General features: G+C 36.7%; 39 protein-coding genes, 2 tRNA genes and 2 pseudogenes (1 of these 43 running past the window's edge). 22 read left to right on the forward strand and 21 right to left on the reverse strand.

What is annotated here, in order from left to right; all coding sequences use genetic code 11:
- The 4 genes and pseudogenes from ACFILO_RS04460 to ACFILO_RS04475 all read right to left on the reverse strand — a co-directional run.
- On the reverse strand, positions 1 to 2,885 hold a 2,885-nt coding region (locus ACFILO_RS04460; RefSeq protein ID WP_375677908.1), incomplete at its 3' end, for an autotransporter outer membrane beta-barrel domain-containing protein.
- 651 nt (positions 2,886 to 3,536) lie between these two features.
- A complete protein-coding gene (locus tag ACFILO_RS04465) occupies positions 3,537 to 8,795 on the reverse strand; it encodes an autotransporter outer membrane beta-barrel domain-containing protein (protein WP_375677909.1) in 5,259 nt (1,752 codons plus the stop codon).
- A 627-nt stretch (positions 8,796 to 9,422) separates the two neighbouring features.
- The gene (locus ACFILO_RS04470; RefSeq protein WP_404977283.1) at positions 9,423 to 12,803 is read right to left on the reverse strand and encodes an autotransporter outer membrane beta-barrel domain-containing protein; all 3,381 of its coding nucleotides are present in this window, start codon (positions 12,801 to 12,803) and stop codon (positions 9,423 to 9,425) included.
- A gap of 519 nt (positions 12,804 to 13,322) precedes the next feature.
- Positions 13,323 to 15,137: pseudogene (locus ACFILO_RS04475) on the reverse strand (autotransporter outer membrane beta-barrel domain-containing protein); the annotation flags it as partial.
- Positions 15,138 to 16,502: 1,365 nt separating this feature from the next.
- Here ACFILO_RS04475 and ACFILO_RS04480 point away from each other — a divergent pair.
- The 5 genes from ACFILO_RS04480 (at position 16,503) to ACFILO_RS04500 (ending at position 20,510) form a co-directional block, all read left to right on the forward strand.
- A complete protein-coding gene (locus ACFILO_RS04480; RefSeq protein ID WP_375677910.1) occupies positions 16,503 to 17,633 on the forward strand; it encodes a metallophosphoesterase in 1,131 nt (376 codons plus the stop codon).
- Positions 17,634 to 18,396: 763 nt separating this feature from the next.
- The gene (locus ACFILO_RS04485; protein WP_375677911.1) at positions 18,397 to 18,771 is read left to right on the forward strand and encodes a hypothetical protein; all 375 of its coding nucleotides are present in this window, start codon (positions 18,397 to 18,399) and stop codon (positions 18,769 to 18,771) included.
- Between the two features lie 25 nt (positions 18,772 to 18,796).
- On the forward strand, positions 18,797 to 19,249 hold the full coding sequence (locus ACFILO_RS04490) for a phage tail protein (protein ID WP_375677912.1): 453 nt from the start codon (positions 18,797 to 18,799) through the stop codon (positions 19,247 to 19,249).
- A 5-nt stretch (positions 19,250 to 19,254) separates the two neighbouring features.
- On the forward strand, positions 19,255 to 19,509 hold the full coding sequence (locus ACFILO_RS04495) for a tail protein X (protein WP_375677913.1): 255 nt from the start codon (positions 19,255 to 19,257) through the stop codon (positions 19,507 to 19,509).
- A complete protein-coding gene (locus ACFILO_RS04500) occupies positions 19,509 to 20,510 on the forward strand; it encodes a phage late control D family protein (protein WP_375677924.1) in 1,002 nt (333 codons plus the stop codon). Before ACFILO_RS04495 ends, ACFILO_RS04500 begins: the two co-directional genes overlap by 1 nt.
- 539 nt (positions 20,511 to 21,049) lie before the next feature.
- On the opposite strand, the gene ACFILO_RS04505 is transcribed toward ACFILO_RS04500, so the two are convergent.
- Positions 21,050 to 21,126, reverse strand: a tRNA-Met gene (locus ACFILO_RS04505).
- 164 nt (positions 21,127 to 21,290) lie between these two features.
- On the opposite strand from ACFILO_RS04505, the gene ACFILO_RS04510 reads away from it, so the two are divergent.
- Positions 21,291 to 22,247, forward strand: a complete 957-nt coding sequence (locus tag ACFILO_RS04510; RefSeq protein WP_375677925.1) for a Gfo/Idh/MocA family protein — start codon at positions 21,291 to 21,293, stop codon at positions 22,245 to 22,247.
- Positions 22,248 to 22,296: 49 nt separating this feature from the next.
- The gene (locus ACFILO_RS04515) at positions 22,297 to 23,415 is read left to right on the forward strand and encodes a DegT/DnrJ/EryC1/StrS family aminotransferase (protein ID WP_375677914.1); all 1,119 of its coding nucleotides are present in this window, start codon (positions 22,297 to 22,299) and stop codon (positions 23,413 to 23,415) included.
- A gap of 324 nt (positions 23,416 to 23,739) precedes the next feature.
- Here ACFILO_RS04515 and ACFILO_RS04520 read toward each other — a convergent pair whose 3' ends face one another.
- Genes ACFILO_RS04520 through ACFILO_RS04530 form a run of 3 tightly spaced genes read right to left on the reverse strand, consistent with a single transcriptional unit; the run spans position 23,740 to position 25,006 of the window.
- Positions 23,740 to 24,006 (reverse strand): hypothetical protein, encoded by a 267-nt coding sequence (locus tag ACFILO_RS04520; RefSeq protein ID WP_375611955.1) that lies wholly within the window; start codon positions 24,004 to 24,006, stop codon positions 23,740 to 23,742.
- Positions 23,996 to 24,382, reverse strand: a complete 387-nt coding sequence (locus tag ACFILO_RS04525) for a hypothetical protein (RefSeq protein WP_375611956.1) — start codon at positions 24,380 to 24,382, stop codon at positions 23,996 to 23,998. The genes ACFILO_RS04520 and ACFILO_RS04525 overlap by 11 nt, the downstream gene beginning before the upstream one ends.
- 27 nt (positions 24,383 to 24,409) lie before the next feature.
- Complete coding sequence (locus tag ACFILO_RS04530; RefSeq protein WP_375677915.1) at positions 24,410 to 25,006, reverse strand: DUF1134 domain-containing protein; 597 nt, start codon at positions 25,004 to 25,006, stop codon at positions 24,410 to 24,412.
- A gap of 214 nt (positions 25,007 to 25,220) precedes the next feature.
- On the opposite strand from ACFILO_RS04530, the gene chpT reads away from it, so the two are divergent.
- Complete coding sequence (chpT, locus tag ACFILO_RS04535) at positions 25,221 to 25,859, forward strand: histidine phosphotransferase ChpT (protein ID WP_375677916.1); 639 nt, start codon at positions 25,221 to 25,223, stop codon at positions 25,857 to 25,859.
- A gap of 223 nt (positions 25,860 to 26,082) precedes the next feature.
- On the opposite strand, the gene ctrA is transcribed toward chpT, so the two are convergent.
- The gene (ctrA, locus tag ACFILO_RS04540) at positions 26,083 to 26,784 is read right to left on the reverse strand and encodes a response regulator transcription factor CtrA (RefSeq protein ID WP_273790819.1); all 702 of its coding nucleotides are present in this window, start codon (positions 26,782 to 26,784) and stop codon (positions 26,083 to 26,085) included.
- Between the two features lie 563 nt (positions 26,785 to 27,347).
- On the opposite strand from ctrA, the gene ACFILO_RS04545 reads away from it, so the two are divergent.
- Positions 27,348 to 27,734, forward strand: a complete 387-nt coding sequence (locus ACFILO_RS04545) for a flagellar export protein FliJ (protein WP_375606932.1) — start codon at positions 27,348 to 27,350, stop codon at positions 27,732 to 27,734.
- A 139-nt stretch (positions 27,735 to 27,873) separates the two neighbouring features.
- Here ACFILO_RS04545 and ACFILO_RS04550 read toward each other — a convergent pair whose 3' ends face one another.
- Positions 27,874 to 28,149: a DUF1153 domain-containing protein gene (locus ACFILO_RS04550; protein WP_273790817.1), complete on the reverse strand. Its 276-nt coding sequence runs from the start codon at positions 28,147 to 28,149 to the stop codon at positions 27,874 to 27,876.
- A gap of 390 nt (positions 28,150 to 28,539) precedes the next feature.
- Here ACFILO_RS04550 and mnmA point away from each other — a divergent pair, with 390 nt between their 5' ends.
- Positions 28,540 to 29,763 (forward strand): tRNA 2-thiouridine(34) synthase MnmA, encoded by a 1,224-nt coding sequence (gene mnmA / locus ACFILO_RS04555; protein ID WP_375621388.1) that lies wholly within the window; start codon positions 28,540 to 28,542, stop codon positions 29,761 to 29,763.
- A 280-nt stretch (positions 29,764 to 30,043) separates the two neighbouring features.
- On the opposite strand, the pseudogene ACFILO_RS04560 reads toward mnmA, so the two are convergent.
- Positions 30,044 to 30,854, reverse strand: a pseudogene (locus tag ACFILO_RS04560) (TrmH family RNA methyltransferase).
- 766 nt (positions 30,855 to 31,620) lie between these two features.
- Here ACFILO_RS04560 and ACFILO_RS04565 point away from each other — a divergent pair.
- Positions 31,621 to 32,529 (forward strand): cation diffusion facilitator family transporter, encoded by a 909-nt coding sequence (locus ACFILO_RS04565; protein ID WP_375628783.1) that lies wholly within the window; start codon positions 31,621 to 31,623, stop codon positions 32,527 to 32,529.
- A gap of 1,292 nt (positions 32,530 to 33,821) precedes the next feature.
- Here ACFILO_RS04565 and ACFILO_RS04570 read toward each other — a convergent pair.
- Entirely contained in the window at positions 33,822 to 34,661 is an 840-nt protein-coding gene (locus ACFILO_RS04570; protein ID WP_375677917.1) for a DUF1460 domain-containing protein, read from the reverse strand.
- Between the two features lie 759 nt (positions 34,662 to 35,420).
- On the opposite strand from ACFILO_RS04570, the gene ACFILO_RS04575 reads away from it, so the two are divergent.
- Positions 35,421 to 36,641 (forward strand): MFS transporter, encoded by a 1,221-nt coding sequence (locus ACFILO_RS04575; RefSeq protein ID WP_375652689.1) that lies wholly within the window; start codon positions 35,421 to 35,423, stop codon positions 36,639 to 36,641.
- Positions 36,642 to 37,511: 870 nt separating this feature from the next.
- On the opposite strand, the gene carA is transcribed toward ACFILO_RS04575, so the two are convergent.
- On the reverse strand, positions 37,512 to 38,708 hold the full coding sequence (carA, locus tag ACFILO_RS04580) for a glutamine-hydrolyzing carbamoyl-phosphate synthase small subunit (protein WP_375632319.1): 1,197 nt from the start codon (positions 38,706 to 38,708) through the stop codon (positions 37,512 to 37,514).
- A gap of 214 nt (positions 38,709 to 38,922) precedes the next feature.
- Between carA and ACFILO_RS04585 the strand changes: the two genes are divergently transcribed.
- Positions 38,923 to 39,420 (forward strand): GatB/YqeY domain-containing protein, encoded by a 498-nt coding sequence (locus tag ACFILO_RS04585; RefSeq protein WP_375621384.1) that lies wholly within the window; start codon positions 38,923 to 38,925, stop codon positions 39,418 to 39,420.
- A gap of 678 nt (positions 39,421 to 40,098) precedes the next feature.
- Here ACFILO_RS04585 and ubiC read toward each other — a convergent pair.
- From ubiC to ACFILO_RS04605, 4 genes are all read right to left on the reverse strand, one after another.
- The gene (ubiC, locus tag ACFILO_RS04590; RefSeq protein ID WP_375621383.1) at positions 40,099 to 40,605 is read right to left on the reverse strand and encodes a chorismate lyase; all 507 of its coding nucleotides are present in this window, start codon (positions 40,603 to 40,605) and stop codon (positions 40,099 to 40,101) included.
- A 1,153-nt stretch (positions 40,606 to 41,758) separates the two neighbouring features.
- Positions 41,759 to 42,010: a GlsB/YeaQ/YmgE family stress response membrane protein gene (locus ACFILO_RS04595; protein ID WP_375611967.1), complete on the reverse strand. Its 252-nt coding sequence runs from the start codon at positions 42,008 to 42,010 to the stop codon at positions 41,759 to 41,761.
- An 857-nt stretch (positions 42,011 to 42,867) separates the two neighbouring features.
- Positions 42,868 to 44,559, reverse strand: a complete 1,692-nt coding sequence (locus ACFILO_RS04600; protein ID WP_375613347.1) for a Na/Pi cotransporter family protein — start codon at positions 44,557 to 44,559, stop codon at positions 42,868 to 42,870.
- 69 nt (positions 44,560 to 44,628) lie between these two features.
- Positions 44,629 to 45,846: a mechanosensitive ion channel family protein gene (locus ACFILO_RS04605; protein WP_375673851.1), complete on the reverse strand. Its 1,218-nt coding sequence runs from the start codon at positions 45,844 to 45,846 to the stop codon at positions 44,629 to 44,631.
- Positions 45,847 to 45,980: 134 nt separating this feature from the next.
- Here ACFILO_RS04605 and dnaG point away from each other — a divergent pair, with 134 nt between their 5' ends.
- The 3 genes from dnaG to ACFILO_RS04620 all read left to right on the forward strand — a co-directional run bounded on the left by dnaG (position 45,981) and on the right by ACFILO_RS04620 (position 51,395).
- Positions 45,981 to 47,918 carry a DNA primase gene (gene dnaG / locus ACFILO_RS04610; protein ID WP_375677918.1) on the forward strand — a complete coding sequence of 646 codons (1,938 nt, stop codon included), beginning with the start codon at positions 45,981 to 45,983 and terminating at the stop codon, positions 47,916 to 47,918.
- Positions 47,919 to 48,308: 390 nt separating this feature from the next.
- Entirely contained in the window at positions 48,309 to 50,324 is a 2,016-nt protein-coding gene (gene rpoD, locus ACFILO_RS04615; RefSeq protein WP_375613401.1) for an RNA polymerase sigma factor RpoD, read from the forward strand.
- Between the two features lie 609 nt (positions 50,325 to 50,933).
- The gene (locus tag ACFILO_RS04620; RefSeq protein WP_375613350.1) at positions 50,934 to 51,395 is read left to right on the forward strand and encodes a YcgN family cysteine cluster protein; all 462 of its coding nucleotides are present in this window, start codon (positions 50,934 to 50,936) and stop codon (positions 51,393 to 51,395) included.
- 29 nt (positions 51,396 to 51,424) lie between these two features.
- Here the strand turns inward: ACFILO_RS04620 and ACFILO_RS04625 are convergent, their stop codons facing one another.
- Positions 51,425 to 52,168 (reverse strand): SIMPL domain-containing protein, encoded by a 744-nt coding sequence (locus ACFILO_RS04625; protein WP_375628797.1) that lies wholly within the window; start codon positions 52,166 to 52,168, stop codon positions 51,425 to 51,427.
- Positions 52,169 to 52,337: 169 nt separating this feature from the next.
- Between ACFILO_RS04625 and ACFILO_RS04630 the strand changes: the two genes are divergently transcribed.
- Positions 52,338 to 52,414 (forward strand) — tRNA-Ile (locus ACFILO_RS04630).
- A gap of 1,697 nt (positions 52,415 to 54,111) precedes the next feature.
- Positions 54,112 to 54,294: a hypothetical protein gene (locus ACFILO_RS04635; protein WP_375611974.1), complete on the forward strand. Its 183-nt coding sequence runs from the start codon at positions 54,112 to 54,114 to the stop codon at positions 54,292 to 54,294.
- Here ACFILO_RS04635 and ACFILO_RS04640 read toward each other — a convergent pair.
- Complete coding sequence (locus ACFILO_RS04640; RefSeq protein WP_007347852.1) at positions 54,218 to 54,532, reverse strand: helix-turn-helix domain-containing protein; 315 nt, start codon at positions 54,530 to 54,532, stop codon at positions 54,218 to 54,220. The two genes, ACFILO_RS04635 and ACFILO_RS04640, sit on opposite strands and share 77 nt — an antisense overlap.
- A gap of 609 nt (positions 54,533 to 55,141) precedes the next feature.
- Here ACFILO_RS04640 and ACFILO_RS04645 point away from each other — a divergent pair.
- The 4 genes from ACFILO_RS04645 to ACFILO_RS04660 all read left to right on the forward strand — a co-directional run bounded on the left by ACFILO_RS04645 (position 55,142) and on the right by ACFILO_RS04660 (position 56,378).
- Entirely contained in the window at positions 55,142 to 55,267 is a 126-nt protein-coding gene (locus ACFILO_RS04645; RefSeq protein ID WP_375613352.1) for a hypothetical protein, read from the forward strand.
- Positions 55,268 to 55,282: 15 nt separating this feature from the next.
- On the forward strand, positions 55,283 to 55,537 hold the full coding sequence (locus tag ACFILO_RS04650; protein WP_375611976.1) for a hypothetical protein: 255 nt from the start codon (positions 55,283 to 55,285) through the stop codon (positions 55,535 to 55,537).
- A gap of 306 nt (positions 55,538 to 55,843) precedes the next feature.
- On the forward strand, positions 55,844 to 56,155 hold the full coding sequence (locus ACFILO_RS04655) for a hypothetical protein (protein WP_375613354.1): 312 nt from the start codon (positions 55,844 to 55,846) through the stop codon (positions 56,153 to 56,155).
- Between the two features lie 52 nt (positions 56,156 to 56,207).
- Complete coding sequence (locus ACFILO_RS04660) at positions 56,208 to 56,378, forward strand: hypothetical protein (protein WP_375613355.1); 171 nt, start codon at positions 56,208 to 56,210, stop codon at positions 56,376 to 56,378.
- A 530-nt stretch (positions 56,379 to 56,908) separates the two neighbouring features.
- Here the strand turns inward: ACFILO_RS04660 and ACFILO_RS04665 are convergent.
- A complete protein-coding gene (locus ACFILO_RS04665; RefSeq protein ID WP_142416545.1) occupies positions 56,909 to 57,088 on the reverse strand; it encodes a DUF1508 domain-containing protein in 180 nt (59 codons plus the stop codon).
- A gap of 389 nt (positions 57,089 to 57,477) precedes the next feature.
- A protein-coding gene (locus ACFILO_RS04670) for a helix-turn-helix domain-containing protein (protein WP_375611979.1) crosses the window boundary here: on the reverse strand, positions 57,478 to 57,671 show its end. 346 nt of this gene lie beyond the right edge of the window; the window shows 194 of its 540 coding nt (coding positions 347-540); its start codon lies beyond the right edge, outside the window — the gene reads right to left on this strand; the stop codon is at positions 57,478 to 57,480.

The raw sequence follows: 57,671 nt of genomic DNA on the forward strand, positions 1-57,671 counted from the left end.
GCTAAAAGCGCGTTTTGTTTAGCCATATCGGTTAATCCACTGTAGAAGAGAGCATTTGGCATGACCAAATAGCTTGCTGTTTGTGGTACAGGGGCAACGGTAGGGATATTTGTTTCAGGATCAGGATTTGAACCAGAATTGGAGCCAAGCAGTTCGGGTTGCAAACGGAAATCCCAGAAATTTTCATTCTTTTCATCAAAGAGGTTTTGCGCAATATCGGCTTTTCCTTGGCTTGAGTCTGGTCCATAGGCACGTAGTGTATACATATCCGGTAAGCCACCTCTTGTGGTATAGCCATTTACCAGTTTGAAAGAGTTTTCTTCTGCTTTTCCAGAAACTTGAATAAGTGAAAGACCCCGGACATTGGCAGCAGCAGAGGTATTTGCTTCGATATTGTTCTCTTCTAAGCGCCCCGTGACATAAACTGATGTGTTGCCAGAGACATCCCCATGGATCAAAAGCCTATCGGTTTTTTGGTCATTTATTGCAGCACCATCACTCCAAGCCGTGTTGAAGTAAATCTTTGCATCACCCGTTGCATTGTAGACTTCTTGCGTGTCTGGTTTACCAGAACCTATATGCAATGTTTGGTAATGATCTTCTGTTGGTCCATTAAAGATAATGGAGCTGTTATCGAGATTAAGCGTGGAAATATCAGAACGAGATCTTTGAGCGATATCAAGGAGATTGCCATCATCATCTTTTTCGTTTTTGCTAATTTTCAACGTCCATGTTGTATTGTTTTTTAGATCAAAGTGCACATTTCTGTCTTTAGCAATATTTGCTCTGCCCTCTAAAATAGACTGATCTGCGCTTAATGTGAAGGTGCCGTTGGAGATCGTTTTAACCTCTTTACCATCCCACAAATCTTTATCTTTCCATGATGTTTTGTCCCAAAAAATACCATCTCCTAATAATACGTCAGCATGGACTTCTGATTTTTTAAGATTGACTGTGCCGATTGATGGAGCAGCAGCATCTTCGATGCTTTTTTCAACAACAGTTCTAACGAAAATTCCTGTACCATTTTCAGCATGAAGCTCTGCATTGGTCAGATTGATCTCATTACTATGATATTTTTGTGGATCATGCGAGCTATTCGGATTATTATCGGAGAAAGTTGCGAATTGTAAACCGGCAACTTCTGCTGTGGCAGAAACATCTGTCAGATCAATATGTCCGCCATTTATTACAACCAGTGCAGCCATTTTTGCTTCTATTGTATTTTTCTTCCCCTTCTGAGGAGTATCGGATTGGGTATCTAGGCTTTTAGAATTAGTATCAATAGCACGATTGCTCGTTTTAATTGTGCTACCTTCAATGACAAAAAGACCAACATCAACATTTTGAATGGTTGTTTTGCCATTGAATTCAACTATACTATCGGCATCCCAAATGTTTACACCAACGGTTGCTGCTTCGGACTCACCACCGGTTATTGTTAAATCTCCGCTAATGATTTGACTTCCACCGTCTGCATAAAAACCTTCATCGACATTTTGAATGGTTGTTTTGCCGGTTAACTGAATTTCACTACCAGAATCCTCTGTCCGTACACCAGTGCTTATTTTGCCGAGATTTTCATTAATTGCTTTACCACCGACTACTGTTAAATTTTCGCTGGTAATTTTGCCACCATTTATTGCTCTAAGACCCTTCAAAATATTATTAATCGTTGCCGTTCCATGCAATTCAATTCTGCTATCAGGACCAAGTGCAAGTGCACCGGTTCCCGCGTCATTCGTTGTTAAAGCTATATCCGTGACATCAATCTGTCCACCATTTCGTGCCTCAAGCCCATGTGTGAATTTTTCAATGGTTGTTTTTCCATTTAGTTCGATCTTGCTGTTAGGCAGGTCAACTCCTACACCAGTGCTTTCTTCTTTTGCTCCAGAACCGATGAGTGTTAAATTTTCGCTGGTGATTTTACCACCATCAAATGCTCCAAGACCGTTCAAAGCATTGTTAATCTTTGTATTGCCTTTTAATTCAACTATGCTATCAGAACCAAGTGCAAGTGCACCGTTTCCGAAGTTATCGGTTGTTAGAGTAACATCCGTAATTTCAATACGTCCACCATTTTTTGTAAGTAATGCGTTTTCATGTCCATTCAAACTTCCTCCTATGACAGCCCCTCCTTTCATTGTGATCTTGGATTCTATACCATCTGCATGGAGTCCAGTACCATTAGGTGATGCGACTGTAACATTGTTGTTTAAAGTAATGATGCTGCCATTTTGAGCAGATATTGCTGTATTTTTTGCACGAAATGATCCTCCAGAGATTGTTATTGTCGAGTGATCATCTGCAGATATGCCTGTTAGTGCTTGAGTAACGGTTACATTGTTCAAGGTTACTGTGCTGTTTTTAGCACTTATTCCTAAGGATAGTGAACTGTTATCGTTTTCACTCGATATTACTACGTCTTCCAGCTTGTTTTTTTTACTCTTACTGTCAGAAAAGGAAGCACCAGTGCTAGATAAAATGCCAGATGAGGAGGCCTCCATTCCAGAATATGTAATTGTTCCCTTAGTCATTTGAAGTGTAGCACCGTCTTTGGCTTCAAGGCCTAAGAAAATACCAGAACCAGTGCCTTTAATGATTGTGCCATCCAGTAACTCAATCGCACTGTTAGCACCTTCTGCTGTTACAGCATAGACGGTTTGGTTTGTGCCTTGGTTTATATCTTTATTCGTAACAATGGTTAAATGTTTTCCAATGATTTTGCCACCGTCTTTTGCGTGAATAGTTTCGTAGGTTTTATCGGATACTTCTTGTTGTTTTCCCTCAGAAACTACGAGGGTTTCAGCATGTGCACTGAACTGGATGTTGAACAGGATAATAGCGGCTGCAGCCGTACATGATAAAAGGGATGTTTTATACACTAGTATTCTCCTTATGAGAGCCCCAAAATATTCATTTCCCCGCGAACTTCATAAGAAGAAGTGAAAATGGATAGTTGTTATTACTTTCAGTAATTGTCTTTAATTTGGTAAGACATTTTTGGTTTTTTGTCAAAATTAAAAAATAATTGATATTAATTATGTATAATACAAAATGTATTTATAATGGATTTTATTTAAAGAATTATAATTTTGAATATTATTATTCAGAGAAATATTGTGAGCTACTGATATAGTGGTACCATAACATCTTTTACGTGATGGTAGGGATTATTATATGACGCAAATTGGGGTTATGAGGGAACAAAAAAGGATGTAGAAGAAGCTAGTAAAAAAGCTAACTTACTTGGGCTTAAAGTGGGCTTTCATCTTTCAACACAGTGGTATTAATTTATTTCTAATAGACTTCTCTTTTTTTCAAAGTAGGAAGTACTCTTCATCCACTGGGGATGGAAGTGCTCTGTTGCGTTTGTTGTGTCTTGTCTTGGAGATTTTCGTAAAGAACTAAGTATAAAGAGGGAAGGGTGCTTTAAAAGGAAAAAGGATGACTTTAATGTACAAAAAGGGCAGCATATTGTGCTGCCCTTTTTATTAAATTGAATAGAATGAATAGGCTATTTTTACAGCCTTGATTTAAAACTGATAGCGTATGCCACCTGAAAAGCTTGCACCACTTATACCAGTTTTCTGAAGCTTTTGTCGATAGCTTACATCACCGTAAAGAGAGAAATTGTGAGACAGTTGTGCATTGATGCCAACGCCGCCCTCAATTGCTGTTCCCATGGGATCAAGGTCAAAATCTCTGCCAATCTGGATGGTACCATCATCACCAAAGGTTTTGATCAAGTTTGCTTTTCCATAGAAGGAAATGGCAGGACCATTTTCAGTGGTCATAATGGTTTTGGTTAAACGTCCACCAACACGGATCAACCATTGAGAAGGATTGTTCATATCAATTTTTAAATTATCAGCATCTTCAATGGTATCAAACATCAAATGTTGATAAGCAAGTTGTATTTGGGGCTCGAAGGTTAAACCTTCCATTCCGGTAGAAAATTGTTTGCCAATGGTGGTGGAAATACTCAACATTTTTACATTGTTCAATTTCGCGGTTTTACTAATGATAGCATTGGTGATATCGCCCTTTATTATCCCATAGGATAAAAGCGTATCGATATAGAAACCACTGTCATGTTGTACACTACCATAGGCAGTGAGAGACCATTTATCTAGGGTGCTTTTACTTGCATCCTGCATCTCTTTTGGAGTGAAAGACAGCCGCCCATAGGTGCCTAAAAGACCAAGATGTGTAGTAGTGCTGTGCCCTTCTAACGTAGTCAATGCAACCCCACCTTGTATAGCGGCGTAGCGAATATCAGCACCATAACCATATTTAAGGGGACTGCGTTTCGAGGATAAGGTTCCTGTACCCCCATAGGTAGAGAGGAAGAAACTGTTTTTTAGATTTTTCTGCTCTCCCAAGACTGTTGTTCTCATATTGGCTAAAAGTGCATTTTGCTTGGCCATATCGGCCAATCCAGTATAAAAGAGGGCATTTGGCATAACCAAATAGCTTGCCATTTGTGGTACAACTGCTCTTACTTTTGAATCGGGGTCAAAAAATTCAGGCTGCAAACGGAAATCCCAGAAATCTTTATCCTTTTCATCGAATAAGTTTTGGTTAGCATTGGCTTTGCCATAGCTTGAGACTGGTCCATAGGCAGTCAGCGTATATTTATAAGGAGTTCCTCCTATGGTGGTATAGCCATTTTTCAATTTAAAGGAGTCTTCTTTTGCTTCTCCAGAAACTTGAATAAGTGAAAGTCCACCTATATTTGAAGGAGGAGAAGCATTTTCTACACTCTCTTTATCCCCTGAAACACTTTTGACATAAACTGTTGTGGTGCCTGCTACATCACCGTGAATGAGAAGCCTATCGGTTTTTTGTGCATCTATTGCAACACCATCACTCCATATAGCGTTGAAATGAATTTCTGCCTCACCAAAGGCATTATAGACTGCTAGAGTGGTTGGTATTCCAGATCCTACATGCAATGTATGATAATGATCTTCTACCGGTCCATTAAAAACAATAGAACTATCATTAAGATTGAGCACAGAAATATCAGAACGTGACCTTTGAGCAATAGCAAGCAGTTTTCCGTCATCATCGGTTTCTTTTGTACTGGTTTTCAATATCCATGTTGTCTTGTTTGTCAAATCAAAGCGTACGGTTCTGTTTTCTGCAATTTTTGCTCTTCCCTTTAATACCGAGTGATTAGCATTTAATGTAAAAGCAAAATTATTTTCTTTAGTTGAAGCTTTTGCTGCTAATAAAATATCGGCACTGATTTCTGAATTTTTGAGATTGGCTATACCGATTGATTGGTCTGCGTTAATTCCAATGCTATTTTCAGTGCGAATCTTTGTATTTGTCAAGTTGATTTCTAAGGCGTTATCGTCCTCGGATTTATCAAATATTATGCCACTGTTTTCTGCTGTTGCAGAAACATTTGTTACATCAATATATCCGCTATTTTTTACAACAAATGCTGATCCTTTTGCTGCTACGGTCCCTCCATTCATTTTAATTGTGCCACCGTTTTCTGCATAAAGTCCGATGAAAGTATTGCTAATCGCTGTATTTCCATGCAATTCAATTAAGCTGTAAGGATTGCTGGCAGCTGCACCGTATCCGTTGCCATCCATTGTTGTTAGAGCAACGTCTGTGACCTTAATATGTCCACCATTCATTGCGAACAATGCCATGGTTGTCGCAGTTACTGTTCCCCCAGTCATTATGATTGTGCCACTATTTTCTGCATCAAGTCCGGTTACAGCATTATCAATAGTTGTCTTCCCATACAATTCAATCAAGCTATTAGGATCGGTGGTAGCTGCACCGTATCCGTTACCATACATCGTTGTTAGAGCAACATCTGTGACCTTAATATGCCCACCGTTTTTTGCAAACACTGCCATGTTTGCAGCGGTTACAGTTCCTCCCGTCATTGTGATTGCACCACTATTTTCTGCATTAAGCCCGATGAAAGCATTATTAATTGTTGTCTTTCCATGCAATTCGATCAAGCTATCAGGATCGGTGGTAGCTGCGCCATAGTTACCATTTATTGTTGTTAGAGCAACATCTGTGACTTTAATATGCCCACCGCTTTTTGCAAGCAATGCCATGTTTGCAGCGGTTACAGTTCCTCCCGTCATTGTGATTGCACCACTGTTTTCTGCATTGAGCCCGATGAAAGCATTATTAATCGTTGTCTTTCCATGCAATTCAATCAAGCTTTCAGGATCGGAGGTAGCTGCTCCGTATCCGTTACCATACATCGTTGTTAGAGCAACATCTGTGAGCTTAATATGTCCCCCGCTTTTTGCAAGCAATGCCATGTTTGTTGCGGTTACAGTTCCACCTGCCATTGTGATAGTACCACTATTTTCTGTATAAAGTCCGATGAAAGCATTATTAATCGTTGTCTTTCCATGCAATTCAATCAAGCTTTCAGGATCGGAGGTAGCTGCTCCGTATCCGTTACCATACATCGTTGTTAGAGCAACATCTGTGAGCTTAATATGTCCCCCGCTTTTTGCAAGCAATGCCATGTTTGTTGCGGTTACAGTTCCACCCGCCATTGTGATAGTACCACTATTTTCTGTATTAAGCCCGATGAAAGCATTATCAATTATTGTCTTTCCATATAATTCAATCAAGCTGTCAGGATCAGTGGTAGCTGCACCGTATCCGTTGCCATCCATTGTTGTTAGAGCAACATCTGTGACCTTAATATGTCCACCGTTTGCTGCAAACAGTGCCATGTTTGTTGCGGTTACAGTTCCATCCGCCATTGTGATAGTACCACTATTTTCTGTATAAAGTCCGATGAAAGCATTATTAATTGTTGTCTTTCCATGCAATTCAATCAAGCTGTTAGGATCGCTGGTAGCTGCCCCGTATCCGTTGCCATCCATTGTTGTTAGAGCAACATCTGTGACCTTAATATGTCCACCGCTTTTTGTAAGTACTGCCGCGCTTTTCCCAGTTACAGTTCCACCCGCCATTGAGATAGTACCACTATTTTCTGTATAAAGTCCGATGAGAGCATTATTAATTGTTGTCTTCCCATCCAATTCAATTAAGCTTTCAGGATCGGTGGAAGCTGCACCGTATCCGTTTCCGTCCATCGTTGTTAGAGCAACATCTGTGATCTTAATATATCCACCGTTCATGGTAAACAATGCTGCGCTTTTTGCAGTTACAGCTCCTCCCGTCATTATGATGACACCACTGTTTTCCGCATCAAGTCCATTTATAGCATTAGTAATCGTTGTCTCTCCATCCAATTCAATAAAGCTGTAAGGATCGGTGGAAGCTGCCCCGTATCCGTTTCCGTCCATCGTTGTTAGAGCAACATCTGTGACCTTAATATATCCACCTTTTTGTGCAAATAATGCTCTATTTCCCGCAGTCACTGTCCCTCCCATCATTATGATTGTAGAGAATAAACCGTCTGCATAGAGTCCATCACCATCAGATGATGTAACTTGAACGCTGCCTTCTTTACTATTGGCTAAAGTAATGAAGCTGCCGTTCATTACGTATAGCCCTGTGTGTTCTCCATCAAATGCTCCTCCTAATATCGTTACTTGTGAACCATCTTCTGCCGATATGCTGGTGTCTGCTTGCGTAATGGTTACATTTTCTAAAGTGAGATGACTTCCGGCAAAGGCCGTTATTCCTGTGTATAAAAACTCTTCTTTTTCATTTTCTAATTCACTTTCCCATCCAGGGTCTAATTCATTGTCCGATGTTTTCACACTTTCTAGCTTGTCTTGATCACTTATGCTGGTATTTGCATAAGTAATGGTTACATTTTCTAATTTGTTTTTATCGCTTTTGCTCTCATTGAAGAACGCACCAGTTTCAAAAGCCGTAATGGTTCCTCCAGTCATTGTGATTGTGCTACCGTTTGTTGCATAAAGCCCAATTACAGCGTCATTAATTACCGTATTTCCGTGTAGTTCAATTGTGCTGTCAACATCATTAGCTATTGCACCGATTCCGGTGCCATCTTTTTTTAAAGTAACATCTGTGACGTCAATATGTCCGCCATTTTCTGCAAGTAATGCTGTATTTTCTCCAGTGACTGATCCTCCTATCATTGTGATTGTGGATTGTGCACCATTTGCATAGAGTCCGTCACCATGAGATGATGTAACTTGAACACTGCCTTTTTTATTATCGGCTAATTCACTATAGGTTAAAGTAATAGCGCTGCCTTCCGTAGCAGATATTCCTTTGAGTTCTCCATCAAATTCTCCTCCTAAAATCGTTACTTCAGAATGATCATTTGCAAATATACTGGTGTTTGCTTGCGTAACTGTTACGTTTTCTAAAGTAACTTTGCTTTTGTTGTCGGCATTTATTCCCTTGTCCATGAAGTGGCCATCTTTACCGCTTGATATTGTTACACCTTCCAGCTTATTTTTATCATTCATACTGTTTTCGAAGAAAGCGCCAATTTCAGAAACCGTAATAATGCCTCCAGTCATTTTGATTGTAGCACCATCTTTTGCATTAAGACCAAGACGAATGTCAAAATCAGTTCCTTTAATGGCTGTGTCTTGCAGTAATGTAATCGCACTGCCAAGACCGTCAGCTGTTACAGCATAAATATCCGTGTCTTTATTCCCAACCACAGTTAAATGTGTGCCGGTGATTTTCCCGTTGTCTTTCGCATTAATAATCTCATACGTTGTGTTAGATACTTCTTTTTTCTCGCCGGAAACTTCAAGAGTTTCAGCATATACATTGAGATGGGTGTTGAATAGCATGACAGCTATGACAGCTGTGCAGCATAAAAGGGATTTTTTACACATCAAGATTTTCCTAACTTATAAGAGCCACACACTCTTCCCCCGCTTATAAGAAGGATATCAAATGGATGGATATTTTAGAGATGGAACGTGAATAGGATATTTTTATTTTTGTGTAAAGTATAAATTAACTTATACATTTAGCATATAATGTATTATATTTAAATTCATTTAGTATTAAATGAATACATTATGTTAATATTATGTAAGTATTATAAGTTTTTCTATTCAAGATATGTGTTATGTTTGCATAAAACTTGTTGCTTATGCTTAAAGAAAAGAAATAGGCAAGAAAATTTCAAAAAACTGTATACTTGAGCCTGATAGGGATCTCTTCCAACATCATGAAACCAAAGATGATACCATAGCTTTCATGTTTTTCTTTAACACGGTTATGATAAAATAGCGCTCATTGATTTTTCAATCGACTTTTAGTTTTTTCAAGGGATATTTTTACTAGTTAAAAGCGCGATATTTTATTGTCTTGAGTTTTTTAACTAATTTTCTTAAAGAAAAATGTTGGCGGTGTGTATTGGTAGAAAAGAATAGGGGAGAGATAAAAAGGCAGCATATTGTGCTGCCCTTTTGTTAAATTGAATAGAATGAATAGGCTATTTTTACAGCCTTGATTTAAAATTGATAGCGCATGCCACCTGAAAAGCTTGCTCCAGAGATACCAGTTTTTTGAAGCTTTTGCTGATAGCTTACATCACCATGAAGGGAGAAATTGTGAGACAGTTGCGCATTGATGCCAACGCCGCCTTCAATTGCAGGTCCCATAGGATCAAGGTCAAAGTTTCTACCAATATGAATGGTACCATTATCACCAAAGGTTTTGATCAAGTTTACTTTTCCATAGAAAGACATTGGACGGTTGTTTTCAGTGGAAATAGTTTTTGTCAAACGTCCACCAACACGGATCAACCATTGAGAAGGATTTTTCATATCAACGGTAAAATTATCAGCATCTTCAATGGTATTAAACATCAAATGTTGATAGGCAATTTGTGCTTGCGGCTCAAATGTTAAACTCTCCATTCCGGTTGCAAACTCTTTGCCAACAGTGGTGGAGATACTAAACATTTTGGCATTTTGCAATTTTGCGGTTTTGCCAATGATAGCATTGCCGATATCTCCTTTTAGAATTCCATAGGATAACAGTGTATCCATATAGAAACCATTGTCATGCTGCACGCTGCCATAAGCTGTTAGTGACCATTTATCCAATGTGCTCTTACTGGCATCCGCTATGTCCTTTGGAGTGAAAGACAGCCGCCCATAGGTGCCTACAAGACCGAAATGTGTTGTGGTATTTTGTCCTTCTAATGCCGCGAATGTGACTCCGGCTTGGAGAGCAGCATAGCGGATATCAGCACCATAACCATATTTGAGAGGTCCGCGTTCAGAAGATAAGGTTCCTGTGTTTCCGTAAGTATAGAGGAAGAAACCGGTTTGTTTTTCCTCTTCTTTTCCTAAGACAGATGTTCTGATATTGGCTAAAAGCGCGTTTTGTTTAGCCATATCGGTTAATCCACTGTAGAAGAGAGCATTTGGCATGACTAAGTAATTGGCCGTTTGTGCTACAGGGACGATCACACTTGGACCAGAACCAGAATCTGTTTCAAGAATTTCTTTATGTAAGCGGAAATCCCAGAAATTTTCATTCTTCTCATCAAAGAGGCTTTGTGCAACATCGGCTGTACCGTGGCTTGACTCTGGTCCATAGGCCGTTAGCTTATATTTATAAGGCAAACGATTTCTTGTGGTATAGCCATTTACGAGTTTGAAAGAGTCTTCTTGTGCTTTTCCAGATACTTGAATGAGCGAGAGGCCACCTATATTGGAAGGATCAGCAGCATTGACTACACTACTTTCATCTCCTGAATCGCTTTTGATATAAACTGTTGTGGAGCCTGAGACATCACCGTGGATCAGAAGTCTATCGGTTTTTTGATCGGCACTTGCTACGCCATCACTCCAAGCAATGTTGAAGTAAATCTTTGCGTCACCAGAGGCGTTGTAGACTTCTTGCGTGTCTGGTTTACCAGATCCTATATGCAATGTGTGATAATGATCTTCTACCAGTCCATCAAAAACAATAGAGCTGTTATCGAGATTAAGCGTGGAAATATCAGAACGAGATCTTTGAGCGATATCAAGCAGATTGCCATCATCATCTTTTTCTTTTGTACTGGTCTTTAGTGTCCATGTTGTCTTGTTTTTCAGATCAAAACGTACATTTCTGTCTTTAGAAATATTTGCTCTGCCTTCTAAAGTTGAATGATCAGCGCTTAAGGTGAAGGTGCCATTGGAGATCGCTTTAACCTCTTTATTGTTCCAATAATTGTCATTTTTCCAAGATTTTGGATCTTCGAAAAGACCATCTCCTAACAATACATCAGCATGGATTTCTGAATTTTTGAGATTTGCTGTACCGATTGATAAAGTTGGAATATCTTCCATGTTTGTGTTAGTAAAAGCTCCAACAAAAATTCCTGTGCCATTTTCAACGTGAATATCTGCATTGGTTAAATTGATTTCACTGCTTTTACGTTTTTGTGGATCATCTGGATAATCTAGATCAGGATTAGAGAGAGCTATAAATTGCAAACCAGCAACTCCTGCTATCATAGAAGTATTCACGACATCAATATGTCCGTTAAATGCCGCCCATAGTGCAACTTTTTTTGCTTCTATTTTATTTTTTATTGTATTCTCTGCTGCTCCAATATAACCATTCGTCATCTTAATTGTGCTATTATTTCCTGCAAAAAGACCAACATCAAAATTTTGAATGATTGTTTTACCATTTAATTCGATTGCACTATCAGACTCCGCAACGTTTACAGCAACGGTTTGTTGTTTACTTTCACCACCAGTTATTGTTAAATCTCCGCTAATGATTTTACTTCCACCGTCTGCATAAAAACCTTCATCAACATTTTGAATGGTTGTTTTGCCCATTAACCTAACTTCACTACCAGAGTCCGATGTCCATATACCAGTGCGCTCGTTGTCGGGGCCTTCAAGTGCTTCACCACCGATTATCGATAAGTTTTCGCTAATGATTTTACCACCGTTAACTGCTCCAAGGCCGCCCAAAGTATTGTTAATTATTGTATCACCATGCAATTGAATTGTGCTGTCATTGCCACTTACAAATGCACCGCTTCCTTTTCCCTCTGTTGTTAGAGCAACATCTGTGGCATCAATATGCCCTCCGTTGATTGCGAATAACGCTGTTTTGTTCGCGGCTACGGATCCTCCCGTCATTATGATCTTAGATCCTGAACCGTCTGCAAGGAGTCCTTCGCCATTAGATGATGTAATGTTAGCATTGTTTTTTAAGATAATCGTACTGCTGGTTTCGGCGCTTCCTCCTACATCACGTCCACTAAATGATCCTCCTGAGACCGTTATTGTTGAGTGGTTATTTGCAACTATACTGGCGGCTGCTTGAGTCACTGTTACATCTTTTAAAGTGACGGTACTTTTATCTGCTTTTATTCCAAAGTTCAGTAACGCATCGTCTTTATTATTCGATATCTTCACACCTTCCAGCTTGTTTTCACCGCTGTTACTGTTTAAAAAGCCGGCACCAACTAGAGAAGTTTTAATGGTCCCTCCAGTCATTTTTATTGCGCCACCATCGTTTGTTGTAAGTCCAATTTCACTATTACTAATCGTTGTTCCTTCAAGCAATTCAACTACACTGCCTTCGCCATTAGAAAATACACCAGACGATATATCTTCGTCACCTAGAGATACATCTGTAACATTTAGAGACACATTTGTGACCGTAATATGTCCACCATTTTCAGCAACCAATGCATTACCTTTCCCCGTGACGGTTCCTCCCGTCATGCTGATGGTGGAGTTTGAACTATTTGCATAGAGTCCAATGTTATCAGATGATGTAATGTTTGCATTGTTGGTTAAAGTGATGGCGCTGCCGTTTTGAACAGATATTGTTGTATTTTGTGCATGAAATGATCCTCCTGAGATTGTTATTGTCGAGTGATCATCTGCAACTAAGGCATTGGTTGCTTGCATGACGGTTACATCTTTTAAAGTGACGGTACTTTTATCTGCTTTTATTCCAAAGTTCAGTAACGCATCGTCTTTACTATTCGATATCTTTACACCTTCTAGCTTGTTTTCGCTGTTGTTACTGTTTAAGAAGCCAGCACCAACTAGAGAAGTTTTAATGGCTCCTCCAGTCATCTTGATTGCACCATCGTTTAGTGCTTGAAGCCCGAGTGCACTATTACTAATAGTTGTATTTCCAAGTAATTCAATTACACTGCCTTCACCAACAGAAAATACACCAGACGATATATAGTCGTCACTTGGAGCCACATCTGTGACAGTTAGAGCCACATCTGCAACAGTAATATGTCCACCATTTTCAGCAACCAATGCATTACCTTTCCCCGTGACAGTTCCTCCCGTCATTGTGATGGTGGATTTTGAACCTTCTGCATAGAGTCCAACATTATCAGATGATGTAATGTTTGCATCATTGGTTAAAGTGATAGTGCTGCCGCTTTTAGCAGATATTGTTGTATTTTGTGCATGAAATGATCCTCCCGAGATTGTTATTGTCGAATCATTCTCTGCAAATATACCGGCGGCTGCTTGAGTCACTGTTACATCTTTTAAAGTAACGGTACTTTTATCTGCTTTTATCCCAAAGTTCAGTGGCGTATCGTCTTTATCACTCGATATTGTCACATTTTCTAGTTTGTTTTCATGACTGTTACTGTTTAAGAATCCAGCACCAGCTGCAGAAGCTGTAATGGTTCCTCCAATCATCTTGATTGCGCCATCATTTTGGAATGCAAGCCCGATTGCACTACCACTAATTGTGGTCTTTCCAAGCAATTCAATTACACTATTTGCGCCATTAGAAAATACACCAAATGACTTATCGCTATCATTTGTTTTTAGGGTAACATCTGTAACAGTAATATGACCACCATCTTCAGCAACCAAAGCACTCGCTTTTCCCGTGACGTTTCCTTCTATCATTGTGATGGAGGAGTTTGAATCTTTTGCATATAATCCAACATCATCAGATGATGTAATTTTTGCACCGTTTGTTAAAGTGATGGCGCTGCCGTTTTGAGCAGATATTGTTGTATTTTGTGCATGAAATGATCCTCCCGAGATTGTTATTGTCGAATCATGATCTGCAAATATACCGGCGGCTGCTTGAGTCACTGTTACATCTTTTAAAGTGACGGTACCTTTATCTGCTTTTATTCCAAAGTTCAGTGGCGCATCGTCTTTACCACTCGATATTGTCACATTTTCTAGTTTGTTTTCACGGCTGTTACTGTTTAAGAAGCCAGCACCAGCTGCAGAAGCTGTAATGGTTCCCCCAGTCATCTTGATTACACCACCGTTTTGTGCTTGAAGCCCGATTGCACTATCACTAATCGTTGTCTTTCCAAGTAATTCAATCATGCTACCAAGGTCATCAGAAGCTACACCAAGTCCATCACCATTTGTTTTTAGGGTGACATCTGTAACAGTAATATGGCCACCGTATGTTGTCGTTACTGCTTCCTCTTTCGCTGTAATGCTCCCTCCTGTCATTTCGATGATGGACTTTGAACCTTCCGCATAGAGTCCAGCATCGTTATATGATGTAATTTTTGCACCGCCAGTTAAAGTGATGTTGCCGCCGTTTTGAGCAAATATTGCTGCTTTTTCTGCATCAAATGATCCTCCTAAAACTTTTACTGTGGAATCATATGCATCTATGGCAGTTTGTGCTTGCGTCACTGTTACATTATTTAAAGTGACATTACTGTTAGTTGCCTTGATTCCATTGATTAGTGGCGCATCATCTTTCCCACTTGATGTCACTACATCTTTCAGTTCGTTTTCTTTGCTCTTGCTATCTAAAAAGAATGCACCAACTTTGGACGCTGTAATGCTTCCCCCAGTCATTGCGATTGCGCCACTTTCTTGTGTTTTTAACCCGATTGTCGCATCATTGATCTTTGTATCAGATAATTCAATCACACTGTTTTCACCTTGAGACAATGCGCCGAATCCACTCTCAATTTTAGTACCCTTATTATATGCAGGGTTATCCCCTTCTGTAGTAGGTGCACTTGTGGTATCTTCCTTAGCTGTTAGAGTACCACCCGTGACTTTAATATGACCACCTTCGTCTACAGATAATGCTGTATCTTTTCCAGTGACGCTTCCTCCTGTCATTATAATTTCGCTCTTTTCATCGATGGCATGAAGTCCGTTACCATTAGATGAGGTAATGTTAGTACCGCCATCTACAGTAATGGTGGCGCCGCCTATAGCATATACGCCATCCATTTTACCTTCGAATGATCCTCCGGATACTATAACTTGAGAAACGACATCCGCAAGTATACCAGTTTCTGCTTGCTTAACTGTTACATTTTCTAAAGTGATAAAACTTTCGTTGTTTATTTCTATTCCAAGGAGTGATGATGCTTCATTTTTATTATCTGATATCACTACATTTTGCAGTATATTTCTACTATCCTTACTACCATCAATATAAACGCCAGTTTGAGAAGTTTTAATGTTCCCCCCAGTTAGGTTGATGTTAGCGCCGTCTTTTACAGAAACACCGAAACGAACATCAGAATCAGTGCCTTGAATATTTAAGCTATTTAATTCAAGCGCACTGTTAGAACCTTCAACTGTTACAACATATTTATCGCTACCTGTGTCTGTATTTGTGTTTTCATTTCCAGTTACAGTTACAGTACTGCCGGTGATTTTTCCTTTGTCTTTTACATAAATAGTCTCGTACGTTTTTCCGGATATATCTTTTTCTTCGTTGGCAACGTCAAGAGTTTCAGCATGTGCAGTGAACTGGATGTTGAATAGTATGATAGCAGCCGCAGCCGTGCATGATAAAAGGGATGTTTTATACACCAGTATTCTCCTTATGAGAGCCCCCAAATATTCATTTCCCCGCAAACTTCATAAGAAGAAGTGAAAATGGATAGTTGTTATTAATTTCGATAATTGTCTTTATTTGGTAAGATATTTTTGGTTTTTTGTCAAAATTAAAAAACAAATGATATTAAATTTGTATTAATTTATATTTAACACACAATGTGTTTGTAATTATTTATATTATATAATTAAATTTATTGTAAATCTATATTATAGAAATTATAAATATTATTATAATAATTACATAAGTTATATTATTTTTTTATAAAGTAATAATAGTATTTTCTGTAATACTTCTGCATTTTTATAACTTGTCAAAGTAAGTGATGACGGTAATACTCAAACACTATTGCTAGCACTTTTGATTAGTTATACCTTATTTATCATAATATTCTAATATATTTGATCTTGATATCCAAAGGAGTTGGGTGCTCTAGTATAAGAATACATTCTTTCTCCTGTTGGGGATATTTTAATAGTATACGACTAAGTTTTTATAAGCTGTTGATGTATCGATGACATTTGAAAGAGCCAGAGCCCAAGCTTATAAATCTTAATCAATGAAGATGCTTCAAGTTGAAGGCTTGAAATCAACAGTGCTTTTATATCATCAAAGTGCACCTTCATTGAAGGATTATTGCTTTCGTTATTTCGAATTTTTGACATATTTTTGACAATAAAATCTAAAAAATTGCTTCTGAGGAATTTTTTAATATAAATAATATGTAACGTTTTTATGGCGATAGGTTTATGAGATATAAAGTTGAATTGGTAATCACCGTGATTGCTTTTACTCTCTCTGGTTGTTTTAATCTTGATTCTGAAAAAATAAAAAGAGACAAGAGGCTTTATCATGATGCATTCATGGATTGGTCGATGAAAGAAAAGTCTCTTACAAAAAATTATACTGCTATCATTATGGCTGATCCGCAACCGTGGCGTTTAAACTCTGGTGATGCCAATGGAATATCAAACAGAGAGCCATGGTTAAAGATAAATGAGCAGGTTGCTGGTGTGATAAAAGCGCACAAGGCTGCATTCCATATTGTCAATGGTGATCTGACGGAGTTTGGACAACAAAAAAACTATGATGATTATAAAAATGTTTATAAAACTCTTGGAACGCCTGTCTATGAGGGGCTAGGGAATCACGATTATGCCAATAATGTTGGTAATTGTACAAATCCTCAAGAATTCAGCTTTTACAAAGATGCTTGTGCTATAAGTGCAGTTTCAAGAATGGTATCGGAAATCAAAAAATACCGTAGTCAATTATCGCATTTTAATGCAGATGTTACTGAAAGCTTGGTTCCCATTTCGGGTGGAAATATTCGCTCGATAAGGGGGAGTTTGAGTTATTCTTGGGATTATGGAGATGTTCACTATGTGCAGCTTCACAATTATCCAAGCTATACGGTTGGTTTGAAGGGGCAGTCTACAGAAGTGCAAATCAATAAATCTTTAGATTGGCTTAGGAATGATTTAGCTGCTGCTGATGCAAGAGGTAAAGTGACAATCATTAATTTTCATGATGCGCGTGCTGCTTCCATTGATGGTGAATCCTTTTTTATTCGTAAAAAGAATGCTAAAGATTTGTCGGTCTTTAAGTCAATTATTACCTCTCATAATGTTAAAGCAATCTTCGTGGGTCACACGCATTATCAGTCTTATTGCCGTGCGAAAAATGATAAGGTTTTTGGAAATATCCCTATCTATATAGCTGGTGCGCTTTTTAATGGAGATTATTACCTCATAGATGTGAAAGGCAAGACCATTCACGTTAAAGCCTATAATGGAGAAATAGGAAAACCGCTTTTAATTAAAGATCTTGGTGTTATAGGGAAAGACACCCAATTTTCGGCAAGTTGCAGTAAGTTATAATAGGATTTGTTTCTTTGTCTTAAAGCATGAGGGAAAAAACGTATTATATGTGCGGACTTGAAGAGCAGTAGGAGTGTCTAAATGTTACTTAGGAATAGAGTGAAAAATCAGACATCTTTTTTATATCTTTTTCAAAGCTGTTAAGATTTCAGGTTATACGCTATAAGTGCAATGGTTTAATGTGAACTGAGCTTTAATACAAAGCAGAATAATGGTTTGTTATTCTATTTTTTCTTTTTAGGCTTTCATCTTTGAAGAAAGGGGAGTTTGTCAAGGGTGTGTTCATAATTTGCTAGCACATGTTGTCCAGAATTATCAAGAAGGCTGTTTCTATTAGTTTGTTGCGGTATAATTATCAAGTTATGCCCTTTGTTAGAGTTTATAATATCTACTCATGGGCAACTCTTTTCTTTTTCATAAGAAAAGCTTTTTATTTTGATCAATTTTTTACTTATAATCTTCAAACAATTGATGTTTTGTGATGCTATATAATTTCTCTTGATTAACCGTATGAACTTTTAGTTGTATTACAATTTTATCTTCTTCTTTTATACGTAAGTAAATCGTTACAATAATATGATACAAATATTGGAGTCTGTTTATAGCTGTTATGGTCTCATGCAATTATCCTTAGATGACTCTCACGTGTTTTGGCAGTTTTATCTTTGCTTTGAGAGAGGTGTAAAAAGGGAATTTTAAGAAGTTCCAGTTTAGAAAGAGCTTTTTTGCCCGCGAAAAGCTCTCTGATGCTGCCAAGGCTGGTATGGAACAAGCGGGCGAAGATCTGGCTAATTCGATTGTCGATGGCTTTATGTCGTCTATCTCACAATTGATGGATTTTTGTAAATCTTTGCCTAGCCGCATTAAGGGGTGGATTGGTTCCATTGATGTAAGAGAGTTTTTGCCAAGTTTTTTGGGGGGTAAAACAGCCATTCAACCGATTGCACAATTTGCGGGGGCTTCTCCTGTAAATTCATCTGCGAGAGAGCAAAGAGACAAAGACCGTTCCCCCATCACACACAATCAAAATGTCACAGTGCATGTTAATGGGGCGCGTGAACCCATGGCCACTGGTCGTGCGGTTGCCCATGCTTTGCAACGGGCACGCGCTAATGCGCTGCATGGCGGGACAGAGTAATGATACAATCAAGGAGAGGGCGTCTATGAGAGATCCTTTGCTGATGTTAGGTCCACATCTCTTTTACGTGGACTGGCTGAATTTCCAATCCTTTGAAGAAGAGTTTTCTGCCTCATGGGTTTGTATGGAGCGTTTTGGCAAGGCACCCAGTTTGCAATTTACCGGCTATGGCAATGATGCAAAAACCATTCATGGGGTTTGGTTTCCAGAAGAGTTTGGTGACCGTGTAGCCATTGATGCCATCACTACAACTATCCGAAGAGCAAAGCCGGTCCAGATGCTTCGTTGGATCAATGATACGACCTATAGTGTCCTTCTCCATGGACCCGTAGTAATCACCACGATCAATAAAGACCACGACTATATCAGTCGCTCTGGTCAATCCCAGCGCATCCGCTATTCCATTACGCTCTTGCCCTTTTTTAATGGCGGAAAACCACAAGGACAATACCAGGTGGGACAAATCCAAGAGGGATAAACTCTATGAAGATACCAGAAAAGCGCGTTATTGTAGAGCTAGAGGATATGAGCCTCGATCTCCTCTGCTTTCACCATGCCATGGCTGTGTTCAGAGACCGCATCCAAGTTGGGGGACTAAACGGCTATTTAGAAGCCACACTGGAAGCCAATCCAGAGATTGCCAAATATGGTGTGTTTTTACCGCGGGGCTTAAAGGTCATTCTGCCTGAATTTGTGTTGTCTAATCCCCAAAGCATGGTGAAGCGGTTATGGGATTAATGCGTACACACCCTTTTATTGTGGTCAAGGTGGGAGACAAACCTGTTCATGAGGTTTTTTATCAGCGTCTTTTAACCGCAACCATTACGGACCATGCCGGTAATGAAGCCGATACATTTGAAGCAGAATTTGATGATAATGGCAATGATTTAGAGGTTCCACAAACGGGCAACGCTCTCCAGGTGATCTTTGGCTATGAGAACAGCATCAGTGCTTTTATGGGGCGTTTTGTTGTCGAATCGGTTGTAAGTTGTGGGGGCAGTGATGGAGAGATTTTGCGCCTTTGTGGCAAAAGTGCCTCGATGCGTAAAGAGCTTAAAGAACAGGTGAGTGAGCATTTTGATCACAAAACTGTTGCTGAGATTGTTGAGACACTGGCCAAACGCCATGGCTATCAAGCAAAGGTCAGTCCTCAGTTCACCAAACAAACTTTACCTTATGTGATTCGTACAGATCAATCGGCTGTTGATTTTTTAACCCGCCTTGCCGACCGCATGCGGGCACGTTTTTTAATCAAGGACAATAAGTTTTTATTTTTAAGCGGTGACAATTTACCAGTACTCGACATCCATAAGTATGACTGTTCTAACTGGGAATTCACATTAGAGCCACGCACGCAATATGGCACCATTGAAGCTGCTTATTTTGATCGCTCAAAAGGGCAGCAATGCCAAGTCAAGCATCAGACAGGGTTTAGCGTTCTCGTGCGGCGTTTACGGACTTGTTACACTTGTGAGGAGGAAGCACGAGCTGCTGCTGCTTCCGAGTCGGACAGGTTGTGTCGTGCTGTGGGCAGTGGTTCTTTGACTCTTGCGGGGCGACCAGAAATCATGGCGGATCAACCTCTGCTTCTTCAAGGGTTTCGTGGGCAAATCAATGGGCCATGGAAAGCTTCCACTGTCACCCACTGCTATGAAAAACAAAGTGGATACACCACAGAAATTACCTTTGAGGCACCAAACAAGGGAAAAGAGGCAGGAGAAAAGGAAACCTCTGAGTGACAAAAAATCAAAGGGTCAACTTGACCCTTTGATCGGTGTTGAAGAGTATTGATACCAAAATCAAAAGTTCGCACTTTGGTGTGGAGGTAAGGAATAGGTGCAACTTGCACCAATTGCTAAAACGAGAAATAGGATCAAGTTGATCCAATTGCATGAGTACAGCAATAGGGTAATGTTTACCCAATTCCTCAAAGGATCAATGGTGCAAACATTGCACAATTGCAGACTGAAGAGCAATTTGGTCAAGTTGACCGAATTCCTTAGACGCTTCTCTTTTTAATAATGTCCTGAATAATGTGCTTAGGATACAGAAAAATTATCAGTCAATTTGATTGATCATCTCAAATTGTGATTTTGAGCAGAAAAGAAAAAGAGGCTTTAAATGATCTTTGAAGATCCTTTGAGAACCACTTTAAAACTCTTTGAAAAAAAATAAATTGGTACAAAACCTAGTGGCAAAATATACAAAACCCGCTGGCAAGCTACACACAAGCTACAATACAAAAACCACTGGCAAGCTACACACAATAAAAAAGCAATGGTAGCGGAGGAGGGATTTGAACCCCCGACACAAGGATTATGATTCCTCTGCTCTAACCTACTGAGCTACTCCGCCAAAATAAGCAATCATAATTGTCGATAATTACATCTTTTGCGGATATAAGGGGTAGAATAGTAAGATGTCAAGCATCGTTTTTAAGCTTTTCTCTTGTCATTCTATTTTATCCTCGATATGTAAAAGTGTAATTTTCATATGATAAGGTAAGGTAAGGCATGAAAATGGTGCCACGTGTAGCGGTTTTAGGATGCGGTCATTGGGGTGAAAATCATATACGGACACTCCACTCTCTCGGGGCTTTAGCAGCAGTTTCTGATATTGATATTGATCGTGCTGCTAGTTTTGCAACACTGTATGGTGTAGAGGTTGTTACACCAGATGATCTTTTTACTCATCGAGATATTGATGCGCTGGTATTAGCGTTGCCGCCACAATTGCATACGCAAAATGTGCTCCGTGCTGTTAAAAATGGTAAAGATGTTTTGGTGGAAAAACCAATAGCCTTGAATGTTTCTGATGCTAAACGCCAAGTTCAGGAGGCTGAGGCCTATGAGCGAGTTTTTATGGTGGGCCATATTTTGCGTTTTCATCCAGCTTTTGAAAAAATGTGTGAATTGGTGAAAAACGGAGATGTGGGAGATGTGCGATATATTTATTCTCATAGATTAGGCTTTGGAAAATTTCACACACACAGTGATGCTTTATGGGATCTTGCCCCTCATGATCTTTCAATGATTTTGGCGTTGACAGGATGTGAACCTTGCGAAATTCGCGGTGAGGGGGCTGCTGTCGTTGATCAGATTTCTGATTTTTCTCATATTCATATGATTTTTCCAAATGGTGTGCGTAGTCATCTTTTTACTTCACGCTTGAGTTCTTATCGTGAGAGGCGTTTAACTGTTGTTGGAACAAAGGCTATACTCGTTTTTGATGATATGGAACCGTGGAGTCGTAAATTGGCAATGCACCATTTTGCCGTTTGGAAAGAAAATCAAGAGTGGGCTTTTAGCATGGATGAGCTGAATTACATTGATGTTTGTGAAGATTTGCCGCTTACTTGCGAATTACGGCATTTCCTTCATTGTATTGAAACGCGTCAATCACCTCGTACAAATGGTGATGATGCTATTGCGATTTTACGGATTTTAACAGCTGCTGATGTCAATTATGATAGATAAAAGAGATAGGTAGCGCTTTTGCATTCTTGTGATGATCAATGGAGTTAATATGCAATTCATCGACCTTGGGGCGCAGCGTGCGCGTATTGAAGATAAAATTAATTCTGCAATTGCGCATGTAGTCGCTAGTGGTAAGTATATTTTGGGGCCAAAAGTAACAGAATTTGAAGAGAAATTAGCAGAATATCTTGGCGTTAAACATGTGATTGCATGTGCTAATGGAACAGATGCTTTGAAGATGCCTCTTATGGCTAAAAATATTGGTCCAGGGGATGCTGTTTTTTGTCCTAGTTTTACATTTTCAGCAACGGCTGAAGTGGTTGCTTTGGTGGGGGCTAAACCTGTTTTTGTCGATGTTTTACCTGATACATTCAATATTGATGTTGAAAAACTTTCTCACGCTATCGAAATGGTAAAAAAAGAGGGACGTCTAAAGCCAAAGGCTATTATTGCCGTTGATTTATTTGGGCTTTCTGCTGACTATGTGCAAGTTGCTCAAGTGGCTGCAAAGGAAAATCTTTTTGTAATTGAAGATGCTGCTCAATCTATGGGGGGGAGAAGCGATAATACTATGTGTGGTGCTTTTGGTGATGTGGCTGCTACAAGTTTTTATCCTGCAAAACCATTAGGATGTTATGGTGATGGAGGCGCTATGATGACCAATGATGATCATTTTGCAGAACTTTTACGCTCTATTTTGTTTCATGGTAAAGGTGAAACGCAATATGACAATGTACGTATTGGTATGAATTCGCGCCTAGATAGCATTCAGGCTGCAATTTTACTAGAAAAGTTTGCGATTTTTGAAGATGAAATGGAAAAGCGTGTAGAAATTGCTCAACGCTATTCCAATGGCTTAAGAGATATTGTTACAGTTCCAGAAATAGGAGAAAATATTCGTTCTGCTTATGCACAATATACGATTAAGGTAAAAGAACGGGATAAATTAAAAGATTTTTTACAAAAAAATTCTATCCCTACAATGATTTATTATAAAACTCCTTTACATCAACAGCCAGCTTATAAACACTTCCCTTATGTAAAAGATTCCCTTTCTGTTTCAGAGTCTTTAGGAGAGTGTGTTTTAAGTTTACCAATGCATCCTTACTTGACACAAACGGATCAGGATATGATTATCAAAAAAATAAGAGATTTTTATCACTCTTGAGAGCGTGTTTTTATCCTTAAAATTATGGTCAAAGCTCTATTGGTGATCCATCTTAGAAGGTATTTTTTGTTAGAGTGTGTGGCCAATGTTTTGGTATTATTTCCTTTCTAGGACCTATGAAATGTTGTCCTTTAGAGCGGTGATATGATTAGAAAGTGAAGCTTCTAGACAAGAAGATATTTTTTAACAGAACGGTATGGGCTAAGAAACTTTGTCCTTTAGCTTAGCAAAAAAGTCACGTTTAGTAAAAAGGATTTGGGTTATGAAAGTTACAATGAACCTTTGTTGATTTTACTCTTCATTTAAGGTGTTTTAAAAGATAACTTATTTAACAGGGCTTTTGGAGAGAAAAGTTATTTTTTGGCGAATACGTGAGGCTAGGTCATTTTTGCTTTTGGATTTTTGAATCAATGTGTTGATGGGTGATGTATTCCCCTCTTGTAGCGCTATTTGAGCTGCCAATGTTGCTGCAAGTTCTTTTGTTTCTTCTCGGAGTTCTTCTAGCAATTGGTGGTTAGCGGTCGTGTCCAGCTCATGAGTTTGGATTTTTTGTAAGCGTTGCTGATAGTGTGCGACTTTTTCACGCATCATTTGTCTTTCCTTTGGAAGTGTGTAGTGTGGCGATATTTTGTTTGATTGCTATCGCTTCTTTGGTGAGAGTATCTTTTGTGGGGAGGCATAGCCGATAAAATTGTTCTGTTACTTGGCTCAGTTGTATTTTTTGTTGGACATATTTTTTTTGCAAAAATTCGTACTTTTGTTGGTTGTTTGCTAATTCTACAGCATGTTGTGCACGAAGAAAATCGTGATTTGCTTCTATTTCCGCGAGTGATAATGGCATTTTCGCACAAACATCTTTATACGCAAAATGAACGGCTTTACGCCAAATAAAAGGAGATAAAAGCACCAGTAACCAGGAAGTGAAAGCAACTCCAAGTATAAAAAAAAGAAATGATTGAATAAGCATAATACCCCTTTTCAAATAAGAAACCGTTTAAAACGGATTCCATGTCGGTCTATGTGTTAATTTTAAATATCCTATATTGATACCAAGGCGTGCGCCGACTCCTGTACGTATTGGGATTAACAAGGTATTATGGTATTTTAGGACATGAAAACCAACACCTGCAATTAAATAGGCCGAACCTGAAATACCACCATAGCGTCTCCATAAATTATTTATGCCATTAAGATTGTAAACTAAGATCATTAAACGGGAGCCTTGGCCGCCAAAATCCCATCCTACTGAGGGACCTTGCCAAAAAACTTTATGTTGACCATAGCTTTTGGTAAAAACCATTCCTTCGCCATAGGTTAATCCAGCAAAAAAGGCACCAGAAGCTTCTTCTCCTAAAATATAGGCATTGGGATAACCGTATTTTGAAAAAATATTTTGAATTGCAACAGCCAGACCACTGGCTGTTTTTCCAAAAAAAATATGACCAGAATCAATAATTTCTTGGAGTGAATAATGAGGTTCGTTTTGCTCTATTGGTTTTAGTCGAGCTTGTGTAGCGTTTATGGTGATGAATAAAAGGAAGATTAAAGATATAATATTTTTGTACCAGTATTTGAGCAGAGAGAGAGCCATGGAGTTTTCTCCTTTTATTAGTGATAAACAAAAAGATAATATTAGAAATTTCATTCTATTCAAATAAAAAATAAGATATAAGGTTATTTAAATTCTTGAATTTATTTCTGAATTTTTTAGCATGATTGTTAATGTTTCCTATTATGCATCAGATGTTAAGAGTTTTTCTTTAAAATAAAGTTTGTTTTTTTGAATCTAGGAGTTTTCAATCATTATGACGTTAGATATTTCTTTGAAACCTATGGATCTTGCTGCTTTGCTTTGTAGTCGTATTTGCCATGATTTGATTTCACCTGTGGGGGCTATTCAAAATGCAATGGAGCTTTATGATGAAGGAGGAGCTGAAGAAGATGCTTTACAATTGGTGCGTTTATCTGTTGCGAGTGCTGCTGCACGTCTACAATTTGCGCGATTGGCTTTTGGTTTTGCTGGTGCAAGTGGAGGACAAATAGATACACGGACTGCAGAGCAGGTTGCTCAACAATATATGAAAGAAGAAAAAGCAACTTTAAAATGGCAAGCTTCTTCTTTATTGTTAGAAAAAGATGAAGTTAAACTTTTGCTTAATTTATTATTGATTGCAAACGCAACAGTTTCTCGTGGTGGTGAAATTGTTGTTATGATTTTGCAAGAAGAAAATAAACGTTCTTTTCGATTTGAGGTTTTCGGTAGAACTCTCCGTATACCTCCTCATTTTCTTGCGTTATTTCGTGGAGAAGTTCAAGAAGAGCTTATTGATGCACATGTCATCCAATTTTATTACACAATGTTACTTGCTCAGATGACAGAGATGAAAATAAATATTGATAAAAGTGATGGTTGTATTGTTTTAGAAAGTGTAAAAAAGCTTTGAATAAGAGAGAAGCGCTTAAGCTGTGTTGGGAAAAGTGGCTTCGATTGAACTTATGAGCGATAAGGTTATATGTGTAAATTGGGTGTGGTTACTTCTTAAGCTTTAAGCGCTTTCTATATGAGATTTTTAGTGTGCGAGTTCTCTACTTTTAACAGAGAAAAGATCTCGGGAAAAAATCTCGGCCCGCTACACTCCGAGATTTTACAATGTGCATGTTCACTGCTTAAGCGGTTTTTCGTACGTTCTCTTCAACTGGATCACGTAATACATAACCACGTCCCCAAACTGTATCAATGTAATTTACACTGGAAGAGACTGCTTCCAATTTTTTCCGCAATTTACAAATAAAAACATCGATAATCTTTAGTTCTGGTTCATCCATTCCACCATAGAGATGATTGAGAAACATTTCCTTGGTAAGGGTGGTACCTTTACGTAAAGAGAGAAGCTCTAACATTTGGTATTCTTTACCGGTTAAGTGAACAGGGCGCCCTGCAACTTCGACAGTTTTTGTGTCAAGGTTAACGGTGAGATCTCCGGTAACAATAACCGATTGTGCATGTCCTTTTGAACGACGAACAACTGCATGGATACGTGCAATGAGCTCATCCTTATGAAAAGGCTTCGTCATATAGTCGTCTGCTCCAAAGCCAAAACCACGAACCTTGTCTTCAATGGCATTCATACCAGAAAGGATTAGGACAGGAGTTTTTATTTTTGCCAACCTTAGAGTCCGCAAGACATCATACCCTGACATGTCAGGCAAATTCAGATCAAGCAAAATGATATCATAATCATAGAGTTTTCCTAAATCGATACCTTCTTCACCCAGATCAGTGATATAAACATTAAAGTTAGCCGACTTTAACATCAACTCAATGCTTTGAGTAACTGCTCTATCATCTTCAATTAATAATACGCGCATTTTAGATCCCTCACTTTGCTCCTTCACGAATCATAAGGAGCATTTCTATTTTATATCAGTTAGCAAAACCACTGTTATAAAAACAATTCATTAAATCAAACACTTATAACAAAGCGTTTATGAACATTTCAGTAGTACGCGTAACAATCACTACTAAATTCCCCACTATCCATGATAGTGGTTAACAAAATATTTTTATTTTTGAAAGAGGCTACAAAATTATTTTAGAAAAATCCTATATTTTTTAACATAATAAAAAAGGAGGGCTTTTTCTATAAACTTTAACTTAAAAAAATTTGTAAAAGAGCTTTATAAATTACTTTTTTACAATTTCAGTGTTTATTTACAGAGCTTTAAACCTCTTCAGTTTATAATGGGGGAAAAGTTAAAGAAATAGTTATTGCTCTTTAAAGCAGATTGTATTTTCAGATGCTTTAATGCAAGGCAAAAATTATTATAACTTCAAGTTAATAGACTGTTTTTGTCGGATAGATATATAACTAAGAGATATTTATTGGGTGTGAATGCGAGTTTTGAGTTGGCGCAATCAAGGAGTAGTGAGTATGAAGCCACGAGAAAATATGGTGCGATTGAGGATGTTTCAAGTGCGTGGAAAGCGCCGTGAAATTGCACAGCTTGAGATGATGATCGCAGAATTTGAACGAATGGTGTTAGAGTTGGAAGCACAGATTACTCATGAAGAACGTAAATCTGGAAACAATGATGTTCACCATTTTGCTTATTCTGCTTTTGCGCGTGCAGCGCGGCAAAGACGTGATAATCTGATCAATTCAATTCGTGATTTAGAACTTCAAAAAACAAATGCTGAAATTGCTCTCCATGAAGCTAATACAGAGCTGCAACGTGCACAGCTTTTGGAAGCACGAGAAAAGAAGATTGCTGCGGATGATAAGGATATTTTGATTCAATCTAATTCAATGGTTGGCTAATTTAATGGCTGGATGATAAAAGCAATTATTGAAAAATCCATTCTTTCAGGTTTATCTTTTGGATATAGTATAAAACAGCCAAACTTTTATCAAGTTTGGCTGTTTTATAGATTGCTTTATGTTATTAATCAATGGCAACTTAATGCCTGTAGTGTTGAATCTTGGTCGTTCGTAATCCCGCTAAACCGTGTTCATCGATTAAACTTTGCCATGAAAGAAATTCTTCTACAGTCAAAGTATAACGGTGGCACGCTTCGTCAAGACTTAACAATCCACCTCTGACAGCCGCAACAACTTCAGCTTTGCGACGAATCACCCAGCGCCGTGTTGTTTGCGGCGGTAGGTCGGCAATTGTAAGCGGACTTCCATCTGGCCCAATAACATATTTCATTTGTGTTTTTATCAAGTTGCTCATTCGTATCCTCTACCTTTAGTCAAGGACTTGATTCGTTTATAGAGCATGAAATTTAAAAAAGAGCTAAAAGCGCTGAAAGAAAAAATTAATAAAGTGATTGGGTATGTAAAAAGAAGCTCAAGTTGAAGTGTGTAGAAGAGATTCTTGCAATATTTTACCGGATTTTTCAAAAGAGAAAAAAGGTTTTCTCCTAAACGATTACCATTATGCCTTATTTCCATCATTCTTTTTTTGTTTGCAGCAGCTTTTAAGAAAGTAATGCCTATGGTTGTGGAAAGGATAAAAAAATAATATAAAGACAATTAATCGTGTAAAAGTGCTAAAGAGCGTGCATCAGAATGTCAACATATGGCTAGCCATTAAACAGAGCATTAAATAGAGAATGAATACATGTTTTTAAACAGTCTTGATTTACCAGGACAACCTGAGGATTCTCGCATTGTTGTTGCAATGTCGGGGGGGGTTGATTCATCGGTTGTTGCAGGTCTTTTGAAAAAGGAAGGGTATAATGTTATTGGCATTACGTTGCAGCTTTATGATCATGGGGAAGCAACGCATCGGGTGGGGGCGTGTTGCGCAGGACAAGATATTGAGGATGCACGCCGCGTTGCAGAAACATTAGGAATACCGCATTATGTTCTTGATTATGAAAAGCGCTTTCGCGAAGCTGTTATTGATCCTTTTGCAGAAAGTTATGCTCATGGAGAGACCCCAGTACCATGTATTGCATGTAATCAAACGGTTAAGTTTGCTGATTTATTAGCAACGGCACGCGAATTGGGGGCGGATGCTTTAGCTACGGGACATTATATTCGTTCGCGTTCCAACGGAGCGCATCGAGCACTCTTTCGTCCTCTCGATAATGATCGTGATCAGAGTTATTTTCTCTTTGCAACGACACAAGAACAGATTGATTATTTGCGTTTTCCACTTGGTGACCTTCCAAAAGCCCGCGTTCGTGAAATGGCAGCAGAAATGGGCTTTGTGGTTGCCAATAAGCATGATAGTCAGGATATTTGTTTTGTTCCACAAGGAAAATATTCAGATGTTATCGCAAAACTGCGTCCAGAAGCAGCTAATCCTGGCGTTATTGTCCATATTGATGGAAAGATTTTAGGTAAACATTCGGGAATTGTTAATTATACGGTTGGTCAACGTCGTGGTATTGGGGTGTCAACGGGTGAAGCGCTTTATGTGGTTTATCTCGATGTGGAAAATGCACGTGTTATTGTTGGACCGCGTGAAATGTTAGAAACGCATAAGCTTTTTTTACGTGATGTGAATTGGCTTGGTGATGAGTCGTTAGATAATTTCCCTTCTCAAGGTATTGAGGTGGCTGTAAAGGTGCGTTCAACGCGTCCTCCTCACCTTGCGCGCTTACATTATAAAGAAGGTATTTTTTCCGTTGATTTATTGGAATGTGAAAATGGTGTGGCACCAGGGCAAGCTTGCGTTCTTTATGATGGAAATGGTCATGAGGCGCGTATTCTTGGGGGAGGATTTGTAACACATTCAGAACGTGCAGCTGATACTGAAATGATGTTGAAGCGCGTTTTATGCAATCTCGAAACAAAAGATCCTGTTTCCTCAGAACTAAAAACAACAGCTTTATAAAGCATAGTAAATTGATTTATAATGATATTTTTTAATCTTAAACTTGAATGAGAGACTTCCGGAAGATTTTCTCATTGAAAGTTTGTTTTATGATTGAATCCATCAAAATTATATCTTCTGCACGTCATAAGCGGGGTTAGGGTGTGGAAAGTGATGATAAAGAAAATGTAAAAATGTTTTTTATCAATGCTTTCAAAGGCTAGGGAACGGCAATATTATTGGAGACTGGTAGATAACATACAACATTGGGTATGTTCTATAACTTGAAGTGTTATCATCTTTAGTGGTCAAAGTTGGTAAAATGAGCAAGTGCAATACCTGAGGCTGTGGCAACATTAAGGCTGTCAAAACCGTCAGTCATGGGAATACGTAAGGTGTTTGATTGTTGTAGTATGTGGAGTGGTAAGCCATCGCCTTCTGTTCCAAAAATAAGTGCTATTCTTTTGCTTTTGTTGGCTTGTTTGAGAGTGTGTGAGGCAGAAGGGGAGAGTGCATAAAGATGAAAGTTTTCATCGTTTAGAGCAGCTATAATGTCATCTATATCAGCGTTTTGCGTATAGGGTACTTTTAAAGCAGCGCCGGCAGACACTCTTATTGATTTGCGATAAAGTGGGTCGCATGAGGTTTTGTCGGACAATAATGCCATTACTGGCAAAGGCTGCTGCATTACGAAAAATTGATCCCATATTATCGTGATTCGAGATACCACATAAAATAAGAATCAAAGCTTTTTCTGGAAGATGTTGTAAAAAACTTTGTAAAGATGGCAGTATTTTGCGTTTACCAATACCCAGAACACCACGATGAACATGGAAGCCGGTGATATTATCCATAACTTTTTGTGGAACGCAATAAATGGGACATAGGGGCTGTGTTTTTTCTAAAAGCGGTAGAAGTCCAGAGAGACGGTTTGCTACGATGAGCAGTGAGATGGCAGAAAACTCTTTTGAGTGTAGTAATGCGGACAATGTTACTTTGCCTTCAGCAATAAATTGATGTTGCCGTCCAACAAGATCTTTTTCACGGATATTATGATAGGCTTTTAGGCGTGAATCATCTGTTTCATTGATTGTTATGATATTCAAATGCATGCGAGATTTTTAGTGCTTTTCTCTTATGATTTCCAGATGTTAGAATTTGTTTTATTTAAAAAGAAGAGATAAAAAAATATTTTTTAAAACTTATGGTAGAATTTATGTTGACAATATACAACCATAGGTATAATGTAAAAATACTGATACGGAATCATATATTTTTCTTGTATCGGGTGCAGTGTCTTGGGTCCCCGCTATTTCCCAAGTTCTGTATGCCCTTAATTTCTAAGGGAAAAGAATCTGGGTCCCCAATGCCCAGATTCTTTTTTTTTGAGGGTAATCATTATTCTTCTTTTTATATCTAAATTTTTTAGTAAATCATATTTTAAAATCCTATTGACCTGTAAGATTACCGTAGAGTGCTAAGATATTTTTTCTAAGGTGCAAAGATGGCTTATAGATGGGTTATAATGCACATCATAAGACTGAAAAATAATGCATGATCATGATAGATTTGAGCAAAAACAAGTTTTTCGTTTATGAGAAGTGAGATGGCTTTAAGTTATTCAGAAAACGATTAATAATGAAGGTTATGTGTTTGATTGCTCTTGGGAAAACTCTTCTTTCTATTATTTTCTCTCTTCTTTATTTATTGGTGCTGTTCGTGTAACTGAGCAGTTTTTACGATAATAATGGTGAGCTGAGGCGTTTATTGTATGATGAAGCTTCTGTAATATTGAGGAAAGATCGTCGTTATGCCAAAAGTATAATGATATGGTTGAAAATATTAATTCCCTATTTCGTGAAGAAAAGGATGAGGTTCATGGATGTAAAAATCAATATACAAAGCTTAACTTTATACTCTATTTTTATTGCGTGTATTGTTTTTGCTTTGAAATATTGGGCATATCACATCACAGGTTCGGTTGCACTTTATTCTGATGCATTGGAATCAATCGTTAATATTCTTGCGTCATTAGCAGCATGGTGGGCTGTTAAAGTGAGTATGAAGCCAGCAGATCATGATCATCCCTTTGGGCATCATAAAGCGGAATATTTTTCCGCAATTCTTGAAGGGGTACTCATTATTATTGCGGCAATTGTTATTTTAAGAGAAGCATGGATAGCTCTTTCTACCGTTAAATTGTTGCAGAAGCCTGGAATATGGCTTGCTATTCATCTTATTGCAACTGTTATAAACTGTATGTGGGGAATGGTTCTTATTGGGCAGGGAAAACTCCATCGCTCACCGGCTCTTAAAGCTGATGGAGTACATTTTATAACTGATGTTTTTACGTCGCTTGCAATTTTAATTGGTTTGATTGCTGGTTTTGTCGGAGGATGGGGAGCTTTAGATCCAATTTTAGCGATAATCGTTGCCGTTAATATTCTCTTACAGGGCTGGAAGGTGATTAGAAGTGCTGTTCAGGGATTAATGGATGTTGGCGTTGAATTGAATGAAAGCATGCGGATTCGGGAGCTGATTTCTGCAAATGCATCGGGTGCGCTTGAGGTCCATGATTTGCGGACGCGTGTTGCTGGGAGGGTTACTTTTATAGAGTTTCATTTGGTTGTGCCTGCTATAATGCAGGTAGGAGAAGCACATAAAATTTGTGATAAAATCGAAGCTGTTCTTCAAAAAGAATTTGATAATGTGCGTATTTCTATTCATGTCGAGCCTGAAGATGAGGCAAAATTGCCTCCTGGTACAACGGTGATCCCTTTTATATAAAAAGATTTTTTCGAATTGTCTGTTATGTTATAAGGGCTGTTTTTTATGATGGAGCGATTCATACCTCTCGAAAATACGATGATGCTCTTTTGTTGATTTTATTTTTGCATCAATCAAGTATACAAGGTTAAACAGAGTATTTAAGGCAAGATTTATTCTATTTCGTTAAAACACTGTCATTTAAGGTGTGGTGAGATAAGGCATATAAAATTTGATCTATTAAGTGTTTTTAGAGTATGAAGTAAATATTCAAAATAGGACTTACCGCTGTATTCTTTTGTAAGTGAATCTCATGAAATGATTAGCAGCTTAAATCCATTTAAGAAAACGGATTGTTTACAGACTGTTGGGAGTAGATGTTTCGTCTCTTAGGGCGAAGAGGAGTGAAGCCTTCGTAATAAGTTTAATGAGATTTAATTATAAATTTTATATAAAAGTTATGAATAGGGTTTTAAATTTTGTGATCATAGATTAATCATCATTATTGTTGCTAATAAATGTATTGTTTTATCGATACAATGGATTCTGTTTAGAGTGTTCTTTATTGCATGAAGGATGGGGACTCATTAAAGAATGAAAAAAAATAATGCTCATGTCTCTACTCTTTGAAGGATATTATTGTCGTTGCTGTAGAAAATCGCAAAGCTGAACTAAAGAATGATGCTAAAGATAGAAACTGGTTTTAATTGATGCTTTCATATTTTCATTCCAATCTGGCATCAAAATTTTACAAGGACTCGTACAGTATTGGTGCATCCTAATCATAAATATGCTTCTACATTAGAGCTATTTTAATTGATAGACAATAACAAAAAGCAAAGACTTTATAAGGAAAACAATGCTATAAAGTCAAAAATTTATATGCAATAAATTAGAGAGGTAGATTGAATTTTTATAAAATACTTTATGAAACAACACCAAACATATCTGGCTTTACTTTTACTTATTTTTACAAACGTTCGTTTGTGTTTTTTGCGTTATATTCGTAAAGATCAGATTAGCGGTAATCTAAAGATAACTCTTGGTTGAGAATATGAAAGGAAAGCGTGATACTATAATAGAGTCTTTTCTGTCTTTAATCTTTCAACCAGTAAAAGTGATTACAAATCCGTGATTTCTCCAAAAATGATTTTGTCATACCTATAAACAAAGTTAGATCAAAACGACTTTTTTCTCTTAAAACTGTAAACAAATATATTATATCCGTATAGCTTGAACGAAGTTAGATGTTTACCTGAATAACGACAGTATATATTTTAAGAATAGAGAAGATATTTCATATCGCTATGATGTTATTCAAGAGCTCTTAAAACAATGATTCCTGGTGTTTTTTCAACATAATTCATAAAAGGAGAATCAACGACTTTTTCGTTTTCTTTTCGTGAAGAAGCATTTCTTAACATTGGCCCTTTATCTGTCATGATAAAGAAGCCCACATGTGTTACATCCAATCCAGCAAGTTTCGTATAAATACCAATGAAATCACCAGACTGTAAACAACCTATAACCTCCTCATTAATAAAGTTACTTGGAATATACGTTATCGTGCGTTTCACAACTGGCAACCCTGGTAGATAGCTTTCACCATCAGCTTTTTTGTTGAGATATTTTTCTATTTTTACCGCATGGGGACTTATTTCAGCGGTAATATCAGTGGCGAGTTTATATTCTCTATAAGCCCAATCTGTAAAAAAATGTTTCCGATTTAAAAAATGAACATTACCGTTAATATAACGTGTTTTTATGACGTTATTTATGAATTCTGTTTGGGATGTTGATTTGCGCAATGCTTCAACATAATCCAGATAAGTGAAGCAATCTAAGCCTCTAAAGTCAATAATCAGTTTTTCTGGTGTATTTTCTGAGCCATGTAACACATTTGCTTGGTAAGGTGTCCCTAAAAAAGCTTCAGAAAGAAAGTCAATTAGTGCCCCTTTTTCCTGATAATTTGTTTCTGAACGTTTTTTGAGAAGAGTATTTAATTTATTTAGAGTATAGGGATCTAGGTTTACGTTGGTTGTTTGTTGTGTTTTTATTTTATTTTCTAAAATACTCTCTTGTGAATCAGAATCCTGAACATCACATCCTGTTACCAACATTAATATGAGAATTAATAGGGATATTTTTCGCATTTTATACACCATTTTTGAATTAAAAATTCATGACGAACTATTTCTAAAAGTGCTATTTTTTTAAATGCTTATCATGTTCATCTTTAGATTTAATGCTAGCATATAATCATTAAGAGTATCAATGAATATAAAGATAAAATAAGGTTCCACAAATTGCAAACGATATGAATCTTTTCTAAGATTATAGAATTAAAGGATTTTTCTCTATAATATACTTATTTTTTAATCAAAATTATTGTCAAATAAATATTTTTAAAAATATGATGAGCTTTTTACGTTGTTAAGCTATTCTGGTGTTGCTGCTTTAACTTTATAGCATATTCTGAGGGTAAGAAAATTTTTTAAGAGCTTATCTTTTAAAAGGTTTCAATTACTATAGTATATCTAACGTATCCAATGGAATTGAGATTCCTGAAAACGGTGGTATGAGAGGGGAAAATGATGTCTGATAAAATTCATCGTAATGTCTCTAAAACTATTGGAAATACTCTGTGTTTCATGAAATTTTGTTCATGAGTTTGTCGCACAAATATTTTGTTCGTATAATGCAAAAAAATTTTTATTCTTTGACAATGAGATAGCAACTAAAGATACACCAATTAAAACGTAATTTTATAGTTTTATCTTGACTCTTACTTAAATTTTTACTTTGTTATTATTTTGTATGTGAAAAGTATACAGTATAGAATACTTTTAAAAGGAAAAGGGAGTTAAAAGAGAGCGGGGGAGTCATTGTATGCGTAAAATAGTGTGTATGTTATGCAAGACCAAATGCTCAATCCGAAATTTGCTCAGCGTGGGCTCATTTTAGTGTTCATCACTTTATTGTTAGATATTCTTTGTATTGCGATCATTTGTCCTGTTTTGCCTGAGTATTTTTCTCAATTAACTGGAAAAGAGGTCAGTACATCTTTTGTAGAAAGAGGAAAATTACTTGCAGCTTATTCAGTGATGCAGTTTTTGTTTGCTCCTGTTATTGGCAATCTCTCTGATCGTTATGGTCGTCGTCCTATTTTGCTTCTCTCTATTATCTGCTTTGCTCTTGATAATCTCATATGTGCTATAGCATGGAGCTATTCTATGTTATTTATCGGACGTCTTTTGTCAGGGATAAGTGGCGCTAGTTTTGCAACTTGTACAGCTTATCTTGCGGATATATCTGATGATAAAACCCGTACACGCAATTTTGGTCTGTTAGGCATTGCATCCGCATTGGGGTTTATTTTAGGATCGTTTATTGGTGGTTTTTTAGGTCAGTTTGGTCCGCGTATTCCGTTTTATTTTGCTGTTGGTTTTTCACTCATTAATTTTATTTTTTCTTGGGTTATGCTTCCAGAAACCCTTTCTTTATGGAATAGGCGCTTTTTTGATATTAAGCGGGCAAATCCCTTAGGTGCTTTTTGGCATCTGAAACAATACCCGATGGTTCTTTGGGTGTTATTGGTCTTTTTTCTTTATTGGTTTGCGGAATCTGTATGGTTAAGCATTTGGGCTTTCATTGCAAAAGAACGCTATGATTGGAGTTCTTTTTCTATTGGACTCTCCTATAGTGTTTTTGGGATAGGCCAATTTATTGTAGTCGCTCTCATTTTGCCTTATTTTTCTAAACGATGGAGTGATTGGCATATTGTTATAGTGGGGCTTTTGTTTGCCTCCGTTGCTATGCTGGGCTATACATTCGCGACGCAGGGGTGGATGGTTTATATGGTTTGTGCGTGTACAATGCTTGAATATCTTGTTCATGCACCTATACGTGCGATTGCTTCAGCGCAGGTACCGACAAATGTCCAAGGAGAACTGCAAGGAGCGATGACATCTGTTATTTCGTTGAGTTTAACATTTGGTTCTGTTTTTTATGTGTTTCTTTTTGAATGTTTTACAGATAAAAATGCACTGTTTTATTTTTCTGGTGCTCCTTTTGTTGGAGGCTTTTTTCTTCTTGTCGTTGCGACAGTTATTTTTGCCTTGCGGGTACGTTAATTTGTTGAGAGGGGCTGGTACGTACTATTTTGCTAAAGAATGCACAAGATAAACAAAATGTATCATTTTATAGGCAGAAAGTTTTTGTGATATTTGTTTCACAAAGTGTTGTATAAAATATCGATATATCCTTCTCATTTAGTAAAAATAATTTTTTTATTTTGTGATATTGTTTGTAGAGGGGGAGTCCGTATTTTTTCTATTGCTTGCAAATTAATATCCAGTGCTAATGCAGCAGCATATTGAAAACAAAGATTAAAACGTATCTGAGTTAGATGTATCAGTATTGTATGAACAATTCCAAATTTTATATGGCAAATTGGAAGTAAAATATTGCTTATATTTGTTGGCATCACTTCTGGAATCGAAAGAAAACCTCATTTTGGAAGAATATAAAGTTGTAAAATTGAAAAGATGTTTTCTGTTTTGCTATTACTTTTTTATTCGGCTTTACAGTTTTCAAAACCATCTACGGCAATATCTTTTAAAAAGTAGAGATTTGTTGCATTGTCTCACACTTTAATTTTTTTTTATTCTTTAGGAGGAGTTATGCTTCTCATGCACAATAGAATTCTTAAAATTGTATTGTGAATCAAATGCTTATTTGAAGTTTAGACACTTTACTCTTTTTAAAAATAGTTTTTATCGATACACTTACCTTGCTTGGGGGGAGAAGCCAATGATTTGATGGATACGACCTTAAGAGAAGAGGAGGGAGAAAAATTTAAGTTATTCAGTGCGCTCTTTTTAGTTTTAGAATGATCAATAAGAATATTTATTCAATAAGTTGTAGGTATAAAAATAATATAATTGTGCGTAGGAAGATGATATAATTTAAAGGAGAGAAGTTAAAAGGTGAGGCTTTTTATTTTAAGATATTTTTTTATAATTCATAATGAGATCACTAAAATGCTGAAAGAGGTAGTGGCTATCTTGTGGTCCAGGAGAAGCTTCGGGGTGATATTGAACAGAAAAAACAGGTTTTCCAATGATTCGAATACCACAGTTTGAACCATCAAAGAGAGAAATATGTGTTTCTTGAACATGTTGTGGTAAAGAGGAAGAATCTACGGCAAAACCGTGATTCATCGATACAATCTCAACTTTTCCAGTGTTAAGGTCTTTAACTGGGTGGTTGGCACCATGATGTCCTTGGTGCATTTTCACGGTCTTTGCACCAACCGTAAGAGCGAGAAGTTGATGACCAAGACATATTCCAAAAATTGGTAAATTATGATCAATTAATGTTTTGATTGTTGGAATGGCATATTGAGCCGTAGCTGCGGGGTCTCCTGGTCCATTAGAAAGAAAAACGCCATCAGGGTTCATTGCCAGAATTTCTTTTACAGTTGTGTGAGCAGGCACAACAGTAATGCGTGCTTTTTGTGTTGCCATAAGGCGAAGAATATTACGTTTAATACCGTAGTCAATTGCAATGATATGAAGATTGTGCACATTGTTTGTACCGTATCCTTTATTCCAACTCCATGGTTTTTCATTCCATTGCATTGATGATTGAGATGTCACGTCTTTCGTAAGGTCAAGATTGACGAGACCTTGCCATTTTTGCGCACGTTTCTTTAAAGAAGGAATATCAAAGTTTCCATTAGCATCGTGTGCAATGACAGCATTTTGTGCACCTTTTTCACGAATAAGAATTGTGAGTGCACGTGTATCAATACCACAAAGTGCAATAATTTTACGCGTTTTAAGCCATTGATGAAGATTTTCATTGGATCGATAATTTGAGGGATGTGTAATGTCTGCTTTGAAAATAGCGCCAACAGCACCATGACAATTGAGAGGAGAGAGATCTTCAATATCTTCGCTATTTGCCCCTACATTTCCTATATGAGGAAAAGTAAAATTAACGATTTGTTGTGTGTATGACGGGTCTGTGAGGATTTCTTCATAGCCTGTGATGGCGGTGTTAAAACACACTTCAGCTTCAGCTATACCTGTAGCACCTGCTCCTTTGCCTTCAATAACGGTTCCATCTGCTAAGACTAAGAGGGCTGTCGGTTTTTTGATACTCCAAGGGTGGCTGGGTGAAGTCGCTTGTATCATAGTATGTATCCACAATTTATTCTCTGAAAGGTATAATGATCAACTTTACACAAAAATCATACCTTTAGCGGATGCTGTGTATATTATTCTGGTAACGTTTCGCTTGAAATAGGCAGTATAAGTACATTCCATGAAGAGGTAAAGTCTTGTTTTAGCTTTTCGAAGATCGAGTCCTTAATTATTTTTTTATTCTCCATTGCAAGATGGATAAAGATTGGTTAAAAGGCATCTTCTTCTTGAACAAAAATTGGATAAATTTATGTTGCGTAACCAGATTGATGGGGCTCTTAGGGCTGCTTTGAAAGCGCAAGATAGTGCGCGTCTTGCTACACTTCGTTTAATGAATGCTGCAGTTAGGGATCGTGATATTCTTTATTATGATGAAGGGAAGCTAGAAGTGGATGATCAGCAGATACAGTCTGTTTTCACTAAAATGCTTAAACAGCGTGAAGAATTGATGCGAGCCTATAAAGAGTCTGGTTGCTTGGAATTGGCAGAGAGAGGACAAGCAGAAATAGAAGTTATTCGTGAATTTCTTCCCTATCAACTTAAGGAGATGGAAATAGAACAGGTTCTTTGTGAAGCTTTGGCACAAACAAAGGCAGAAAAATTACGCGATATCGGTAAGGTGATGGCATGGCTTAAGGAACGGTATGCGGGGCAAATGAATTTTTCTAAAGTGTGCAATAGTCTTCGTCAAAAATTGCAATAGATCTTGTTAATTCAAGGGGATTGGAAAATATTTTTTATTGTGCGTCGCCTTTGTAAGTCAGTAGGATGTTGATAAATATCATTTATTTTTTATATACATACTATTATCAAAAAAATATTTTTTTGATATCAACGAAATTTTTTTGGCTCTTATAGAGCAATAAACATTCTTTTAAGTATTATATTTTTCTGTTCTTCAAAGCTGTTAGACCATTAAAAAACAAAAAGGTTATAGAGTTTTTACTTTTTAAAAAAAATCTATTATTCGCACTGTTAAAAATTTTTAAACAGGATGATTAAGTTAATTGATACAGATTTCCAATTTTGGCGAGTGTATTATTGTCTTTTTTGCTGTTTCAAAGCATTTGTTTGATAAAGAGTTACCGTATTTTAGAGTAGTGATTATTCAGCAAGAAATTTAAATATAGATGGTTTTATCAATATGGTGTGTATCTTTTTAATTCAAGTGCTGGTTTTAATGATAAGAAAATCAGAATTTTAGAACGTTTTTTCTAGGGAAGAGATTTTTTAAGCTGAGTTGATGAAATAAAAGGATATTTTGAAAAGAAATCTTTGTTTTTAATGTGTTCTTGAGATAATTTTGAAATTCTTTTCTCTGATTAAATCCCTTATAAGCTATATGAAATCTATAAGTTATGCAGAATAAAATGAGTAACCTCTATTTGTGGGGATACAGTGGTGAATCTGTTAAAAATAGTTCAGTTAGCAACAATGGCTTACCCGTTAACCGCAAACGGGAACGGCGTGCCCATAGCGCACCTTGTTGACCAATATGAATGTAATCGCGGGTTAATTTGTCATTGTTAAATAAATAATGTCCTAGAGGTACAGTTCCCAAATGCATCAAGGCTTGATTGTGTAGGAGGGTTTCTTGTGGAATTACAGTGCGTCCAAGGAGCCAAGGTTTATTATCTCCCATTAATATGATTTCGCGTAGCCAATAACGCGCACTTTCGGGGAGATGCTCTGCTTCTTCTGTTAATTTATCTTGCGTAATAAAACATTCGCGTTGTGGTTGAACTTGGAGGCAGGTACAATATTTCTTTAATCGAAGCGTCATCGAGCCCGATTCCATGAGCCAATCGCGAACGTTTTCTGGTATTGGAGGATTTTGATCAGAGAACCACGTTAGAGGCGGTAAGATGGAATCTTCAAGATCAGACATCGTTTTACTCCACAGCTAAAGTCTTATTCCATATGTTATGTTGGGTTAAATAGATAGCTCTATTGTAATACAAGGAGTATAAAAGCAGCAAGATTTTAACAGGAAGATATCAAAGGGAAAGTCGATTGCAAAGGTCTTTAAAAGAAGATATGCGGGAAGTATATATTATAGGATTATTTTCATTTAAAAAAGCAAAATAAAGTATTATGTTTTGTTCAAAGCGCTTTCACAATGCATTACGGAAATTTCTTTATCGCATGAGAGCAATGGGAAAAATGTTTCGTGCTTTAAAATTCGTTTGTAACGCATATAAAGAAGAGCTAAAAATTCATCTATGCAAGATGATATAAAGAGGAAATTTTAAGAGGAACAAAACTTTATTTTATACTTTAGAAAGAGAAGAGATATTCAAATCTTTTGAATTGAGATGTAAAGGAGATCGTATTCTTTATAATAAATAAGTTTATAGTAATGCATATATTTTTGCAAAATCTAAAATATATTATATTATTAAAATTTTGAAATATTACATCACATAATGTGTATTAATTTTATAATAAATTTGTATTAATATTATTAATTTTTACTTATATATTTTTATTATTAAAAATAAATTTAAAAAACATTATAATTTAATTTTTATATTTATTTTAGATACTATTTTCTTTCATAGATTAGAAAAAAATATTTATCATTTTATTCTTGCCGTCTCTCTTTATTTCTTAAGAATGTAAAAAAGCGCTTCGAGTTTTTCGGTAAAAAGGGTATTGTTGATAGAGTTTATAGGTGTTAAGCATTATACGGTAAAATCTTTAATCATCGTTAGTGATTTTTGTAACCTTATGGGTTGTTATTACAGTGAGATAAGCTGGATTTGCGCACGTGGTACAAAAATAATTCGTATTTCGTTAAAATAACGCAACATATCTCTCCTGATATGCGTAAGTTTATATAGGTATGAAATGGTGCGTTATAAAGTTCTTTACTGCATTTGGTTTTATAATACGATGATGGTGTATGCCTAAAATCGCAGCTTAAGCATCTCACCATCATATCAAAATTGGTAACAACAAGTTACAGGGGAATATTTTAAACTCTGCTCGTTGTTTCCTAGTTTTGTATTGAATCCCAAAAGGTGTAAAAAATAAATACTCTATGATCGAATTTTTTGTCCTATCCATATAAGAATACAGGCTCCTATAAAACCTGAAATAAGATAGCCAAGCCAACCAGCAAAACTTACACCTAAAAGACTAAAAAGAAAGCTTGCTAGCGCAGCGCCAATAATCCCTAAGATAATATTTAACAATATTCCTGTTTGGCTTTTCATAATATACTGTGCAGCCCAACCTGCAATCCCGCCGATAATAATAGCTGCAATCCAACCTATGTTTGCATTTTCCATGATACCCTCCTTTGCCTGAATTTAAATTGTAACTAGAGTAAACTTTGTAAAAATCAAGGTTTATTCCTTTTTTACCCAGTGGAAAGGATATTGCTTTTAGAGATTTTACTTATTACTTTCCTTTATATTAAAATAATAGTCACATTTGTATCATAATAATACTTAATAAGTATAAATATATAATACATTTTAATTTATAAACAAATTAATTAATTTAGAAATACGAATAAAATAAGAAAATATTAGTGAAAATGTTTTAAGAACTCATAAAGTGTATTTATAAGCTTTTTAAAGCTCTCTCTTAAATTGAAAAAAACAACTGTGATTAAAGCAATAAGTAAAATGGATATTTAAAAGTTTTGAGCTTGCCAATTGATATCAATGATGTTTGAAATTAAAACTGCTTTGTTGACACGTTATAGCGTGGCTGTATAGGTTTAACCTCTACAGATCTTGATATAAATATTGCATTTTTGTGGGGTTTTGTATTCCTTATAGAGTATTTCTGTTTTGCTGCTACTGTGAAGCGGTTCCCTTTTTACAAGGCGGGTTTAGGTTGGAACTATCATACTCTTGACCTACTCTTTATGTGTTTAACAGTCTTGGCTTTGAGATGGTTAGGCATTTTTACGTCTTTCTTCAAGAGTTCTATTCTACATGCTGCTTTGTTTGTAATGTGCAAGCAGATGACTTTGAGCAATTCATCATGTATAGATTTTAAATGAAAGAAACTTACGATGCAGAAAGCTCATTTAAATTGTCGAATAATAAGATATTTTGATTAAATCAATATCTTGACCATATTCAAAATTGAATAATCGATGTGATGTGTGTTTTATTCAAGTTATTTGAAAGGTTTAAGTTTTTTCTGTTTGTTCTTCAGCAGGGTTGCGTAGACGAGAACTTTGAAGAAGTCCCTGTTCTTCTAAAATGGGGTAGATCATTGAGGTCAAAAGAGAGTTGATTTGTTTAAGGTCGCGCACAGTGTCGAGATGAAGACTGGATGATTCTACATTTTTGAGATCCCCTTCACGCAGACGTTTAAAATGTTTTAAACTCATCTCTTTTTCTAAGTTTCGTAGCTGATCTTTTTTTTGTACCAATAGGTGTGCAGTGTGTGTATCACGTGAGACGAGAACGTTAAATGCTATATGCGCGTTGGCTAGTACAATGGCGTGGAAACGAAGGAGGTCACTCCAGCCCTCGCTGCTGAACTGTAAACCTTTTTGTTGTTTCTTTTTAACCAGCATCAACATATTATGAATAATGATATCGCCTGCTTGGTCTAATTTTATACAGGCGCCTAGAAGTTCTTGCGTTTGAAGAGCTTCTTCGTCAGATAATTTTTGTCCCGCTAATCGGGCAAGATAAAGTTTGATGGCGATATGTTTTTTGTCCAATATGGTGTTGAGTTGGTTGAGTTCACGAATAATATTGGGATCAGGCTTTTCATAAAGTCCCATAATTTTTTCTAGCATGATGTCTACAAGATCACAAATATGAATGACTTCACGCATGACATTCGAGAGGGCGAGAGTTGGGCGATCAAGAACACTGTCATCAAGAGCTGTTTGATCGGATAAATTGAGCGTTTTGTCGGCTTGCATTTTTTTTGCACTTATATTCACGATCTGAGTGGTTAATTTTAAAACCCATTTTGAAAGTGGTATTCCAGCAAGGAGAATGAAAACATTAAAAATGATATGGGCGTTGATCACTTGAGTAGGGGCGTTATTGCCAAGCCATGTGATGGGAGGGTGAAAGGAGAGAAATAAGATAAGTATAAGGATTGACCCTGCCCCACGCATGAGTAAATTTCCTAAGGGAACGAGGCGGGTATTAGGAGAGGCGTTGCGCGTTAAAAGTGGTGCTATAAGAGAAGAGCCAAAGTTGACACCAAGAACCATGACAACACAGAGTTGCGTATGGATAAGATCGTAGTTGGCAAAATTGACCAGCAAAATGATTCCTGCAATGGATGAATGTAAGAGGTAGGTTAAGCCAGCAGCCAACAAAAAAGTGGAAATAGGATCGGTTGAAAGATAACGAATGATGCTAGGTAAAATTTCGCTTTCACGTAAAGGTTCTGTCGCGGTACTTATCATCTCTAAAGATAAAATCAAAAGACCAATACCGATGACAATACGTCCTATTTGACGCCATTCACGTTTTTCTGTTGTCATGAAGATACAAGTGCCAATTAAAAGACACAAGGGTACAACAAGAGTGAGGTCATAGGTGAGAATTTTTACAACGATTGCTGATCCTAATTCTCCTCCACGTACAGCCATAAGTCCTGCTACTCCAGAGACAAAACCAGATTCAACGAAAGAGCCAACGAGGAGTGTTATTGCTGTAGAGCTTTGTAAAATCATTGCTGTAAAAAGTCCAAAACTTACGGCAAACAATGGTTTTGAAACGACGTGGCACATTTTATATTTAAGTCTGTCACCATAGGCGCGTTCAACTCCTGTGCGCACCATGCGTGTGGCCCAGAGAAGTAAAGAAATAGCGCCGGCAAGATGAAGGAGTACCAATGAACCATTCATGATACTTTATTCTTTCTTTGTTGTTGTGAATGTGGTTGCCTCAAATTAATAAATTGAAGTTTATTGTTTTTATTTCACTTTTGCTTTTAATACTTGATTAAAATCATAACCGCTTGGATTTTGAAAAACCTTTAGACCGAAACAGGGCAGAATGGAATAAAGGTGATCAAAGATATCGCCTTGAATTTGTTCATAGTCGATCCAAACGGTGGTGTTCGTAAAGCAATAGATTTCTAAGGGTAAACCATTTTCTGTAGGAGGTAATTGTCGTGCCATATAGGTCATATTAGGGTTGATGTTTAGATGCTGTTGTAGATAAGCAAAAACATAAGCACGAAAAGTTCCAATGTTGGTTAAACGGCGCGTATTGGCTAAGACATCATGATTTTTATCTAATTGAGCATTCCATTGATCAATTTCTGCTACTTTTTGTGTGAAATAATTTTCTAATAAATTAAATCGGGAAAGATATTTTTGTTCTTCTTTTGTGAGAAAATGGATACTTGATTGATCAATAAAAAGAGAGCGTTTGATGCGTCTGCCACCCGATTCTTGCATTCCACGCCAATTTTTAAAAGGGTCGGTCACAAGTTTACGGATAGGAACTGAGGTGATGGTGTTGTCGAAATTTTGAACTTTAACAGTATGCAAGGCAATTTCAATAACATCACCATCGGCACCGAGATTGGGGATTTCAATCCAATCCCCAACACGAACCATATCAGTGGATGAAATTTGAATACCGGCAACGAGAGAAAGAAGCGTATCTTGAAAAATTAACATGAGAACCGCGGCCATTGCACCAAGACCGGAGAAGAGAATAAGAGGGGAGCGGTCAATCAATGTAGCGACCATTAAAATTGTTGCAACAGCAAAAAGTGCAATTTTAGCAATTTGAATATAACCTTTTATTGGTTTTAGTCGTGCTGTTGGTCGTTGTTCGTAAAGGATGTTAATGACATTGAGACAGGAAGAAATTGTCAGGACGACAAAGAAGATAATGAAGGCGTTGGCAACATTACTGATGACAGTGCTAAATGCATCGGGCAATGTTGAGATAAAATTAACACCAATTGAAAGAATAAAAGCTGAAATGATATCCGCTATGTATTGAATAGCATTATTAATATCGATCGTTGTATTTTGGGGGAGAAAAGAAGAGAGTTTTTTTGCTCCGTGAATAAGTAATTTTCGTCCTAGAAAGTTCACTAAAAGGGCAGCTATAGTAAGAATAACAAGCCAAGAAATAGCCTCTAACCACGGATATTGAGCAATAAATTCGATCACTTTTTATTCTCCATTTCTAAAAATATATGCAGTTGAGGATTTAAAATTTTACAACTGCTTAAGAGGAAGTATTGGAATTATGCTCTAAAGTCGTTAAATATGCAAAAAAGAATTTTCAAACTCTGTGAGAGATAATGCGTTTTCCGCCCGATTTCCTTAATGAACTGCGTACGAGACTCCCAATTTCAACAGTGATTGGGCAACGGGTGGATTTTGATCCTCGAAAAAGTAAGCCTTCACGGGGAGACTTTTGGTGTTGTTGTCCATTTCATGGTGAAAAAACGCCAAGTTTTCATTGTGATGATCATAAAGGGCGCTATTATTGTTTTGGTTGTGGTGTAAGTGGAGATATTTTTACCTTTTTGTGTGAGCTTGATGGATTGCACTTTTCAGAAAGTGTAGAGCGTTTGGCTGATTTTGCGGGAATGAAACTCCCTATTTTGGATTCACAAAGTCATAAACGTCAACTGGAAAAAGCTGACCTTTATGATGTGATGAAAATTGCCACAGATTTTTTTCAATATAATTTACGCGATAAAGGAGGTATACAAGCACGTCGTTATCTGGATGCACGTGGTGTTACACCAGAGCTTGTAGAGCGTTTCCGCATTGGTTTTGCACCGGTAAGGCGTACGGCTTTGAAAGAAGCTTTAGGTACACGGGGCATTTCAATAAAGCAAATGGAAGAATGTGGGCTTCTCTCAGTGCATGAGGAGAGCGCGGATTCTTATGACCGATTTAGAAATCGCATTATGTTTCCTATAGAAGATTTGCGTGGACGTGTGGTGGCTTTCGGAGGGCGTGCATTAGAGAAAGAGACACGAGCAAAATATCTCAATAGCCCTGAAACAGTGCTGTTTCATAAAGGAAATATACTTTATAACGCGGCAGCAGCTCGCAAAAATAGTCGCTTTGTTGGCGATGAAAAAATTCATTCACTCCTTGTTGTTGAGGGGTATATGGATGTCATTGCATTGACTAAAGCTGGTTTTGAAGGAGTTGTAGCACCCTTAGGGACAGCATTAACGGAAGCGCAAATTGAGCTTTTATGGCAGATGGGGAAGGAACCTATTTTGTGTTTTGATGGTGATGATGCTGGTTTAAAAGCTGCTTTTCGTGTTGCTGATCGTGTGTTGCCTCTTTTAAAGGCTGGGGTTTGTGTACGCTTTGTTTTGTTGCCACAAGGGAAAGATCCTGATGAAATTGTTTGTGCTGGTGGAGCACAGCTTTTTTCTTCTTTTTTGCAAAAAGCTATTCCTTTGAGTGAGCTTTTATGGTGGCGTGCTACCTATGGAAAGCATTTTGAAATTCCAGAGGCACGAGCAGCGCTAGAAAAACAACTAAAACAACAAATTTTTACGATTAAGGATGAAGATGTCCGTCGTTATTATTTGCAAGATGTAAAAAAACGCCTTTTTGATTTTTTTCGTCCCTCTTTTTCAAAACAAAAGGGGGAAGGGCGATATGGTCAATCTTCACCAAATAGGACCTTTAAAGATCAAACCTTTTCTCTGTTAGCAAATTCTGAAATAGTACGAAATTCTTCGCAATCTATCCCTTTGCGTGAAGCAGTCATTTTACTCACTTTAGCTTACTATCCTGAGTTGTGGTATGAAAATTTTGAAATTCTTTCTGAGTTAGAATTAAAAAATACTCAATTGATAATTTTTCATCAAGCTATGTTGGAAATTCTTGGGGACCAACAGCTTCATGATAAAGAGACGATGGTTGCGTTCTTAGAAAAAAGAGGGCAAAAGGCTCTGTTAGAGCGTATGAAACATCTTGTGCAAAATATTGGTATGCGTATTATTCCTGGTGGAGCCCCTATAGAAGATGCGCGTGCTATATTAAAACAAGCTGTCTACTTGCATCTTCAAGAACACCACCTACATAAGAGGTTACAGGATATTGAAGAGCAACTTGTAGAAAATCCTAAGAGTGAGGTTTTTGATCTGCTTCGTGAGGTAAAAAATGAGCTGGAGCAGATGCAGGCAACAGAAGCGTTAATTGAAGGATTTGGAAGTTGGTTGGATGAAAAAATAGACGGGAATACACAAGATACGATAAAATGATTCGCTTTTTTAATGCGAATCAGTCACTTAAATTTTAGATGAGGAAGTTTATGTGGAGTGACATTTTTATAAAGATGACAATTAAATTTTAGGAAAAGCGGGTAAATTTTAGGAAAAGCGGGAAATTGGTTCTTACGATAGGGTGCAGAGATTATCTCAGAAGGGCTGAGAGGTGTCGGGGAAACTTCTGGAGTTTTCCCGCGTTTTTGTCTGGATGTCAAGTTTGTCTGGATGTCAGGGCGTATACAAAATGTATTCTTTCCAATGGTAATCTCTTAACAGGAAGTATATATGAGTAACTATTGGTAGATTTTAGTGAGAACAAAAAAACTGGTCACATGGAAACTATGGTTACATGGAAACTGTGAAGTGATCGAGTGGAGTTATGGTATGGCAACAAAGGTTAAACAGAAAGATAATGCAGAAGTAACAAACCAAGCGAGTTTGGATAGTCCTCTTCTTGATTTTTCTGATGATGCCATCAAGAAAATGATTAAACTTGCCAAAAAAAATGGTTACGTAACAATGGATGAACTCAATGCAGTTCTTCCTTCTGACGAGGTTACATCCGAACAAATTGAAGATATCTTGGCGATGTTCTCTGAGATGGGGGTTAATGTTGTGGATGATGAGGATGAAGTCGAGTCTGAAAATTATGAAGAAGAAGTTACGGTAGAGGGGGGTGATTTAGTAGAAGCCTCTAGCCACGCAATTGCAACGACAACGAATAAACGCGAAGTAACAGATCGTACGGATGATCCGGTGCGTATGTATTTGCGTGAGATGGGAGCTGTTGAGCTTCTTTCGCGGGAAGGCGAAATTGCCATTGCTAAGCGTATTGAAGCAGGGCGTGAGACAATGATTGCAGGACTTTGTGAGAGTCCTTTGACTTTTCAGGCTCTTATTATCTGGCGTGACGAGTTAAAAGAGCAGCGTATTCTTCTTCGTGAAATTATTGATCTTGAAACGACTTATGCTGGTCCAGAAGCAAAGCAGGCTCCTGTTATTGAGCGAAGTGAAGTTGATAAGACCGTAGAAGAAAAAATGTCTTCTGGTATACGTAATATGGGGGAGAGCGCAGGAGAGAGAAACATTGAAGACGATGATGAAGAGGACGAGGACGATGTTAACTTATCGCTTGCTGCAATGGAAAATGAACTTTGTCCTCAAGTTATGGAAACATTGGATTTTATTGCTCAAACCTATGTGAAATTACGAAAATTACAAGATCAGCATGTTGAAAGCAGTTTGGCAGAGCGTAAAGAGGGGGCTCTTACATCTTCTCAGAAGAAGAAATATATTCAATTAAAGGGTGAGTTGATTCAAGCAGTAAAATCCCTTTCTTTAAACCAAAATCGTATCGAAGCTTTGGTTGAACAGCTTTATGACATTAATAAGAGATTGATTCATAATGAAGGTAAGCTGAAACGGATTGCCAATAGCTATGGCATTGGCCATGAGGACTTTTTAAAAGAATACCAAGGGCGTGAATTGGACGCGGATTGGATGAATTATATTTCTGCTTTGCCTACACCTGGTTGGAAAGAGTTTTCGGTGCGTGAAGCAAAAGAAATCCAAAAACTGCGAAGTGAAATACAAAATCTTGCGCAAGAAACGGCTATTTCGATTGGTGAATTTCGTCGGATTGTTATGCAGGTGCAGAAAGGTGAACGCGAATCAACAATTGCGAAAAAAGAGATGGTAGAATCTAATTTGCGTCTTGTCATTTCAATTGCAAAAAAATACACCAATCGTGGTTTGCAGTTTCTTGATCTTATTCAAGAGGGCAATATCGGTTTGATGAAGGCTGTGGATAAGTTTGAATATCGGCGCGGCTACAAATTTTCAACTTATGCAACATGGTGGATTCGTCAAGCTATTACACGTTCAATTGCTGATCAGGCACGTACAATTCGTATTCCTGTTCATATGATTGAAACAATTAATAAAATCGTTCGTACCTCGCGTCAGATTCTCCATGAAATTGGACGAGAACCAACACCAGAAGAATTATCTAGCAAGCTTTCTATGCCGTTAGAAAAAGTACGAAAAGTTCTTAAAATTGCAAAAGAACCTATTTCTCTCGAAACGCCTGTTGGTGATGAAGATGATTCCCATTTGGGTGATTTTATTGAGGATAGGAATGCGTTATTACCAATTGATGCAGCTATCCAAGCTAATCTGCGAGATACGACAACACGCGTTCTTGCTTCATTAACACCACGAGAAGAACGTGTTTTGCGGATGCGTTTTGGAATAGGGATGAATACCGATCACACATTGGAAGAAGTGGGACAGCAGTTCTCAGTTACAAGAGAGCGTATTCGTCAGATTGAAGCAAAGGCACTTCGTAAATTAAAACATCCTAGCCGTTCACGAAAATTGCGCAGTTTTCTCGATTCTTAAATAAAGGAATTCGTGTGCATTTTAATAACTTCCTCCTTCTTCTTAATGAAGGGGGAGGTGCGTCACGTTGTACTTGGATGCTTTCTTGAGAAAAACATAGGAAGAATTTGAACAATCTAGAAAGTTTTCGATGTTTAATGTTTTTCTTAGCTTTGGGGCTTTATACTTCTCTGTCTCAGAAGAATAGATATAGGGCAAAGGGTGGTTATGGAGTAGAGAGTAGGGGAGCTTTCAAGAAATGAACGATAAAAACATTACCTTGCGTATAGCGCGGCTCGTTTTTAAGAAATGAGATCTATTAGGAATAAACTTATATTGCAACATACGGACTTTTTGATGAAAAATGTATATTCTTTGCGGAATTTTTCTATCATTTTAGGTGACGCATTTTACTCTTTGTCAGTTTATAAAGAGATGTTTCAATAGGTTACGTTCATTTATATACGCTATTTTTTGAATATTCTCTTTTATTCAGATAGATTTTAAGAACATGGTTTAAAGTATACATTGAGTTAAATCTTTTTAAGAGACAAAAATAGATGAAATTATAGAAATTAAATGTTTCATTTTTTATAGATCGTCTTAATTAAAAAAGGTGTGTCTGAGTTTATGAGTGGAGAACTTCCCTTTTGGAAAGTAAAAAAATTAGAAGAGATTTCCATTTCTGAGTGGGAGAGCCTTTGTGATGGCTGTGGCCGTTGTTGTCTCCATAAAGTTGAGGACGATGATACGGGTGATCTTTATGCAACCAGTATTGCTTGTCGTCTTTTAGATGGGGAAACCTGCAGGTGTCGAGATTATGCTCATCGTAAATCAATTGTACCAGATTGTATATCGCTAGATATTACGACAGTTAAAACAGCGCGTTGGCTTCCAGAAAGTTGTGCTTATAGATTAATTTATGAGGGAAAAGATCTTCATTGGTGGCATCCATTGGTATCAGGGGATTGTCAGACGGTACATACAGCGCATATTTCTGCACGCGGACAAATAGAGATTTACGAAGACGAATTATTATCTGAGGAAGATTATCTTTATCACATTACTGGTCTTCTACGTGAAGGCCAGTAATGTGATTTTTTATACAACTTGTTTGTGACTTAATCGATCGCAAAGACTACAGTGACGCTCACGTTATAATTTAATTCACCACCTGCAAAATTTGTATTTGCGTAGCTTACATCTGCTGCTCTACTCATGAGACGTGGTGTTGGGTGATAGTAATCATCCTTTTCATTGATTTCAATAATTTTTCCTAATTTTAAATCGGCTGCTTGCGCTATCGTTTGCGCTTTTTCAATGGCTTCAGTAATGGCTTTTTTACGTGCTGCTTGATAAAATGGCTTTGTATCTGCGTTGGTAAAAGTAATGCCGTTAACTGAATTAACACCTAGTGTCATCGCTTGATCAAAGATTTTACCAGCATTGGTAAGATCACGAATGCGCACGGTTAAAGAATTTGAAACATGATAGAGTTTTTCATTATTCTTTTTTTCGTGGTGTTTATCAGAGGTTGACTGATAAATGGATAAGCCTGATGTTTGCAAATCATTTGCTTGGATGCCATTGTTTTTAAAAGCGTTTATAATATCATTGATGGATTGATTATTGGAAGCTAATGCCTTTTGGGCAGTTTTGTCATAGGTAACAACGGCTAGATTAATAATGGCCATATCCGGTGCTGCTTGACTTTCTCCGATTGCTGTCACTGTAATCGTTGCATTTTTCATTTTATTTTCTTCAGCATAAGCACGTACAGTCAACGATGTGGCTAAGAGTGTAAATGCTAATATAACTGTTTTAACCAGAGAACTCTTCAGTGGTTGAATTTTCTTTTCTATCATATCTATACCTTTATATTTGTCAGTTAATTATTCTCTCATTTTTAAGAGTTTTTGTAAAGAAATTAGAGCACTGAAAAAAAACCAATAGAAAAGAGAAAAAGATGGGTTATAATCTTTGTCAGCTCTTGTATCATAGGGCATTTTAGTTTAGAGAGAAACAACCTATTTAGGGCCTGTAGCTCAATTGGTTAGAGCCAGCGGCTCATAACCGCTTGGTTGGGGGTTCGAGTCCCTCCGGGCCCACCAATAGGGAAATGTACAATAGAAAAATGGATCGCTTATATAAAAGTTTTGAGATTCTACCTTTTTCGTTTTTTATTTATTTTCCTGTTTGTTTTAGAAGCTTTTGGTCGTTGTTTGTTGCAGTTTTTTCTCTCAGTCGCTTTAATATGATGGTATGTTTTCTTAGTCTCATCAAAGAAGTTCTCTCATTTGCAACCTTTTAGCATTTGGATTAACTGATATGGGTCGCTATTTACTTTCTTAATTCATATACTGTTTTGTACTTTTTCTATATGGTGTTCTTCATAAAATAGAAGGCTAAAAGCTTCATTGGATAAGTTTATTTATACTTGTTCTGCAAATAAACAGACCTCAATAAAACCAATTTTAAAGATTGTACCTGTTCAGAACAAATGGCTCAAAAAACATTTAGTGTAAATTTGCTTTTTTCTAAGTGATGTTAATGTCTTTTAGACGTTCGAATAGCATCATTGTGATGAAAGGTTAGTGTATAAGAGAATGTGATCTATGGGCATTCATATGTATCATGGGGCAACGATGATAACATTCGTTGATATTTTCTTTTTCCCAAGAAAGGAATTCTATTTAATATCTTGAGAAATATTGTTCATAGTGACGGTGGCGTGTTTTTTGAAAAGAATTTTATTAATTGTTCTTTGAAAAGTCAATTGAGTGATTGTTTCTATCGCTTTGCATCATCCAGATTCTATTGTAATAAGCATTTTATTATTCTGTAAGAAATGTTTTCTATGATATTGGAAAATTTGTTAAAATGCCATTTTCTGTTTTTGTGTATTTTTTGCTTAATGTTTAAATTATAGAGTTTTCATGTGATCCGAATTATTATTGAAGAGCAGATGTCTTTTTTGATTTTACTCTGATAAGGAATTGGCAATATTGCGGTAACCCTAGCACTTTTTTGTATTGCTAACATTTTTCTCGTATTGATCGTATAGAGAGTTTTATCTTTATTATGAGTTTTTTCTCTTATGAAAAATTATTGGCAGGGAGGGTGTTTTTTTGGAAAAGTATACTTCTTCTTCAAAGTCATACTTTTAAAATATAATTCGTCATTTGCATAAGGGAATTTCTCTCTTGTTGTAAATCTATATAAAATTTACGTACAAAGATTGTGCGGGGTGATTCGTTTTATTTTTTTGATAGTATCATTTTTGCTTATGATAGAGACTTATATTAGTATTTACAAGGTGCGTTTAGAGGGGAGGTTACCTGTAAATGTGTTACAGAGTTTTAGGTAGTGTGGCTCTGTTTATAAGAATTTATTCCTATAACATTGTTATATTCTCGCTTTGCAATATTGTTAAAAAAACATAGATGGTGCTATGTAGAATAAATTGTGATGTATTTTTTTCAAAAAAGCTTTTTCGTGTTCTCTTATATAGAGTTCAGGAGTGTCTTCAGGGATATTTTCACATTAGTTTTTATTGGTCCGAATCGCAAGATCTGCGTAACATTATTCGCGTTTTTGATAGATTATACCAATTTTCATAAGAAGGTCTGGATCGTGTGATGCTTTCTGTTTCACCATGGTACATGACTAATAGAACTTCATCTGATTTTGTAAAATAAGTTTGTACACAATTGCTTCCATACTGCCTATTGCAAATATTTTTTTCTAAGGTATGAGATATATTTTAAACGCTTTAGCGTTATATAGTGTGACTACATGGAGTATGACTATGAAGAATGATAAAAAATTTGAAACAACTTTATCTGATATTATTGTGAAATGGGAGTCTTTATCGACGTCTCAAAAGCAAGCGATATTGGATAAAGTAGAAAATGCTACAGATTCTGCTCATTCAACAGAACATTTAAGGCTTCAATCTTCTTTTTATCTCCAGACGAAATCAAAGTTATGAGTTTTAAGTCTTCATCGGAGATGTTGAAACCAGTTATTACATATATGGCACTAGCATTTCCCAGTGTATTCAAAATAGCCATGAGTTTATCTACAGAAGGCCTCTTGCCTCCATTTATCATTTGTTGGACGTAATTTTGTCCACAGCCTGCAGCTCTGCTTATTTCAATCATTGTTCGTCCGTCACTTTTTATCAATTCAACTAAGCGTTGGAACCAATCTTTTTCAGTCTTTGTCATTTTTAGACCTTTACATATTTACGCTATAGCGTTAATATTGCGTTGCGAATCCAGAATATATGATACAAGGAGCGTGAAAATATCCATGTGTAGCTCTTCGCTAAGGAAGCATATAGAGTTGTTTTTAACTAATAACAAAATGTCCCCATACACTTTCAGATTCGAATCAATAAAAATGGTTGCTTAGTTCCACGGTTGTGAAAAAGCAAATGTGTATACCAGAAAGGGCGATACACACTCGTATGTTTATGAGATTTCACTATGATAGTATACGTAGCAGCATTATAAATCAAGATATACCCCAACATCAGAATTTGTAAAAAAAATTCTGCGTTGAGGTAGTGTGTGAATATAACGAAGCTTTAGAGCCTTAAGAGATAGGATAATGGCTGTAGAAAAGATGTAAATTGCATAGATAAAGAATACTGATTTCTTCTTTATTGTAATAAATTAGATCACTATCAGATGGTATATCCTATATATGCGTAAAAAAATGGGAAATATCAAAAAAGTGATCTTGGATATTTTATTAAACAGGAAGGTAATCTGATCCACAAAGGTGGTTGTTTGGTAGAATTGTACATTCGATCAATGCCCTTATGGGGATGAATGTGTTTTTATGATGCTGCGGTTTATAATGAAGTCTGTGTTTATAATGATATTGTTATTGATAACAATGCATTAACATATGGTTGTTTAGTTGTTCGTAAGAGTTCGCATGTTTATGAAAAATAAGAACTTTATCGTTATTTGAATATGAGTGGAGATGCATATGTTTATGCTAATGCGGTCTTTTTTGATCAAGTTTTGAATGCTCAATGTATTGAATTTTGTGGTGATACTCGTGATTTTAGAAAGGCTCGAGTTTATAATGATGCTTTAGTTTGTGGTGATGTAAAGATTTGTGGGAAGGCAAAATTTTACAGAAATGCTGTGCTTTGTGACACTGAAGATTTTTGTAATAATGAAAAACTTTCATATATAGCCGCATTCCACATGGCGTAAAAAAGGAAGATAGGAACGATTTGGGCAAGGCTTGTATGATTGGATTGCGTCGTTAGTTTTATTTGACGTTCCTTATTTTTTGTATTTTGTGTCAATAAATGTGTCGCAAATAATTGGTGTGAGTGTAGATTTAGCCGCTTTCAGAGATTTGTTTGCGTCATTTATCAATGCTTTAATGGAGAAAATAAGAACGCCGAGAGTGATTGTTCACACTTGGAACATGCAATTTATTGCATTCTTTTTTTGATTGAGGATGAAACAAATTGGTCAAGATCATCACTTGAGCGACAATTAAGGGAGATCCAAATGAGTGTAAACGAAATTTTATTGGGAGCAATGATTGTTGTTTTGTTGTGCAGCGGGGTTATATTTCGATTTTCTTTATATTATCGCAGTCAAGTGAAAATTTTAAAAGAGGAATCTAGAAGAATAAAGCATGAGTTTTTAAGAGATTCTATGAAGATGACTGAAGAACGAGATAGGGCTATTAGAGAGCAAAGTATGGTGATTAAAAGACGCGACCAAGCAATTGAAAAACTGAAAAAACAAATTAAGCAATATGAAAAAAATGAAAAGAAATATAAAAAAATGCTTAAATCTGAAGATGATAAAGAGTGATTGTATTCATATTTTGCATTAAAGGGTTTGGAAATGTGTTAGGAAGATTGGAATGACGAGAGAGATAAACTTTAATGAAGCCAATTATGGTGCTGATGGAGAGATTGTATTGGAAGAGAATATTCAAGTTTACTCTGATTTTATGACAACATTTAAGGTTATAAGACAGAGCGTCGTTGATCATAAAATAAGAGTTTATGATGATAAACCAGTTTATAGGTAGGCTAGTTATTAAAAAGCGCGTCTATACAATCCAGCAATTTTATATTATTGCTGGAAACAGTTTTGCACGTTCTTTTTAGATGTAAGGTATAAATGCTACGATAGTTTCAGCTAATAGGTATAAAAAATTGCATGATAATAGAAAGAAAGAGATATTTGCTTTTTATGAAGATGAAATGGGTAAGTCAGTTATGATTATCAGATACAGAAGAGGAATATGAACGTAAAAGATATTAATATCTTGTAGAGTAAATATATTTCTCATTGATGATTTATCTTCTCTTCATGTGCGTTTATTTTTTATGAAAAATACAAAACTTAAGAGATTTTCTTTTTGATAAAGGCTATAGAGATTTGAGTATGATTGAAAATAAACATATAATCTGTAAGAATATGAATGTTCTTTGTGAGTGTCAGAAATAATACAAAAACTTCCTCTCATTGAGGGCAAATCAATCACTTTTCATTTGTCACAAAAGTAACTACCATACCATTATACAAAATAAACGCTTGTTTTAATGGTAAAGAACGTTAGGACTGTAGTTCTCTAATAAGAGCCTTATGTGTAATTTCTTTTATTTGCTCAATATTGATTAGGATATCTTGTTTTGTTGGATAACCTTTACTAGAAAAAGCAATTTTTTGTGCATCTCCTGAGATTAAACGCCAGTACCATTGATTGTGAACTCCTTGAAACACCTCAAAATACATGCTTCCCACCTCATAAAATAGCTGATAATTTTCAGGATAAATATTTAACTAATCCGCTTGTAAACATTAATGTATGTCTCTCTAGGAAGTCGTCAATATATTCCCCTTAAATTTTCTGACCTTAAAAAATAATTTCTATGAGAGCTATTATTCTTTTAACAAGAAAAAATTTATTGTCAATAAGATGTGAATGAGAATTTCATACTATAAAATTATTGTTTTTAATTTAAAGACACTATACTTTCATTTACAATGCAAATATTTTTCTGTCGTTACAGAAATAAAGTTTATAAATTATATAAAACTTCACCAGCACGGATAAAGTAAAAAAATACTTCTTTCCATACTGGTGTTTAATCATTTCTTGCTTTTTCTTTTGAAATAGACGTTTATTGATTAGCTATAACCTCTTTTTGGGATACGCTTCGAATGAGTAAATCAATGAATAAGCTAAGGGTATAAGAATTGGCCATTTTAGCTTTCATATCGATAAGAGAGGTTGTAGTTTTAGGGTTAAAACCATTTGATAAACCTTGTCTTGACAAATATTGCTGCAATTTTTCATAAGAACTGTCGATTTTTT

The organism is Bartonella sp. AP72JLCBS, from assembly GCF_042195705.1.
Classification (GTDB): Bacteria; Pseudomonadota; Alphaproteobacteria; order Rhizobiales; family Rhizobiaceae; genus Bartonella.

Bases quoted from the DNA above. Each gene is read 5' to 3' on its own strand.
- ACFILO_RS04465 (WP_375677909.1), bottom strand. From the start codon at position 8,795: ATGTGTAAAAAATCCCTTTTATGCTGCACAGCTGTCATAGCTGTCATG.
- ACFILO_RS04480 (WP_375677910.1), top strand. From the start codon at position 16,503: ATGAGATATAAAGTTGAATTGGTAATCACCGTGATTGCTTTTACTCTC.
- ACFILO_RS04485 (WP_375677911.1), top strand. From the start codon at position 18,397: ATGGAACAAGCGGGCGAAGATCTGGCTAATTCGATTGTCGATGGCTTT.
- ACFILO_RS04490 (WP_375677912.1), top strand. From the start codon at position 18,797: ATGAGAGATCCTTTGCTGATGTTAGGTCCACATCTCTTTTACGTGGAC.
- ACFILO_RS04495 (WP_375677913.1), top strand. From the start codon at position 19,255: ATGAAGATACCAGAAAAGCGCGTTATTGTAGAGCTAGAGGATATGAGC.
- ACFILO_RS04500 (WP_375677924.1), top strand. From the start codon at position 19,509: ATGCGTACACACCCTTTTATTGTGGTCAAGGTGGGAGACAAACCTGTT.
- ACFILO_RS04510 (WP_375677925.1), top strand. From the start codon at position 21,291: ATGGTGCCACGTGTAGCGGTTTTAGGATGCGGTCATTGGGGTGAAAAT.
- ACFILO_RS04515 (WP_375677914.1), top strand. From the start codon at position 22,297: ATGCAATTCATCGACCTTGGGGCGCAGCGTGCGCGTATTGAAGATAAA.
- ACFILO_RS04520 (WP_375611955.1), bottom strand. From the start codon at position 24,006: ATGATGCGTGAAAAAGTCGCACACTATCAGCAACGCTTACAAAAAATC.
- ACFILO_RS04525 (WP_375611956.1), bottom strand. From the start codon at position 24,382: ATGCTTATTCAATCATTTCTTTTTTTTATACTTGGAGTTGCTTTCACT.
- ACFILO_RS04530 (WP_375677915.1), bottom strand. From the start codon at position 25,006: ATGGCTCTCTCTCTGCTCAAATACTGGTACAAAAATATTATATCTTTA.
- chpT (WP_375677916.1), top strand. From the start codon at position 25,221: ATGACGTTAGATATTTCTTTGAAACCTATGGATCTTGCTGCTTTGCTT.
- ctrA (WP_273790819.1), bottom strand. From the start codon at position 26,784: ATGCGCGTATTATTAATTGAAGATGATAGAGCAGTTACTCAAAGCATT.
- ACFILO_RS04545 (WP_375606932.1), top strand. From the start codon at position 27,348: ATGAAGCCACGAGAAAATATGGTGCGATTGAGGATGTTTCAAGTGCGT.
- ACFILO_RS04550 (WP_273790817.1), bottom strand. From the start codon at position 28,149: ATGAGCAACTTGATAAAAACACAAATGAAATATGTTATTGGGCCAGAT.
- mnmA (WP_375621388.1), top strand. From the start codon at position 28,540: ATGTTTTTAAACAGTCTTGATTTACCAGGACAACCTGAGGATTCTCGC.
- ACFILO_RS04565 (WP_375628783.1), top strand. From the start codon at position 31,621: ATGGATGTAAAAATCAATATACAAAGCTTAACTTTATACTCTATTTTT.
- ACFILO_RS04570 (WP_375677917.1), bottom strand. From the start codon at position 34,661: ATGCGAAAAATATCCCTATTAATTCTCATATTAATGTTGGTAACAGGA.
- ACFILO_RS04575 (WP_375652689.1), top strand. From the start codon at position 35,421: ATGCAAGACCAAATGCTCAATCCGAAATTTGCTCAGCGTGGGCTCATT.
- carA (WP_375632319.1), bottom strand. From the start codon at position 38,708: ATGATACAAGCGACTTCACCCAGCCACCCTTGGAGTATCAAAAAACCG.
- ubiC (WP_375621383.1), bottom strand. From the start codon at position 40,605: ATGTCTGATCTTGAAGATTCCATCTTACCGCCTCTAACGTGGTTCTCT.
- ACFILO_RS04595 (WP_375611967.1), bottom strand. From the start codon at position 42,010: ATGGAAAATGCAAACATAGGTTGGATTGCAGCTATTATTATCGGCGGG.
- ACFILO_RS04600 (WP_375613347.1), bottom strand. From the start codon at position 44,559: ATGAATGGTTCATTGGTACTCCTTCATCTTGCCGGCGCTATTTCTTTA.
- dnaG (WP_375677918.1), top strand. From the start codon at position 45,981: ATGCGTTTTCCGCCCGATTTCCTTAATGAACTGCGTACGAGACTCCCA.
- rpoD (WP_375613401.1), top strand. From the start codon at position 48,309: ATGGCAACAAAGGTTAAACAGAAAGATAATGCAGAAGTAACAAACCAA.
- ACFILO_RS04620 (WP_375613350.1), top strand. From the start codon at position 50,934: ATGAGTGGAGAACTTCCCTTTTGGAAAGTAAAAAAATTAGAAGAGATT.
- ACFILO_RS04625 (WP_375628797.1), bottom strand. From the start codon at position 52,168: ATGATAGAAAAGAAAATTCAACCACTGAAGAGTTCTCTGGTTAAAACA.
- ACFILO_RS04635 (WP_375611974.1), top strand. From the start codon at position 54,112: ATGAAGAATGATAAAAAATTTGAAACAACTTTATCTGATATTATTGTG.
- ACFILO_RS04640 (WP_007347852.1), bottom strand. From the start codon at position 54,532: ATGACAAAGACTGAAAAAGATTGGTTCCAACGCTTAGTTGAATTGATA.
- ACFILO_RS04645 (WP_375613352.1), top strand. From the start codon at position 55,142: ATGTGTTTTTATGATGCTGCGGTTTATAATGAAGTCTGTGTTTATAAT.
- ACFILO_RS04655 (WP_375613354.1), top strand. From the start codon at position 55,844: ATGAGTGTAAACGAAATTTTATTGGGAGCAATGATTGTTGTTTTGTTG.
- ACFILO_RS04660 (WP_375613355.1), top strand. From the start codon at position 56,208: ATGACGAGAGAGATAAACTTTAATGAAGCCAATTATGGTGCTGATGGA.
- ACFILO_RS04665 (WP_142416545.1), bottom strand. From the start codon at position 57,088: ATGTATTTTGAGGTGTTTCAAGGAGTTCACAATCAATGGTACTGGCGT.